Annotated in this window: 49 protein-coding genes; 25 read left to right on the forward strand and 24 right to left on the reverse strand. The window is 69.3% G+C overall.

Annotation, left to right across the window (positions count from 1 at the left end; all coding sequences use genetic code 11):
• Both NM1_RS34190 and NM1_RS34195 read left to right on the forward strand, forming a co-directional pair.
• Positions 1–1,016: diacylglycerol/lipid kinase family protein (locus tag NM1_RS34190; RefSeq protein ID WP_157124060.1), on the forward strand; the 1,016-nt coding region annotated here is incomplete at its 5' end.
• An 85-nt stretch (positions 1,017–1,101) separates the two neighbouring features.
• Positions 1,102–1,797, forward strand: coding sequence for a haloacid dehalogenase type II (locus tag NM1_RS34195; RefSeq protein WP_068029846.1), 696 nt, complete (start codon positions 1,102–1,104; stop codon positions 1,795–1,797).
• A gap of 31 nt (positions 1,798–1,828) precedes the next feature.
• On the opposite strand, the gene NM1_RS34200 is transcribed toward NM1_RS34195, so the two are convergent.
• Positions 1,829–2,794 carry an AraC family transcriptional regulator gene (locus NM1_RS34200; RefSeq protein WP_068029848.1) on the reverse strand — a complete coding sequence of 322 codons (966 nt, stop codon included), beginning with the start codon at positions 2,792–2,794 and terminating at the stop codon, positions 1,829–1,831.
• A gap of 219 nt (positions 2,795–3,013) precedes the next feature.
• Between NM1_RS34200 and NM1_RS34205 the strand changes: the two genes are divergently transcribed.
• Entirely contained in the window at positions 3,014–3,568 is a 555-nt protein-coding gene (locus NM1_RS34205) for a cupin domain-containing protein (RefSeq protein WP_068029851.1), read from the forward strand.
• A 28-nt stretch (positions 3,569–3,596) separates the two neighbouring features.
• A complete protein-coding gene (locus NM1_RS34210; protein WP_068029854.1) occupies positions 3,597–4,157 on the forward strand; it encodes a hypothetical protein in 561 nt (186 codons plus the stop codon).
• 2 nt (positions 4,158–4,159) lie between these two features.
• Here the strand turns inward: NM1_RS34210 and NM1_RS34215 are convergent, their stop codons facing one another.
• From NM1_RS34215 to NM1_RS34230, 4 genes are all read right to left on the reverse strand, one after another.
• Positions 4,160–5,656, reverse strand: coding sequence for a carboxylesterase/lipase family protein (locus tag NM1_RS34215; RefSeq protein ID WP_068029857.1), 1,497 nt, complete (start codon positions 5,654–5,656; stop codon positions 4,160–4,162).
• A 206-nt stretch (positions 5,657–5,862) separates the two neighbouring features.
• A complete protein-coding gene (locus NM1_RS34220) occupies positions 5,863–7,989 on the reverse strand; it encodes an acetoacetate--CoA ligase (RefSeq protein WP_068029859.1) in 2,127 nt (708 codons plus the stop codon).
• Positions 7,990–8,292: 303 nt separating this feature from the next.
• Entirely contained in the window at positions 8,293–9,039 is a 747-nt protein-coding gene (locus NM1_RS34225; protein ID WP_068029862.1) for a 3-hydroxybutyrate dehydrogenase, read from the reverse strand.
• The gene (locus NM1_RS34230; RefSeq protein WP_068029864.1) at positions 9,036–10,427 is read right to left on the reverse strand and encodes an MFS transporter; all 1,392 of its coding nucleotides are present in this window, start codon (positions 10,425–10,427) and stop codon (positions 9,036–9,038) included. The genes NM1_RS34225 and NM1_RS34230 overlap by 4 nt, the downstream gene beginning before the upstream one ends.
• Positions 10,428–10,582: 155 nt before the next feature.
• Between NM1_RS34230 and NM1_RS34235 the strand changes: the two genes are divergently transcribed.
• Both NM1_RS34235 and NM1_RS34240 read left to right on the forward strand, forming a co-directional pair.
• A complete protein-coding gene (locus NM1_RS34235) occupies positions 10,583–11,497 on the forward strand; it encodes a LysR family transcriptional regulator (protein WP_246011445.1) in 915 nt (304 codons plus the stop codon).
• Between the two features lie 79 nt (positions 11,498–11,576).
• Positions 11,577–12,200, forward strand: coding sequence for a TetR/AcrR family transcriptional regulator (locus tag NM1_RS34240; protein ID WP_068029870.1), 624 nt, complete (start codon positions 11,577–11,579; stop codon positions 12,198–12,200).
• Between the two features lie 3 nt (positions 12,201–12,203).
• On the opposite strand, the gene NM1_RS34245 is transcribed toward NM1_RS34240, so the two are convergent.
• Positions 12,204–13,151, reverse strand: a complete 948-nt coding sequence (locus NM1_RS34245; RefSeq protein ID WP_068029873.1) for an NADP-dependent oxidoreductase — start codon at positions 13,149–13,151, stop codon at positions 12,204–12,206.
• Positions 13,152–13,364: 213 nt separating this feature from the next.
• Positions 13,365–14,594 (reverse strand): cytochrome P450 family protein, encoded by a 1,230-nt coding sequence (locus NM1_RS34250; protein WP_068029876.1) that lies wholly within the window; start codon positions 14,592–14,594, stop codon positions 13,365–13,367.
• A 328-nt stretch (positions 14,595–14,922) separates the two neighbouring features.
• Here NM1_RS34250 and NM1_RS34255 point away from each other — a divergent pair, with 328 nt between their 5' ends.
• From NM1_RS34255 to NM1_RS34265, 3 genes are all read left to right on the forward strand, one after another.
• Complete coding sequence (locus tag NM1_RS34255) at positions 14,923–17,244, forward strand: galactose oxidase-like domain-containing protein (protein ID WP_246011446.1); 2,322 nt, start codon at positions 14,923–14,925, stop codon at positions 17,242–17,244.
• A gap of 99 nt (positions 17,245–17,343) precedes the next feature.
• Positions 17,344–17,790, forward strand: a complete 447-nt coding sequence (locus NM1_RS34260) for a hypothetical protein (RefSeq protein WP_068029882.1) — start codon at positions 17,344–17,346, stop codon at positions 17,788–17,790.
• 156 nt (positions 17,791–17,946) lie between these two features.
• The gene (locus NM1_RS34265; protein WP_068029886.1) at positions 17,947–19,317 is read left to right on the forward strand and encodes a dihydrolipoyl dehydrogenase family protein; all 1,371 of its coding nucleotides are present in this window, start codon (positions 17,947–17,949) and stop codon (positions 19,315–19,317) included.
• Between the two features lie 18 nt (positions 19,318–19,335).
• Here the strand turns inward: NM1_RS34265 and NM1_RS34270 are convergent, their stop codons facing one another.
• Positions 19,336–19,605: a hypothetical protein gene (locus NM1_RS34270; protein ID WP_147289033.1), complete on the reverse strand. Its 270-nt coding sequence runs from the start codon at positions 19,603–19,605 to the stop codon at positions 19,336–19,338.
• Between the two features lie 74 nt (positions 19,606–19,679).
• Entirely contained in the window at positions 19,680–20,609 is a 930-nt protein-coding gene (locus tag NM1_RS34275) for a class I SAM-dependent methyltransferase (RefSeq protein ID WP_068029892.1), read from the reverse strand.
• 82 nt (positions 20,610–20,691) lie between these two features.
• On the opposite strand from NM1_RS34275, the gene NM1_RS34280 reads away from it, so the two are divergent.
• Both NM1_RS34280 and NM1_RS34285 read left to right on the forward strand, forming a co-directional pair.
• A complete protein-coding gene (locus tag NM1_RS34280) occupies positions 20,692–21,276 on the forward strand; it encodes a TetR/AcrR family transcriptional regulator (protein WP_068029894.1) in 585 nt (194 codons plus the stop codon).
• A gap of 627 nt (positions 21,277–21,903) precedes the next feature.
• Positions 21,904–23,811 carry a 3-deoxy-7-phosphoheptulonate synthase gene (locus NM1_RS34285; protein ID WP_169814370.1) on the forward strand — a complete coding sequence of 636 codons (1,908 nt, stop codon included), beginning with the start codon at positions 21,904–21,906 and terminating at the stop codon, positions 23,809–23,811.
• Positions 23,812–23,975: 164 nt separating this feature from the next.
• Here the strand turns inward: NM1_RS34285 and NM1_RS34290 are convergent, their stop codons facing one another.
• Complete coding sequence (locus NM1_RS34290; protein WP_068029963.1) at positions 23,976–25,193, reverse strand: flavin-dependent oxidoreductase; 1,218 nt, start codon at positions 25,191–25,193, stop codon at positions 23,976–23,978.
• 402 nt (positions 25,194–25,595) lie between these two features.
• Here NM1_RS34290 and NM1_RS34295 point away from each other — a divergent pair, with 402 nt between their 5' ends.
• The gene (locus tag NM1_RS34295) at positions 25,596–26,027 is read left to right on the forward strand and encodes a nitroreductase family deazaflavin-dependent oxidoreductase (protein WP_068029897.1); all 432 of its coding nucleotides are present in this window, start codon (positions 25,596–25,598) and stop codon (positions 26,025–26,027) included.
• A 5-nt stretch (positions 26,028–26,032) separates the two neighbouring features.
• Here the strand turns inward: NM1_RS34295 and NM1_RS34300 are convergent, their stop codons facing one another.
• Positions 26,033–26,572 carry a CGNR zinc finger domain-containing protein gene (locus NM1_RS34300; RefSeq protein WP_114699649.1) on the reverse strand — a complete coding sequence of 180 codons (540 nt, stop codon included), beginning with the start codon at positions 26,570–26,572 and terminating at the stop codon, positions 26,033–26,035.
• A gap of 56 nt (positions 26,573–26,628) precedes the next feature.
• Here NM1_RS34300 and NM1_RS34305 point away from each other — a divergent pair, with 56 nt between their 5' ends.
• Entirely contained in the window at positions 26,629–27,915 is a 1,287-nt protein-coding gene (locus NM1_RS34305) for an MFS transporter (RefSeq protein ID WP_068029900.1), read from the forward strand.
• A 2-nt stretch (positions 27,916–27,917) separates the two neighbouring features.
• A complete protein-coding gene (locus tag NM1_RS34310; RefSeq protein ID WP_246011447.1) occupies positions 27,918–29,219 on the forward strand; it encodes a glycosyltransferase 87 family protein in 1,302 nt (433 codons plus the stop codon).
• Positions 29,220–29,246: 27 nt separating this feature from the next.
• On the opposite strand, the gene NM1_RS34315 is transcribed toward NM1_RS34310, so the two are convergent.
• Entirely contained in the window at positions 29,247–29,741 is a 495-nt protein-coding gene (locus tag NM1_RS34315) for a hypothetical protein (RefSeq protein WP_068029903.1), read from the reverse strand.
• 211 nt (positions 29,742–29,952) lie between these two features.
• Complete coding sequence (locus NM1_RS34320; protein ID WP_084520311.1) at positions 29,953–30,627, reverse strand: TetR/AcrR family transcriptional regulator; 675 nt, start codon at positions 30,625–30,627, stop codon at positions 29,953–29,955.
• Positions 30,628–30,699: 72 nt separating this feature from the next.
• Between NM1_RS34320 and NM1_RS34325 the strand changes: the two genes are divergently transcribed.
• Complete coding sequence (locus NM1_RS34325; protein ID WP_211339428.1) at positions 30,700–32,250, forward strand: succinic semialdehyde dehydrogenase; 1,551 nt, start codon at positions 30,700–30,702, stop codon at positions 32,248–32,250.
• Between the two features lie 37 nt (positions 32,251–32,287).
• Here the strand turns inward: NM1_RS34325 and fadD8 are convergent, their stop codons facing one another.
• The 7 genes from fadD8 to NM1_RS34360 form a co-directional block, all read right to left on the reverse strand.
• Entirely contained in the window at positions 32,288–33,892 is a 1,605-nt protein-coding gene (fadD8, locus tag NM1_RS34330; RefSeq protein ID WP_068029910.1) for a fatty-acid--CoA ligase FadD8, read from the reverse strand.
• Positions 33,893–33,978: 86 nt separating this feature from the next.
• On the reverse strand, positions 33,979–35,175 hold the full coding sequence (locus NM1_RS34335) for a thiolase C-terminal domain-containing protein (RefSeq protein ID WP_068029914.1): 1,197 nt from the start codon (positions 35,173–35,175) through the stop codon (positions 33,979–33,981).
• 34 nt (positions 35,176–35,209) lie between these two features.
• Complete coding sequence (locus tag NM1_RS34340) at positions 35,210–36,013, reverse strand: enoyl-CoA hydratase-related protein (protein WP_068029917.1); 804 nt, start codon at positions 36,011–36,013, stop codon at positions 35,210–35,212.
• Complete coding sequence (locus tag NM1_RS34345; protein ID WP_068029920.1) at positions 36,010–37,170, reverse strand: thiolase family protein; 1,161 nt, start codon at positions 37,168–37,170, stop codon at positions 36,010–36,012. The genes NM1_RS34340 and NM1_RS34345 overlap by 4 nt, the downstream gene beginning before the upstream one ends.
• Positions 37,171–37,218: 48 nt before the next feature.
• A complete protein-coding gene (locus tag NM1_RS34350; RefSeq protein ID WP_068029923.1) occupies positions 37,219–38,295 on the reverse strand; it encodes a thiolase family protein in 1,077 nt (358 codons plus the stop codon).
• Positions 38,288–38,731, reverse strand: a complete 444-nt coding sequence (locus tag NM1_RS34355; RefSeq protein ID WP_246011448.1) for a Zn-ribbon domain-containing OB-fold protein — start codon at positions 38,729–38,731, stop codon at positions 38,288–38,290. The genes NM1_RS34350 and NM1_RS34355 overlap by 8 nt, the downstream gene beginning before the upstream one ends.
• A 59-nt stretch (positions 38,732–38,790) precedes the next feature.
• A complete protein-coding gene (locus NM1_RS34360) occupies positions 38,791–39,246 on the reverse strand; it encodes a Zn-ribbon domain-containing OB-fold protein (protein WP_068029929.1) in 456 nt (151 codons plus the stop codon).
• 223 nt (positions 39,247–39,469) lie between these two features.
• Between NM1_RS34360 and NM1_RS34365 the strand changes: the two genes are divergently transcribed.
• Positions 39,470–40,879, forward strand: coding sequence for a DUF1254 domain-containing protein (locus tag NM1_RS34365; protein WP_084520312.1), 1,410 nt, complete (start codon positions 39,470–39,472; stop codon positions 40,877–40,879).
• A 17-nt stretch (positions 40,880–40,896) separates the two neighbouring features.
• Here the strand turns inward: NM1_RS34365 and NM1_RS34370 are convergent, their stop codons facing one another.
• From NM1_RS34370 to NM1_RS34380, 3 genes are read right to left on the reverse strand one after another with little or no spacing between them, the layout of a single operon-like run.
• Complete coding sequence (locus NM1_RS34370) at positions 40,897–42,051, reverse strand: PucR family transcriptional regulator (RefSeq protein ID WP_068029932.1); 1,155 nt, start codon at positions 42,049–42,051, stop codon at positions 40,897–40,899.
• Positions 42,052–42,094: 43 nt separating this feature from the next.
• A complete protein-coding gene (locus NM1_RS34375) occupies positions 42,095–43,306 on the reverse strand; it encodes an acyl-CoA dehydrogenase family protein (protein WP_068029935.1) in 1,212 nt (403 codons plus the stop codon).
• A gap of 55 nt (positions 43,307–43,361) precedes the next feature.
• Positions 43,362–43,856, reverse strand: a complete 495-nt coding sequence (locus NM1_RS34380; protein WP_084520313.1) for a flavin reductase family protein — start codon at positions 43,854–43,856, stop codon at positions 43,362–43,364.
• Between the two features lie 187 nt (positions 43,857–44,043).
• On the opposite strand from NM1_RS34380, the gene NM1_RS34385 reads away from it, so the two are divergent.
• The 8 genes from NM1_RS34385 (at position 44,044) to NM1_RS42735 (ending at position 53,379) form a co-directional block, all read left to right on the forward strand.
• Positions 44,044–45,435, forward strand: coding sequence for a flavin monoamine oxidase family protein (locus NM1_RS34385; protein WP_068029941.1), 1,392 nt, complete (start codon positions 44,044–44,046; stop codon positions 45,433–45,435).
• A 114-nt stretch (positions 45,436–45,549) separates the two neighbouring features.
• On the forward strand, positions 45,550–46,173 hold the full coding sequence (locus tag NM1_RS34390; protein ID WP_068029943.1) for an NAD(P)-dependent oxidoreductase: 624 nt from the start codon (positions 45,550–45,552) through the stop codon (positions 46,171–46,173).
• A 90-nt stretch (positions 46,174–46,263) separates the two neighbouring features.
• Complete coding sequence (locus NM1_RS34395) at positions 46,264–47,154, forward strand: hypothetical protein (protein WP_068029946.1); 891 nt, start codon at positions 46,264–46,266, stop codon at positions 47,152–47,154.
• A 48-nt stretch (positions 47,155–47,202) separates the two neighbouring features.
• Positions 47,203–49,401: a choline BCCT transporter BetT gene (gene betT, locus NM1_RS34400; RefSeq protein WP_084520314.1), complete on the forward strand. Its 2,199-nt coding sequence runs from the start codon at positions 47,203–47,205 to the stop codon at positions 49,399–49,401.
• 72 nt (positions 49,402–49,473) lie between these two features.
• Positions 49,474–50,988, forward strand: coding sequence for an aldehyde dehydrogenase family protein (locus tag NM1_RS34405; protein WP_068029950.1), 1,515 nt, complete (start codon positions 49,474–49,476; stop codon positions 50,986–50,988).
• Positions 50,985–52,535: a GMC family oxidoreductase gene (locus NM1_RS34410; protein WP_068029952.1), complete on the forward strand. Its 1,551-nt coding sequence runs from the start codon at positions 50,985–50,987 to the stop codon at positions 52,533–52,535. The genes NM1_RS34405 and NM1_RS34410 overlap by 4 nt, the downstream gene beginning before the upstream one ends.
• Before the next feature lie 87 nt (positions 52,536–52,622).
• The gene (locus NM1_RS34415) at positions 52,623–53,042 is read left to right on the forward strand and encodes a hypothetical protein (RefSeq protein ID WP_068029955.1); all 420 of its coding nucleotides are present in this window, start codon (positions 52,623–52,625) and stop codon (positions 53,040–53,042) included.
• A gap of 139 nt (positions 53,043–53,181) precedes the next feature.
• Positions 53,182–53,379 (forward strand): hypothetical protein, encoded by a 198-nt coding sequence (locus NM1_RS42735; protein ID WP_147289034.1) that lies wholly within the window; start codon positions 53,182–53,184, stop codon positions 53,377–53,379.
• On the opposite strand, the gene NM1_RS34420 is transcribed toward NM1_RS42735, so the two are convergent.
• Positions 53,374–54,180, reverse strand: a complete 807-nt coding sequence (locus NM1_RS34420) for an alpha/beta fold hydrolase (protein ID WP_068029986.1) — start codon at positions 54,178–54,180, stop codon at positions 53,374–53,376. The two genes, NM1_RS42735 and NM1_RS34420, sit on opposite strands and share 6 nt — an antisense overlap.
• A gap of 147 nt (positions 54,181–54,327) precedes the next feature.
• Here NM1_RS34420 and NM1_RS34425 point away from each other — a divergent pair.
• A partial coding sequence (locus tag NM1_RS34425; RefSeq protein WP_303757286.1) for a sigma factor occupies positions 54,328–54,652 on the forward strand: 325 nt, incomplete at its 3' end.

Raw genomic sequence — 54,652 nt, forward strand, 5'->3', positions numbered from 1 at the left:
CGCTGGCGACCCGGCGCTGGTGGCCGGTGCGGCACTCGGACGAGGCGGCGGCCCGGCCGGTGCGCGAGGTGCCGGTGCTGGCCGACGGCAAGGGCCTGGTGATCGTGGTCAACCCGATGTCCGGCGCCCCCGACTACGACCCGACCCGCGATATCTCGCTGGCGCTCCCCGCGGCCACCGTGCTGCGCGCCGAGCCGGGCCTCGACTGCGTCGAGCAGCTGACGCGGGCGCTGGAGGAGCGCACCGACCGGCCCGCCGCGGTGGGGGTCGCGGGCGGGGACGGCACGGTCGCGTCGGTCGCCGCGGTGGCGTTGGAGCAGGGGCTGCCGCTCGTGGTCATTCCGACCGGCACCCTCAATCATTTCGCGCGCGATGTCGGCGTGTACGACCTGCGCGAGGTCGTGGACGCCACCGGCGCCGGGGAGGCCGTCTCGGTCGACGTGGCGAGCGTCGAGTTCGGCACCGAGGGCCACTCCCGCACGCAGTACTGGATCAACACCGCCAGCCTGGGCGCCTACTCGGATCTGGTGCGGCTGCGCGAGAAATGGCAGGAGCGGTGGGGCAAGTGGCCCGCCTTCGCCGCCGCCCTGGTGGTCACGCTGCGGCGGGCCGAACCGATCCGGATCCGGCTGGACGGGCGGTGGCAGGAGGTGTGGTTCCTGTTCGCGGGCAACGGTTCCTACGATCCGCCGGGCGCCGTGCCGGCGTTCCGCTCCCGGCTCGACTCCGGCCTGCTCGACATCCGCTGGCTGCGCGCCGACCTGAAGTTCTCGCGCACCCGCGCCGCCGTCGCCCTGCTGCTCGCGGCCATCGGGCACAGCAAGGTCTACGGCGAACGCATGGTCCCGGCGCTCACCGTCGAACTCCCGAAGCAGCAGGCGCTGGCGACCGACGGAGAGGTGATCGGCGAGGCCACCCACCTGCACTTCAGCGTGCCGGGCCAGATCGCGGTATACCGCCGCGACGAGGAGAACCCGCAGTGGGCGGACCGCGAACGGCCGCATCACCGGCAGTGAGATGGATGGTGTTCTCTCGATACGGCATTGACCCGTAGCGCGATCCCAGGCAGTATCCGTAACCTATTAAACCGGTTACCTGTCGATGGGAGGCACTGTGGGCGATATCGAGGTCGTCGTGTTCGATGTGCTCGGGACGATGGTCGATGAGCCGAGCGGGCTGCGGGCGGCGATACGCGAGGCGGTGCCCGCCGCCGACGAGGCGCTCATCGACGAGCTGCTCACCGTGTGGCAGCGGCATGTCGAACTCGAGCAGCAGCGCATCGCGCAGGGTCGGCGGGCGTACGCGAGCACCGAGATCATCGACGCCGAGGCGGCGCAGCGGGTGGCCGATCGTGCCGGGCTCACCGACCCGGCGGCCATCGCCCGGCTGGCGACCGCGGGGCAGCGACTCCCGCCCTGGGACGACTCGGCCGCCGGTCTCGAGCGGGTCGCCCGGCACTTTCCCGTCATCGGCCTCTCCAACGCCGGTCGCACCGCGCTACCGCGGCTCAACGCCTATGCCGGGCTGCGCTGGCATCAGGCCCTGTCCAGCGAGACCGTCCAGGCATACAAGCCCGCGCCGGAGATCTACCGGCTCGCCGTCGACACCGCCGGATGCCCGCCGGACCGCATACTCATGGCGGCGGCCCACGCCTGGGACCTCCGGGGAGCCCAGGCGAGCGGCATGCGAACCGCTTACATCCGGCGGCCGGTCGGGGATCCGCCGTCGAACTCCGATGTCTTCGACTGGCAGTTCGACGGGCTCGACGAGCTGGTCACCATGCTGACGGCCGGATGACATTGCCCTTGCCCGGCTATCCGATCGGTGCCTACGGCTCGGCTACGGTCTCCGGGCGCTCGCGGAGTTGGCCGGGAGTGCAGCCGAAACGCCGCCGGAACGCCTTGGTGAAGCTGCTCACCGAATCGAAACCCGAGTCCGATGCGATATCGCTGATGCTGCGCCGGCGGTACGCGGCACTCCGCAGGCGGTCGCGCGCCAATCGCAGTCGTTCTTCCCGGATCACCTCGCTAGGCGTCGCACCGGCGGCACGAAAAGCCAGCTGAATCTGGCGCACGGACCAGCCCAGCGCACCGGCCATCCGCGCGACGGTGAGGTCCGGATCCCCGGCATGGCCGCGGATATACCGCCGGGCAGCCGATTCCACGGGGGCGAGCCCGGTGGATGGACTCCCCGGATCGCCGAGGAGCCGCATGCAGAGCAGATCCACGATCCGTTCGGCGACCGTGTCGAATTCTCGATCGGTGAGCGTGGCCGATTCGGCATGCAGATCGCCGATGATTCCGGCCGCCACACGTCCGAGGCCGGTCGTGAGATCCAGCGGCTGCGCGGACGGTGCGACGCGGTTGAGGCGATGCCGTATCTCCCGCTGCGGAATGGTGAGGATCAGCCCCTCGGTGCCGTTGGGCACGGCCATCGAGAAGGGCCGGTCGATGGACACCAGGACCGTCTTCCCGGGCGCGAGGGCACCCCGCTCGTCGGTGGAACCGATCGTCACGGGCCGGGTGAGCGGAACGATCAGCCGGTAGTCGTCGTCCGGGTCGGCACGGATGTGCCGCGGGCCGCGAATGTAGGTGACGGCGTCCGACGACCATCCGACCAGTTGGTACTCCTCGGTGCGTCGCAAGCGGATCCGCCCCTGGAAGTCGGCGCGGGCCGAGAACCGGTAACCCAGCTGACACTGATTCTCGTCGACCACCTGGGCCCAGTAGTCCGCTCGCTCATGACAATCCACCACTCCGGTCGTGACAGCTTCCGAAGCAGCCGCCGGGTTCATCGGCACCGTCTCCTCCCTCGACGATCATCGGTCCGGGTGTCGCCCCGACCAGGCGAAGCATAGGGCGAATCGCCGTCGCCGCGTCGATCATCGCCGGTTACCGAGTTCTGCGCATCCGGACAACCCTCGTTCGCACCGGAACACGCGGGTGCCGCGACAACGCGGATACGGTCCGTGTCGGCCCATCCAGCTGGTTGCTGACGATAATCAGGAGTTCATATGCGCAGAATCGTGGTCGGCGACACCGCAACCGGGCGGGGTCGAGTGCTGAGCGACGACAGTGTCGACCCGCTGACCCTGGCGCTGCTGCCCGGCGCCGAGATCTATCGGATGTGGGAGCTCGACGAGCCGCCCGTCCTGCCCGTCGACGGCCTACCGCGTCCGACCGCGACGCACTTCTTCCCCGGTCCGGGCGGATTGCGATTCGGAATCATCTCCGTGCCACCGGGATTGAGCTATGAGCCCGACACGGACCTGTCCGAGGAGGAGACGGCCGCGGCCGCCGCGGAAGCGGAGGCGAAGGTGCCCGGCATGATGGCGGCCTTCGACCCGGCCGCGCCCGGCATGCACCGCACCGCGACCGTCGATTTCATCGCCGTCCTGTCCGGCCAGGGCCGCCTGCGCCTCGGCGACGGCACCGATGTGTCGCTCCGGCCGGGCAATTGCGTGATTCAGAACGGCACACCGCACGCCTGGTTCAACGACGGTACGGTGCCGTTCGTCTTCTACTACAGCCTCTGCGGTACCGACCCGGGTACGCCGACGAATTCATGATCCACGGCCCGCAACGGAGGTCGCACCAATGAGGATCTTCGGAACCAGTTGTCACAGTTTCGAATACACGCCGATATCGGCCGGGCCGGGCGCCGTCCCGCTCGACCGGTCGGCAGTGGGGGTGACACGCAGTTTCTTCGATTGCCTGCTCCTGCAGATCGCCGTCGAACCGGGCGACCATCCCCTGACAACCGATACGGTTCGTGCGCTCCGCCACCTGTTCGCCGAGGGCGACTCGGCCGACATAGTCGTCACCGGATCTCCGCTGCGCCTGTCCCCGGGTACCCGGCTCGCACCGGATGTGGACCCGCCGGATCCACTCGTCCACGTGGCGGACACGCTCGACGCGCTCGCCGACTTCACCGAACAGCTCGAGACATGCGGGGACCGGGTCCACCTACTGCCATTCGGATGGAATATCGTGCTGCGCGCCGATATTTCGGCGCACAGCACGACCCTGTCGATACGTGCCACGGACCGAAGCCCGAACCCGGATCGGCGGGACGGTCCGAGCCGACTCCGGCGGCACTGTCCCCATGCGCTCATCTCACCGCATCCGCACGGCGTCCGCACCTTCCGGCACTACTGATATCAACCGGCGACGTGGGCCCGCCGCAGCGCCCGGAGTTCGTCGGCCCGCGGGTCGGCGACCTCGTGGGAGTCGGGGAAACCGAAGATGCGGACGGTGCGGGTGGCGGCGTCGAATCGCGACCAGCCCGGATCGCCGTGTGTCGCGAAGCGAACCCAGGCCCCGTGCACCTCGTCGGCCAGGCGCTGGGGCGGGTTCGGGCCGGTCAGGGTGTGCGCCGCGTCGATCTGGTCGAAGATGAACGGCACCTCCATGACGTGGCAGGCGCCGAGGTTCGCGATACCCGAGGGCCACTCGAACTCGTAGACGTAGGCCGGATTCCCCGCTGTCGCGGTCGCTTCCGCGATTCGCATGGCATCGTCGCGGAAGACGACGTCGGTGATGACCGCGGCGAAGATATCGGCGGGTGCGGCGCCGGGCCGATTCGCGGCGTAGCGTTCGGCGACCGAGGGTTCGAGCCCGTAGCGGGCGAGGACGAACGGCAGGGTCTCCTCCGTGATGCCCGCGGCGATACCGGTCGGGAAGGTGAAGAACCGGAACTCCTCCGCGGTCCAGCCCGCGATCAGCGGCACCGTCCGATCCGGTTCGGCCACAATGACATCCGTCGGGCGGCCCGGAATCAGGTCGCCGTCGACGACGGGGAAGAAGCTCAGGATGCCGAGCCCGTTGGCGACGACCGATGCGCCCCATTTCCCGGGATCCGGATCGGCTATCAGTTCCAGCGTGGTCCAATCCTGCACCGTGCGTAGCTGATCCGGCGCGAGCTGGCCGAATGCCGCTGCGGTCGGGGCGATTCCGAGCTTCGCGGCGGCGTTCTCGGCGACCTTCCGCGCATCCTCGGCGGTGGCGACCGCGGAACCGTTGGCGCTCTGCACGATCGCGCGGCGGAACAGGCCGCGCGCGGCGGGCGAGGCGATCAGGTTCACCACGCTCATACCCCCGGCCGATTCCCCGAAGACGGTGACATTGCCCGGATCTCCGCCGAACGCGGCGACGTTCTCCTGCACCCACTGCAGCGCGAAGATCTGGTCGCGGAGGCCGCGATTGAGCGGCGCGCCCGGCACGGCCGCGAAACCGGAGATGCCGAGCCGGTAGTTGATCGACACCACCACGACGCCGTCGCGCGCGAAAGCGCTGCCGTCGTAGATCTTTCGCGCATTCGAGCCGCGGGCGAAGGCGCCGCCGTGGATCCACACCAGCACCGGGAGTCCCGCGCTGCTGGTGTCGGGCGACCACACGTTCACGTTCAGGTACTCGTCGCCGGGGATTCCGTCGCTGCCGATGAGCGCGTGGATGGGCGCCGGATACGGCGACTGCACGCAGGTGGGGCCGTGCGCGACCGCATCGCGCACGCCGGACCACTCGCGCACCGGTTTCGGCACGTCGAACCGGGCGGGGCCGACCGGCGCCGCAGCGTACGGGATACCGAGGAAGCTGCTGACTCCGCCCTCGGTCAGGCCGCGCACCTTGCCGCCGGTCACGGACACAATTGTTTCCATAAGGACTCCTTCGTCACCCGTTCACCCCGGAGCCGAATTCCGGACACTACTCGACAGTACGGGTTCGAGCCCGGCGCGGCGGCGGGTTCCGGCAAGCATCCCCTCCCACCCCCGAGGCACGAAGGATCGCCTCGGGGCCGGAGGGGGCGGCAACTCGGGCCCGTCGAATTACCGACGGCTGCGGCGCACCAGCAGAACGGATCCGATCACGGCGGCCGCCGCCACGAGGACGCGGCCGATAGGGCTGTCGCGGGACGACGTTCGGCGTACCAGTCCAGCAGGGCCGGGTCGTCGACGGCGCTGCGATCGACCACTCGATCGGGATCCGCACCCTGCAGCAGCCGCTTCACCGGCACCTCGAGACGTTTTCCGGTGCGGGTGTGCGGAATGCCGGGGGCCTCGATGATCTCGTCGGGGACATGCCGCGGCGAAACCTCGGTTCGGACCGCGTCGTTGATCCGCCGCCGCAGCTCGTCGGTGAGCTCGGCGCCCTCGGCCAGGACCACGAACAGCGGCATCCAGTACCCGCCGCCGGACTGCTCGACGCCGATCACCAGCGCCTCGGCCACCTCCGGCAGCCGTTCGACCGCCTGATAGATATCGGCCGATCCCATGCGAATACCGTGCCGGTTCAGCGTCGAATCCGAGCGGCCGTGCACGACGATGCTGCCGCGATCGGTGACGGTGATCCAGTCACCGTGTCGCCACACGCCCGGGAACGTGTCGAAATAGGCACCGCGGTACCGGGATCCGTCGGGATCGTTCCAGAATCGCACCGGCATCGACGGCAGGGGTTTCGTGACAACCAGCTCGCCGACCTCGCCCTGCACGCGGTTTCCGGCATCGTCGAAGGCCGCCACCGCCGCACCCAGATACGGTGCCGACAGCTCCCCCGGCCACACCGGCACCGTGGGCGCCCCGCCGAAGAACGCCGACACCACATCGGTGCCGCCGCTGAGCGACGAGACCTGTACGTGGTCGCCGATATTGTGCCCCAGCCACAGCGACGACTCGGGCGGCAGCGACGATCCGGTGATGCCGACGGTGCGGATGCGGGTCAGATCGAAATCCCTGCGCGGGTTCGCATCCGCCTTCATGCACGCCAGAACATATCCCGGGCTGGTGCCGAGCACCGTCGCGCGAGTACGAGCGGCCAAGTCCCACAGCGTATCCGGGTTCGGATAGGACGGACTGCCGTCGTAGCAGACGATGGTGGCGCCGACCAGCAGTCCGGCGACCTGGAAGTTCCACATCATCCAGCTCGGGCTCGTGTACCAGAAGAAGGTGTCGTCGCGGCCGATATCCGACTGCAGCGCAACGGCTTTCAGATGCTCGAGAAGCACTCCCCCGTGCCCGTGCACGATACCCTTCGGCAGGCCCGTCGTCCCCGACGAGTACAACACCCACAGCGGATGGTCGAACGGCACCGGCACGACATCGACATCGCTGCCGTCTGGAGCGCCGGCCCGGGCCCAGTCCAGCAGCAACGGCTCACCTGACCGCCACGCCTCCCCATTCATCGCGTGGAACCCAGCGGCCGAATCCCCCTGTACCTCGGGCACAGCCACAGCGCCCGACCGGCCAATGCTGTCGGCAGGTACGGGGTCCCCGTCGGCAACGCCCTCGGCAGGCGCGCACAACGGCATGCGATCGCCGGCACGTCGCACGAGAACAACGGCCCGCAACCCCGGAATCCCGGCTCGCAACGCCGCGATCTCGTCCTGCTTGTCGTGCACCTTTCCGCCGTAGCGGTACCCGTCGGCGGTCACCAGCACCACCGGCTCCAGCTGGCCGAGCCGATCCAGCGCCGCCTTCGCCGAATAGTCCTGCCCGCAGGCGCTCCACACCGCGCCGAGGCTCGCGGTGGCGAGGAACGCGATCACCGCCTCGGGAATATTCGGCAGATACCCGGCCACCCGATCGCCCTGCCCCACACCGAGTTCCCGCAGCGTGCGCGCGAATGCCGCCGTGCGGCCGAGCAACTCCGCCCACGAGATCTCGACGGTATCGCCGCCCTCACACACCGACAGGATCGCCGGACGATCCCCCCTGGCCTGCCGCACCACCTGCTCCACATAGTTCAGACGCGAGTCCGGAAACCACTGCGCGCCAGGCATGTCCGTGGATGTCAGAACGCGCTCGGGCGTCGATCCGAGCCCGAAGTACTCCCACACCGACCCCCAGAACCCCTCGAGATCATCGACCGACCACCGCCACAACGCGTGGTAGTCCGCGAACTCCAGCCCGTTCCGGCCCGTCACGAACCGAGCGAAATCGCTCACCCGCGCGCCCCGAACGTCATCCTCACCGGGCACCCACTGCGCCTGCACCATACTCACCCTCCTGATCGCATTCCCCCGTAGAAATCTCGCCCGTATCCACGCCGCGACACTTCCCGCCACGACCACCCCTGAAGCAATCCGCCGACCACGGGTCGCCGCGGCGACACTTCCCGCACCCCGCGCCTATTCACGCACCCGCTACAAGGCCTTGCAGGGGGTGCGCGAGTGCGCAGGGGGTGCGAGAAGGGCGGCGGCACTTCCCGCACCCCGCGCCGGTTCACGCACTCGCTACAGGGCTTGCAGAGGGTGCGGGGGTGTGCGCGGGGTGCGGGAGGGCGGCGGATGGGGCGCCCCTCATCGTGCGCTCCATCCGCCGTCCATCACGTACGAGGCGCCGGTAGCCATTCCCGCGCTCTCGGAGGTCAGCCAAGCCACCAGGGACGCAACCTCTTCCGGCTCGATGAGGCGCTTGACGGCGCTCTCGGTGAGCAGGACCTGTTCGATGACCTGCTGCTCGGGAATGCCGTGCGCGCGGGCCTGGTCGGCGATCTGCTTGTCCACCAGCGGGGTTCGCACATAGCCGGGGTTGACGCAGTTGCTGGTGACGCCGTGGGGGCCGCCCTCCACCGCCGTCACCTTGGACAATCCCTCCAGGGCGTGCTTGGCCGTGACATACGCCGCCTTGTACCGCGAGGCCCGAATCCCGTGCACCGAAGAGATATTCACGATCCGGCCGAACCCCTGCGCGTACATGTGCGGCAGGGCGGCACGCACCAGCAGGAACGGAGCCTCCACCATCAGTGTGAGCATCCGGCGGAACCGGTCGGGCGGGAATTCCTCGATCGGGCTGACGCTCTGCACGCCCGCGTTGTTGACCAGGATGTCGGTCTCGAGCCGCAGCTCCTCCAGCCCGCTCACGTCGAGAAGATCTACGACCCAGGCCTTTCCGCCGATCTCGTGCGCGAGTTCCTTCGCGCCCACCCCGTCGACATCGGCGACGGTGACCCGTGCGCCGCGCGCGGCGAGTTCGCGGGCGCAGGCGGCGCCGATGCCACCGGCGCCCCCGGTCACCAGCGCGGTACGTCCGGTCAGATCACTCATTCGGCAACCACTTTCATCGAGGCGGCCGCGCCCGGCCGCTGCGCGGAATCCGCGTCGTCGACCGATTCGAGGTCGATGCCGCGGGTTTCCCGGGCGAAGAAGACGGCCACCAGCGTGACGCCCGCCGCCGCGGCCAGATACCACGCGATCGGCACCGCGGACCCGAAGCGATCCAGCAGCCGCACGGCGATGATCGGCGCCAGCGACCCGGCCACGATCGAGGTCACCTGATACCCGAGGGACACACCGGAATACCGCATCCGGGTCGGGAACATCTCCGCCATGATCGCGGGCTGCGGCGAGTACATGAACGCGTGGAAGACCAGCCCGATGATGACGGCGGCCAGGATGAGCGCGTTGTGCCCGCTGTCCATCATCGGGAAGGCGAAGAAGCCCCACGTGGCCGTCGCCAGCGCACCGACCACATAGACGGGCCGCCGCCCGACGCGGTCGCTGAGCCGCCCCACCAGCGGGATCACCACGAAATGCACCGCGTGCGCGGCGAGCAGCCACCACAGGATCACCTGGGTGTCCACCTTCACGTGCACCTTCAGGTACGTGATGGAGAAGGTGACCACCAGGTAGTACATGATGTTCTCGCCGAACCGCAGCCCCATCGCGGTGAAAACCCCACGGGGATAACGCTGCAGCACCTCGACGACGCTGAACGACGTCGCCTTCGCCTGTTCCATCTCCCGCTGCGCCGCGGCGAAGATCGGCGCATCGGTGACCTTGGTGCGCACGTAGTATCCGACCAGCACGACCACCGCCGACAGCCAGAACGCCACGCGCCAGCCCCAGCTCAGGAACGCCGAATCCGGCAGCGTGGAGGTCAGCACCAGCAGCACCGAGGTCGCGAGCATGTTCCCGACGGGGACACCGGCCTGCGGCCAGCTCGCCCAGAACCCCCGGCTGTGGCTCGGACTGTGCTCGGCGACCAGCAACACCGCGCCGCCCCACTCGCCGCCGACCGCGAATCCCTGGATGAAGCGCAGGATCACCAGCAGCGTCGGCGCCCAGTACCCGACCTGCGCGAAGGTCGGCAGACAGCCCATCAGGAAGGTCGCGCTGCCCACCAGGAGCAGGCTGAACTGCAGCAGTTTCTTGCGCCCGTACTTGTCGCCGAAATGCCCGAACACGATGCCGCCCAACGGCCTTGCCGCGAATCCGACCGCGTAGGTGACGAAGGCGGCGAGGATGGCGTCGAGATCGCTGGTGCCCTCGGCGAAGAACACCTTGCTGAACACCAGCGTGGCGGCGGTGCCGTAGAGAAAGAACTCGTACCACTCCACGACCGTTCCGGCCATCGACGCGGCGACCACCCGCCGCAGCCCGCTCGCCATCCCGCCCGATTCGCCGCCCGGCGGCGTCGCGCTCCGCACCCTCATCGCACTGCTCCTTCACGAACCGTTCCGCGTGACCGCCCGCATGTCCGGCGCCGAGTTGTGATGGCCGACACATTTCACGATCAGGACGAGTATTGGTGCAGATATCGATGACCGCAATGCCCAGATCCGCACGAGGTATCTGCGATAATGCACACATGAGCGCGTCCTCGGCGAGCCGTCGTCCCAGCGCGGACGACCTGCTCGTCCTGCTGGCGGTCGGCCGCTCCGGGCGATTCGTCTCTGCCGCAGAGGAACTCGGCATCAACCACACCACCATCTCGCGTCGCATCGCCGCGCTGGAGCAGACCCTCGGCGGCCGGGTGTTGACCAGGGTCACCGGCGGCTGGGAGCTCACCGAACTGGGCCGCGAGGCGCTGGCCGCGGCCGAGGCGGTCGAGGCGGCGGTCCGGTCGCTGTCCACCGAGGAGGACGGCAGCCGCGTCCTCGAGGGCGTGGTGCGGATCTCGGCGACCGACGGCTTCAGTGCCTATATCGCGGCGCCGTCGGCCGCGCGGGTGCAGCGGCGGCATCCGCGCATCGCGGTCGAGATCGTGGCCGCCACCCGCCGCGCCTCCACGCAGCGCTCCGGCCTCGATATCGAGATAGTGGTCGGGCGGCCGAAGGTGCATCGCGCCGAGGCGACGCCGCTGGGCGACTACTGCCTGGGCCTGTACGGCGCGCGTGACTACCTCATCGAGCACGGGATCCCGCAGGGCATCGAGGAGCTGGCCCGCTACCCGCTGGTCTACTTCATCGACTCGATGCTGCAGGTCGACGACCTGGACCTGGCGTCGAGCTTCGCGCCCATGATGCGCGAATCTGTCTCGTCCACCAACGTTTTCGTGCACGTCGAGGCGACGCGCGCGGCGGCGGGGCTGGGACTGCTCCCCTGCTTCATGGCCGACCGCCACGCCGATCTGGTGCGGGTGCTACCCGAGGCGGTGGCCGTCCGCCTGACCTACTGGCTGGTCGCCCGCGCGGAAACCCTGCGCCGCCCCGAGGTGTCGGCGGTGGTCGACGCCCTGCGAACCACCGTCAGCGAGCAACATGACGTCCTCCTGGGCCTCTGAGAAGGACCACCGGGACCCCGCCACGATAAGTGGACGACTGTACTATTACCTTGCCGGGGTCACACGAAAGGTGGAGGGCATGGTCGGCGAAGGCAAGGTCGACGGGCGCGTGCAGCGCGGCGAACAGTCGCGGCGCGCCATCCTGGATCGGGCGATGGACATCGCCTCGGTCGAAGGGCTGGAGAGCCTGTCGGTGCGGCGGCTGTCCACCGAGCTCGGGCTCAGCAAGAGCGGCGTCTTCGCACAGTTCGGGTCCAAGGAGGAACTGCAGCTGGCGACCGTGCGCGCGGCCATCGAGGTATTCGCCGCGCATGTGCTGAAACCGGCACGGCGGGCGCCCGCGGGGATGCGCCGGGTGCGGGCCCTGGCCGAAGCCTGGCTGGAGTACGCGGGAAAGCCGATCTTCAGCGGCGGCTGCTTCTTCCTGTCCGCGGTCGCCGAGTTCGACGCCCGCCCCGGGCGCGTACGCGACGCCCTCGCCGCCGCCCGGCAGGATTGGTTGCGTCTCTACGAATCCACTGTCGCCGAAGCGATTTCACTCGGCGAGATCGATGCCGACATCGATCCCGCCGATCTCGCGTTCGAACTCGACGCGGTCGCCAGGCAGGCCGCGCAGGACGCGCTGCTGTTCGACGACCCCGCCCGATGCGAGCGAGCCCGCCGGATCATCGATGCCCGGCTGGCGACCGTGCGAATCCCCTAGCCCCTAAGCCGATTCGGCGACGTTCAGGACGATCTTTCCCGTGACGCCGCCCTCCTCCATGAGTTGGTGGGCCTTGGCCGCCTCGGCGAGCGGAAGTTCCCGGTCGACGTGCACGCGCAACTGCCCGGCGCGGACGAGATCGGCCAGTGCCTCGAGTCCGGCGCCGTCGGGGTCGACGAGATAGCCGCTGGCCCGCACGCCGAGTTCGGCAGCACGCTCCTGCAAGCCGGGCGTCCACGCCGCCTGGCCGTTGACCAGAATGCCTCCGGGCCGCAGGGATTCGAGCGCCCGGAGCCCGGGCTCGCCGCCGAACATCTGGATCACCACGTCGGCATCGCGCACCTCGGTCGCCACGTCCGCGACGGAGTAGTCGACGGTCTCGTCGGCACCCAGCTCACGCAGGAATGCGTGTTTGGCGGCCCGGGCGGTGCCGATGACGTAGGCGCCGCGCGACTTGGCGATCTGGACCGCCAGATGGCCGACGCCGCCGGCCGCGCCCGCGATGAGCACCCGGTCCCCCTCCGCAACCTGCGCGACCTCGACCAGCATCTGCCACGCCGTCAGCCCCGCCAGCGGGAGCGCCGCCGCCTCGGCGAAGCCGAGTTCCTCGGGCATCCGCGCGAAGTGGCGAGCCGGAGCCGTCAGATACTCGGCGTAGGCACCGGCCTCGCGCGGAAACCACGGCATGCCGAAGACCCGATCACCGGGCCGGAATCGAGTTACGCCGTAGCCCACTTCGGCCACGGTGCCCGCCGCGTCCCAGCCCTGGATGTACGGGAGGGTGAGCACCCGGTTGTAGGCCATGCCCCTGCGCGTGTAGTGGTCGACCGGGTTGGCGCCGGCCGCGACCACCCGAACCAGCACCTCCCCCGGACCGGGCTGTGGTTGCTCCGTCTCGACGAGCTGCAGCGTCTCGGGACCGCCCCATTCTTGCTGCTGTATCGCACGCATTTCGCCCTACCTCCCAAACTATGTGGACAGTCGTACTATAACTTTGGCGGTTTGAAGGCGTCAATGGCTCAATTGCGACGGCAGAGGGCCGGGACGAGCGTCCGAATACTTGACCCGACCGGGCACCGGATCGACCGAGATCGATCGCCCGGGAGGGCCGCGTCGACTACCGCCGGAGGATCGCGTCGATCATCCGGCCGGAGACCGCATCGGCTAGCCGATGCGCAGGCGCACCGGGAGTTCCGCCAGGCCGCGGATGAGGGCGCCGTGGTGCCACTGCGGTTCGAAGGCCGACTCCGCCAAGGTCAGGTCCGGGAAGCGTTGCAGCAGAGACGTGAACGCGATCTCCGCCTCCAGGCGGGCCAGCGGGGCCCCGACGCAGAAGTGGATGCCGTGCCCGAATGCCAAGTGGCCGCCCGGATCTCCGGCGATATCGAGATCGTCGGCATCGCGATAGCGCGCCGGATCGTGATTGCCCGCCGCCAGGGAGACATAGACGAGTTCGTTCGCGGGGATGTCGACCCCGCCGATCCGCACCGGCTCGCCCGTGTAGCGCACCGTGGCCCAGCCGACCGGGCCGTCGTAGCGCAGGAACTCCTCGACCGCGGCGGGGACGGCGGCGGGATCCGCGCGCAGGGCGTCGAACTGAGACCTGTTGCGCAGCAGGGCCAATGTGCCGTTACCGATGAGATTCACCGTCGTCTCGTGCCCGGCGACCAGCAGCAGGAACGCCATCGCCACCAGCTCCGACTCCGACAGCTGATCACCGTCGTCGCTCACGTGCACCAGGCCGGACAGCAGATCCTCCCCCGGCTCGACGCGCTTGGCCGCCACCAGCTTCCGGAGATACTCCGACATCGCGACCGAGGCGGTATTGCGTTCCCGCACGCCGCCCACCGAGCCCACCAGCACCCGGGTCCACGCCTGGAAGTCGGTGCGATCGCCGAACGGCACCCCGAGCAGTTCGCAGATCACGGTGACCGGCAGCGGATTCGCGAATGCCTCCAGCAGATCGACCTCGTCGTGACCTGCCATCTCGTCGAGCAGCGCCGCGGTGATCTCCTCGATGCGCGGTCGCAGCGCCGCCGTCCGCCGTGGCGTGAACGCCTTGACCACCAGCTTGCGCAGGCGGGTGTGGTCCGGCGGGTCGCTGTTCAGCATGTGTGCGGACAGCGCCTGCGCGTCCGCGTTCGCCACCAGCGCGGAGTCGCGGCGCTCGTGGAAGATTTCGTAGATGCCCGCGGCGCTCTTGCGCAGCCGCGGATCGTTCAGCGCCGCCCGGCCCTCGGCATAGCCGATGATCACCCAGCCGTCGACCCCGTCGGAGAAGCGCACCCGGTGCACGGGGCCGCTCTCCCGCCAGCGGCGGTAGTACCGGTGCGGATCGGTGTGGAAATCGTCGCCGACCTCCTCGATCCGGTTCGCGACCTCGCTGTCGACCATGCTGTCCTCGCTGTCTCCCGCGCGACCTGTGTGACGGCTGCGCCCGACCGGCTCAGCGGCGCCCCCTTGACCGCCCCCAAAACTACCGAAATCCTTGCTCTCGCGCCGTTCTCGCAGCTGACGGGCCGGACCGCCGGCACCCGCACACGCATTCCTTTCCGGCACGCCTCATTCATTTCCGGCATGCCGGGATGACGGGGGCCACCGAGGATCAGCGACCGGCCCGACAGTGCACTCGCGGGTTCCGGACCAAATATGTATGGATCCGGGTAGATCACTCGACGGCGAACGCCGGGAGGGTCAAACTGGCAGCGTGGCAGGACAATTCGTGCCGATCCCAGACTGGATGTCCGACCAGAACCAGGACTGCGGGGTCGCGATCGCCGATATCGGCGGTGACGGCGCCCTCGATGTCGCGGTGCTGCGGGTCGACGACCTCGACGGCCAGAACGCCGGGTACTACCGCATCGGCACCGGGCTACCGGCCGATGGCGATGTAAAGTCCTGGGGGCCATGGCTTTCCGTTCCGGAATGGTGGGGTTGGCAGAACCAGGGCGCCGGGATAGCGATCGCCGATCTGGACGGCAGCGGCCGCCCGGACCTGGTGGTGTTCGTGGTCGACAATCCGCCGGGCCAGAATCAGGGGTACTTCCGGGTCGGGCGCGACCTCGCCGTCGACGGCACCGCGACCGGCGGCTGGACGCCGTGGCAGCAGATTCCCGACTGGTACGGGTGGGAGAACCAGGGCGCCGATATCTGCCTGACCACCGTCGACGGGCAGACCACGCTGGTGGTGTTCACCGTCGACAATCCGGCGGGACAGAATTCGGGCCGATTCCGCCTCGCCAAGGGACTGACCGCCGAGGGCGCGGTGGCCGAATGGACACCGTGGGTGGCGGTTCCCGACTGGTGGGGCTGGGAGAATCAGGGCGCGGGCATCGCCGCCGCCGACCTCGACGGCGACGGCCGCGCGGAGCTGATCGTCTTCACCGTCGACCACCCGCAGCAGGGCAATGCCGGGATGTACACCGTCGGCTGGGCCCTGGACGGCACCGGGCACTGCGTCGACGGGTGGAGCCACTGGTCCGCGGTCCCCGGCTGGGGGTTCTTCGAAAACCAGGGCGCGGCAGTGGCTTTGCTGCCCGCCCCGGGCGGCCCACCGGAGCTGGTGATCGCCACGGTCGATCATCCGCAGGGTGGCAACACCGGCTTTCTGCGCGTCGTGGAGCTGGATACCGATCTCGCACAGGCCCCCGCCGAGGGGCTGTGGCGCATCCTCGATTTCGACACCGAGATCAATCCGGTGCACGCCGCCCTGCTGCACACCGGTGACGTGCTGTTCTTCGCCGGTTCCGGCAACGACCCCGACCGGCTGGACGCACGCGAATTCCGCACTCGTGTCTGGCATTACCCGAATCCGGGGCTGAGCGCGCCCGAGACGCCGATCGACATGTTCTGCGCCGGACACACCTACCTGCCGGACGGGCGGCTGCTGGCCGTCGGCGGGACCGAACGCTACGACCCCTTCTACGGCCTGCGCGACGCGCTGCTGTTCGATGTCGCCGCGCAGACATGGAATGTATTGCCGGACATGGCATTCGGTCGCTGGTATCCCACGCTGGTGAAAATGCCGGACGGCAATGTGGTCACGACCTCGGGCCTGGGCGACGACAACTTCCTGTCCCAGGTGCCCGAGCTGTTCGACACCGCGACGCAGACCTGGTCGCAGCTTCCGGTCCCGGGACCGATTCCGATGTACGGCCACTTGGTCCTGTTGGAGGACGGGCGGCTGTTCTACACCGGCGGCCAGATGGGCGGCAACAACGGTATGCGCCCGTCGGTCTGGGATCCCGCCACCGGCGCCGTCACCGTGGTTCCGGGCCTGACCGATCCGGAGGCACGCAACCAGTCGAGCAGCGTGCTGCTGCCCCCGGCACAGCGCCAGCGGGTGATGATTCTCGGCGGTGGCGGATACGACATGCATTCGGGCGCAGCGGTTCTGGACGACACCCGGATAGTCGACTTCGGAACCCCCGCCCCGAAGTACCGGCCCGGGCCCCCGATGCACCACGCCCGCATGCACCTGAACGCGGTGCTGCTGCCGGACCGGACGGTGCTGGTCGCGGGCGGTTCCGGGATGGAGGAGATGGCCGATATGGCTCCCTCGCACGCGGAAATCCTCGACCCCGAGGCCGGAACCTGGACCGCCACCGCGCCGGAACGTGTCGTGCGCCTTTATCATTCGGTCGCACTGCTGACCCCGGACGGCAAGGTGATCACCGCGGGTTCCAACCCGGCCCGCAAGACCGAAGAGTTGCGGATCGAGATCTATTGGCCGCCATACCTTTTCCGCGGTCCGCGGCCCGAGCTGACCGTGGCGGCCGACACGGTGGCCTACGGCGCGGAGCTCACCGCCACGACGACGGGCACACTGCGCGACGCCTGCCTCGTCCATCCCAGCTCGTGCACCCACTCCACCAACAACGACCAGCGCCTGATCGACCTGCCGTTCGCCGTCGCCGAGCCCGGGACCGTCACCCTGACGATGCCGTCGAATCCGGCCCTGGCCCCGCCCGGCTGGTACCTGGTCTACGTCGTCGATACCGACGGGGTGCCCTCGGTCGGGCGCTGGGTGCGCCTGACCTCGTGACGGCCCCGGGGCCGCCGGAAAGACCCCCTGTCAGCGCACGAATTGGCGTCATCGCGACAAATCTGCGCACATCCGGCGCCGCGAGCAATACCGTGGAGTATGCGCACTTTCGTACACCTGGTGCTGTTCGCCTGCGCAGTCGCGATCGCCGCCGGGACATTCGGCCCGCTCGTCGGCTCGGTCGAGGCCCGCGACGTGCAGTTCGCCGATCTGCGCGACGGCTTCGCCGCCGAGCAGACCCTGGATCAGATCGCCGGTCAGAACACCTCGATCCAGTCGTCGCTGGCGATCTTCCTGCTCGTGATCGCCGCCGTCGTGCTGCTGGCCGCGCTGTTCGGCTCGCGCGCCATCGGCTGGATCGGCGTGCTCGCCGGTCTGGTCGTGCTCGGCGCGGTCGGCTGGCGGCTGGACGAGCGATTCGGCGATCAGCTGCGCGACGACTACCGCGACCTGCTCAGCGGCGCCTGGGGTCTGTACGCGATCGGCGGCGGGCTGCTGATCGCCCTGCTCGCGCTGCTGGTCCCGCGGGAGCGCGCGGTGCACTAGGCGGACACCGAATCCGGGCCGGTCGGTCCGGGTTCGTCACAGTTCCGTCAGCAGGCCACGCCCTCTCGGTGCCGAGGCGCGTGGCAGCCTGGTACAGGAACGGTGCGCAGGCCCGCACCGGACGGCCGTGAGTCACAGAACCGAAGGAGAGCACGCATGCCGATCGAGACCGTGGACGCCGTGGTGATCGGGATGGGCCCGGGTGGCGAGGACGTCGCGACGCGGCTGGCCACGGCGGGGCTCGCGGTCGTCGGCGTGGAAGGCCGGTTGGTCGGCGGCGAGTGCCCGTACTACGCGTGTGTGCCCACCAAGATGATGGTGCGCGCCGCCGAGACGCTGGCCGAGACCGCGCGCGTCGGCGAGTTGGCGGGTTCGGCTCAGGCACAACCCGATTGGCGGCCGGTGGCCGCCCGGATTCGCGACGAGGCGACCGACAACTGGGACGATACGGTCGCGGTCGAACGCTTCGAGAAGGCGGGCGGGCGGTTCGTCCGGGGCTGGGGCCGCATCAGCGCGCCGGGCGAGGTGACGGTGACCACCGCCGACGGTCCCCGGGTATTCCGTGCCGGGCGGGCGATCGTGCTGAATCCCGGTACGGCACCGGCGGTTCCGCCGATCGAGGGCCTCGCCGACACGCCCTACTGGACCAACCGGGAGGCCGTCACCACCACCGCGGTGCCCGAGTCGCTGATCGTGCTCGGCGGCGGTCCCGTGGGAATGGAGTTCGCCCAGATCTTTTCGCGTTTCGGCGCGGACGTCACGGTCGTCGTGCGGCATCGCATCCTGCCCAAGGAGGAGCCCGAGGCGGCCGATCTGCTCGCCGAAGTCCTGGCCCGCGAAGGGATTTCGATCCGCTCGGGGGTCGATACCAGGCGGATCGAGCACGACGGAGACCGGTTCACCGTGCACCTGGACGAGGGCGAACCGCTGCACGCGCGGCAGGTGCTGGTGGCCACCGGACGCCGAACCGACCTGGCGGCGTTGGGGATCGGCGCGGTCGGGCTGGACGAATCCGCCCGCGACATCGAGGTCGACGAGCATCTGCGGGCCGCCGACGGGGTGTGGGCCATCGGCGACATCACCGGCCGCGGCGCCTTCACCCACATGTCGATGTACCAGGCGCGCATCGCGGCCGCCGACATTCTCGGAGATACCTCGGAATCGGCCCGCTACCACGCGGTTCCCCGCGTCACCTTCACCGATCCGGAGGTGGGTGCGGTCGGCATGACCGAGGCGCAGGCCCGCGACGCCGGACTGACCGTGCGCACCGCCGTCACCGATCTCGCGGCCTCCACCCGAGGCTGGATCCACAAGACCGGCAACGCCGGTGTGATCAAACTGGTCGAGGACGCCGACCGCGGTGTGCTGGTCGGCGCGACCTCCGTCGGCCCGCAGGGCGGAGAAGTGTTGAGCGCCTTGGCCGTTGCCGTGCACGCGGAGGTCCCCACCGAGACCCTGCGCCGCATGATCTACGCCTACCCCACCTTCCACCGCGCCATCGAAGCCGCCCTCGACGCCCTCGCCTGAGAGCGAGCGGAACGCCGCCTACCCGGCCGCGACGCCCGACCAGCCGTTGTGCGTCGCGGTCGTTCCCGGAGCCACGCTCGCCACGGGCTCACCGGTGCAGTCCTTGGAGCCATACACGAGGAAGTCTCGCTTGCTCCGGTTCTCGATACGGATATCACGCGGGAAACCGCTGGCCCAGCACGAGTCCAGATCGCTCAGCTCCAACGTATCGTCGATGATCACCACCTCCCGCCCGTCCCCGAACCCCGCCGAACCGCTGGGAGCGGCGGCGACCACAGGAGCAGCCACGGATATCGCCGTGACGGCGAGAGCGCCTACAACAGACCACATTCCAAGTTTCATGGGATGACCCTATCGGCTGCTCACCGCCGGGAAACGTCGCCGGTGCGCACGGCGGTGACCGCTACGGTCGCGTACGGCATCGTGAAGCTGCCGCCGAGGGCGTCGATCGCGTCGCCGACGGTGGCCAGGACGGCCGCCAGCTGGTCGGGCCGCAGGCCGGTGAGGGCGCCGTGGGTGGGCATCTGGTCCAACCATTCGTCGCGGGTGTAGGTCCGCTCCCAGTCGAATCGCCACTGCTCGGAGGCGTCGAATCCGCCCGCGGCCCGGATCCCGTCGGCGGCCTTGTCGAAGATCGCCTGGTATGCCTCCACCATCGTCCGACCGGCCGCCACGGACTGCCGCATCACCTGCAGGTCGACCGGTGAGTCGGGCACCGCGCGCTCGAAGGCGTCGACGGTCGCGGCCGTCACCTCCGCCGGGGTCTGGAATACATGCCAGAACACCGCCAGCCGACCACCGGGCCGCAGCACCCGCGCCGCCTTGGCCGCACCCACCACCGGATCCACCCAGTGCCAGGCGGTTCCGGCGACGACCGCGTCGAAGTCCCGGCCCGCCGGATCCCAGTCCTCGAACGTCGCCACCTCGGCCTCGACCCCGCTGCACCGCGCGAATTCGGCCATCCGAGCGTCCGGTTCGACCCCCAGCACGCGGCAACCCGCCGCCTGAAACTGCCGACCCGCAATCCCGGTCCCGCAGCCCACATCGAGGACATCGGGCCCGGGAACGGAAGCGGTACGCGCATCGCGAACATCAGGCCCAGGAACGGAAGCGGTATTCGCGGCGCGGGTGTCGGACCCGGGAACGGAGGCGACGATTCGTGCCACGAGGGCGGACGGGTACGGCGGGCGGGCACGGTCGTAGCGTTCGGCGTCCGTGCCGAACGACTCCGCCATCTGCCGTGCGCGATGCGGCTCGGCTCCGGCGGGTGGTTCCGGCGATACAGTGGGCATGCGCCCACCATAAGTGGGCGCTCGCCCACTCGTCAACCTGTGGTTGTCGCCAATGCTCGAGGAAGAAGGAGAAGTACGCGATATGCCGACCGGAGTGGCGCTGCGCGATGTGCGCGAGCAGCTGTTCGACGCCGCAGAGCGCGTCTTGCTTCGAGACGGCGCGAGCGCCGTGACCAGTCGAGCGGTCACCACCGAGGCGGGCTGCGCCAAGGGCGTACTGCACCGGCACTTCGAGGATTTCGACGCCTTCCTCGCCGAACTGGTGCTCGACCGCACCGACCGGATGCGTGCCCGGGCCGCCGCCCTGCGCGAATCCGCCGGTACCGGAACGGTTGTCGACAATCTCACCGAGGCGCTGCTGGCGGTCTTCGGATCGGTGGCCGTGGCGATCGTGCCGCTGATCACCTTCCGGGACGAGCTGCGCGACCGCCTGCGCCGGGCCGGGGTGACCGGGCTGCCCGTCCTGTCCGAGGCGGGGGCGATGATCGCCGAATATCTCACCGCCGAGCGCGAGCTGGGCCGCATCGCGGCCGACGCGGATGTCGACACCCTGGGCCTCTCGCTGATCGGCTCCGGCCACCTGCTGGCGGCGGGCCACGCGGACGGGACGCCGGACATCGAATCCGTCCGCAGAATCGTGACCGCGGTGCTCGGCGACAACGCCTGACAGCGGTCGGCGCGAGATCCGCTGCGGCTCAGCACGTCCGGCGGGCCGCACTGCCGTATATTGCGCGGCATGCCCAGCGGCGCCCAGTTGAAGGTTCAGAACGCCGTGCACCGCGCTGCCCGAGGTGAGCGGCGGGCGGATCCGCGCCACAGCCACAGTGCAAGCGTCCGGGTCACGGTCTCATTCGAAAACACGGAGATTTACTCGGCGGATGCCATCGGAAGTATCCGGAATTCCAGTAGAGAGTGCATATCGAGTCGGCAGAAGCGACCGAAGGATTTTCCCTATGCGGAGTATCTCAGTGGTTTGGTTCCATCGGTCCATCAACCGCTGAATGAAAAGCGATGCACGCCACAATCATTACGCCGCATACATAAGACCTATCAGTCTTGACCTGTCAGTCGTCGGGCCGGTGACCATATCACCCGTTCACGCACTGGTCATGAGGTCTTGATCAGACGATCAGTTACGTTTCGTTCTGTTTAATTATCTAGTGTAGCGCCGCTTCTGCGACCTCACCGCCACCCGAGGTGTGAAAGGCTCGGGAAAACGCCTCGAGCGCGGACGGCAAGTATGGAAAGCGGAATATCTATCGTGCTGAATCAGGATGAGAAAATCATTCGAACGGTGACAGTCGATGCGACCCAACGGGTTTGCCAGCCACGTTCAGAGGTATTCACCGACCCGACCGCCAGGATGCTGCTGGCAAGCGACGGCCTGACGACGCCACTGTTGGAGGCAGCACTCGGCACGGCACTGCATATCCGGGTGCTGCGCCAGGACGTGGTATCGGCCGACCGCGTTTCGGAGACGGTGGCACAGGCGTTGCGTCTCGACGAGGACTGTGCGGCGGTCGTACGCCGCTCCGGCCTCGTCGATCCTAACCTGACCCTGGTGTCGGTGAATCATGTTGTGTCCGAACAGAGTTCGGCCACAAGATTCGGCATAGACGGTCCCGGACCGATCGGATATCACCTGACCGCTCGTGGCGTGGCCCAGTCCCGCCGAGTGTTGTGGACAGGGATGGCACGGTGGATCGATGGCAGGCCGTGCATCGCCAAGGCCTATGTGATCGACGTCAGCAGTGCGCCGGTGTGCTACATCAAGGAATGCTTCAACCCGGACCTGATATCGCCGGACACGTGCCCGGATTCATCCGGTAGCGGCGAGCCGGAACCCGTGCTGGTCGACGAGGCGCATGCCGGTCGGTCGAATGATCCTGGAATTCCGCCGGCGGACAGCGGCAACCGGCCCGCCCGGCACCAGCCGCCCTGGCCGGATCCCGCAGCGGCACGGCGCAACACAGACCGGCTCCGGTCGCTGCCACCGCTCGTCAGTGCTGCCGAATGCGAGGCACTGACCACCGAACTGGCCGCCGCGGCAGCGGGGCGAGCGTTCGTCCTCCAGCTCGGAGACTGCGCGGAAACCTTCGAGATGTCCGATGTGCAGTCGCTGACCGACAGGCAGGCGCTTGCGGCAGCCTCCGCCGCGGTGCTGAGCTACGGCCGCGGCATCACGCCGGTCGTGATCGGCCGCATCGCCGGCGAATACGCGAAACCGCGGTCGCAGCCGATCGAGAAGGGCACGGGGCTGCACTCCTACCTCGGTGACATGATCAATGGGTACAACCCCGACGCGGCGAGCAGGACACCGGACCCGGGCCGGATGGTCGATGCCTATTTCCACGCGGCGGTCACCCTGAATCACCTTCGGACCCATCCGGCCCCGCCGGTCGAGGCGACCGCGCGGCTGATTCGACACGCCGCCGACGTCTGTGATCGCCACGGTCCGGTGCGGCTGCTGCGCGATGTCGCCGACCTTCTGGATATGGCCATGACCGCATCGGACGGCGATCGGCGCGGACCGCTCCCGGGCATGCGGGTGTCACACGAGGCGCTGTTGCTCGACTACGAGCAGGCCTTGACCCGGCGGGGGCACGACGGTCGGTGGTGGGACAGCTCGGCCCATCTCCTGTGGATCGGCGAGCGGACTCGTGATCCGGCACACGCACATATCCGCTTCGCCGAACTGATCAACAATCCCGTCGGGGTCAAACTCGGCCCCACAACCCGTCCGGCCGATGTCGCGGCACTGTGCCGCCGCCTCGATCCCGAGAGAAAACCGGGTCGGCTGACCCTCATCCCACGCCTCGGCGCCGATCGGACCGCAACGATGCTCCCCGCACTGCTGGAGGCCGCGGCAGAAACCGGGACGCCGGTGTGCTGGATCTGTGATCCCATGCACGGCAACACATTCGTGACCGAGCAGGGAATCAAGACCCGTCGTGTGGACGAGGTGACAAGCGAGATCCGGGCGTTCTTCGGCGCGTGCCGGGCCACCGGTGTCACTCCAGGCGGCCTGCACTTGGAGACGGCCCCTGAACCGGTGACCGAATGCGTCGGCGGCTGGCAGCGGCTGCGCGAAGACGAACTCGCGACGCGCTACCGCACACGATGCGATCCGCGGCTCAACGCCGCGCAGACACTGCAATGCGTCACCGTCGCGGTCGACGAGCTCGGGTCGTGGCCGCTATAGGCGGTCGCGGAGCGAAGGGACCGACGCCCGCTTCTCTCTGAACGATAAACGCGGACCGGCCGGTGATCCGTAGCGCGAAGCGAGCCGAGGCCCCTCGCCGCGTCCGCCTTCCTGGCGGACGCGGCGGGACAAGTGTTGCGCCGGAACATGTTCGGCCGAGCGAACTACAGCGCCGAACTGGTCCTCCGGTAGCCGTCGCCGATCACTCGTAGCTCATCGGGCGTCACCACATCTTCGATCCGATCGAAGCCGCGGGGAGCACGCTCGGCCACGAGCCGCAGGATCCGATCCATCGGAATGTCCCGGTTCGCCAGAACGGTCTCGTTCGCCGGCGCCAGCCGCGCGGCTTCGTAGGCTGCCAGACCGGCCGCCGGGTCGGCGGCGTCCGCAAGCGCGATGGCCAACGCCCGAGCGTCGAGTATCGCCTGGGAACCTCCGTTGGAACCAACCGGATACATCGGATGCGCGGCATCGCCCATCAGCGTGATCCGGCCGAATGTCCACCGCGGCACCGGATCCCGGTCGACCATAGGATACTCGAGAATCCGCTCGCTGCCCGCGATCACCGAACCCACATCCAGGCCCGCCAGTTCCCAGCCGTCATAATGCGGCAGCACATCCTCGAGCCGGCCGCGATGATCCCAGCTCGCGACCGCATCGCCGATCTTCGGCAGCCGGACCTCCGCGACCCAATTGATCAGGGCACGGCCCCGCTGCCGGGCAGCCTGCGATATCGGGTAGGCGACAAATTTCGCAGCGTGATTACTCCCCCCGAAGATCATGGTCGCACCGGAACCGAACGGCCGGGCCATCGTGGTGCCCCGCCACATACGGATGCCATTCCATGAGGGCTCCGGCTCGTGCGGATACAGACCGGCCCGAACCGCGGAGTGCAGTCCGTCGGCGCCGATCAGCACTCCCGAATCGAACTCGACGGTGGTATCGCGGACTCGATCGTGGAATATGCTGTGCACTCCGTCCTCGTTCTGAGTCGCGGAGACGAACCGCAGGCCGGTACGCACGGCACTCGGTCCGAGCCGCTCCCGCACCGACCGCAGCAGCATGTCTTGCAACTCGCCGCGGTGAACGGAGTATTGCGGCCAGCGATGCCCTGCCGCCATGCCGCGGAGTTCGCGCCAGATCTCGTTACCCCATCGATCGAAATGCACCACCTCGGCCGTCGGAATGGCCGTGGTGGCCAACTGTTCCCCCAAACCCAATTCGATGAGTTCCGCAGTAGCGTGTGGGAGCAGATTTATTCCGACGCCCAGCGGTCGCATTTCGGTGACCGAATCCACGACGACCGCCTCGATACCCATCGCGTGCAGGCTCAAAACCGCCGACAAGCCGGCTATACCGCCGCCGACCACCAAGACTTTCATCACCACACCGCCCCACTCGGTCCGGACCGATTACAGAACCGGGCAGCCACATCTGCGTAACCATCGCAGGTCATCGACCCGTCAATCACATGTAATACCCACGGAACCGAATGAAGCCTCACGTCCGCAGTATGCGGCAGTACTGATAACACGGCATCAGCATACGCCAAAGGAAATACCTTCGATCCCACCAGAGATAAATCTGGCGCCCGCCATCGAAAATTTACCTTTGAATAACAAATTCGAAGCCGAGACTTAATTGTCTCGGCAAGTGCGTGACACATCGAATCCCTCCGCAGAATCGTGACCGCGGTGCTCGGCGACAACGCCTGACGGCGGTCGGCGCGAGATCCGCTGCGGCTCAGCACGTCCGGCGGGCCGCACTGCCGTATATTGCGCGGCATGCCCAGTGATGCCCAGTTGAAGGTTCAGAACGCCGTGCACCGCGCGCTGCTCAAGATCAGCGGCGGACGGCTGGGCCGGACCATCGTGGGGATGCCCGCCCTCGAACTCACCACCACCGGCCGCAAGTCCGGCGAACCGCGCAGGGTCATGCTGACCGCGCCGATCATCGACGACGAGACGATCGTGATAGTGGCGTCGCGCGGCGGCGATCCCACGCATCCCGCGTGGTATCTGAATCTGCGGGACAACCCCGCCGTCGAGGTGTCGATGCAGAGCGGCCCCCGGCGTCCGATGACGGCAAGGATCGCCACCGAGGAGGAGCGCGCCGCGCTGTGGCCCCGGGTCGTCGAGGCATTCAAGGGCTACGGCGACTATCAGCGCAAGACCAACCGCGAGATTCCGCTGGTGCTGTTGACACCGAACAAGTAAGGCGCTCAGCTCCTTCGGCGGAAGGCTCGCACCTTCGCCTGGTTGCCGCACGTCTCCATCGAGCACCAGGTGCGTGACCTGTTGCGCGAATGGTCGTAGTACGCCCAGCGGCAGTCGGGGTTCCGGCACGCCTTCAGCCGACCCCAGGTGCCGTCGGCGCTCGCGGCCGCCACGATCGCCAGGAGGCGCGCGAGGGCGGCGTCGGCCGACTCCCGGGCGCGGGGCACCACCTGCGGCGCACCCGTCACCGACTGCACCACCAGCGGCAGATCTCGCGCCAGGTCGTCCAGATCGCCGACGTCGACATCGGGGTCTTCCCTGCTGATCAGCAACGCCCGCAACCCTTCTCGCAGCCGGACGGCCCGGCGCAGATCGGCGTCCCGCACCGGGCGGTCCCCCGCCGGTAGGTCGCGCTCGGCCAACCAGCGGCGCAGCGCGCCCGCGTCGGCGAGGTCGTCGGTTCCGTACACCAGGCTGCGCGTATTGATCAGGTCCTCCACCCAGCGCAACGGCAGCGGCGCGGTCGACGGATCCTTCGGATGCATACCCCTATCGTAACCATCTATTGACAGACACCGGTGTCGTAACCAGCATTGGTTCTATGACGGTTACAGCCCGAATTCCCTCCGAGACCGCACGACGCGGCGGCTGGCCGACGGCGCTGTTCCTCGGCGCGTTCGCCGTCGCATGTACCGAATTCGTGCCGGTCGGCCTGCTTCCGCAGATCGTGAACGACCTGCACATCACCCCGGGCACGGCCGGTCAGCTGGTGACGGCGAACGCCCTCGCCCTGGCCGTCGGCGCGCCGATCCTCGCGGCCGTATTCGCCGGGGCGGATCGGCGCCGGGTGCTCATGGTCACCCTGACGGTTTTCGCCGCGGGGCACGTGATGGCCGGACTGGCGCCGAGCTATCCCGTACTGCTCGCATCCCGCCTGATCAGCGGCGCCACGATGGGCCTCTACCTCGCGACCGCCATCGCCACCGCCGCCCGGCTCGCCCCCGAACCCCGCCGCGCCCGGACGATCGCGACGATCGTCGCCGGTGTCAGCACCGCCACCGCGCTCGGCGTACCGGTCAGCACCCTGCTCGGCCAGGGCCTGAGCTGGCGCCTCGCGCTCGGCGGTCTGGCCGTGCCCGCTCTCGTCGCCCTGGCGCTGAACCACCGCCTGCTGCCGTCGCTGGGCGGCGACGAATCCCATTCGCAGCGAGAGCGATTCGCCGCGCTGCGCGGCCGCCCGGTGCTGCTCGGACTCGGCGCGATCGTGGTGTTCTGGGGCGCCTCGTTCACCGTATTCACCTATCTCGCACCGCTTTTGCATGCTCGCGCGGGACTGGGCGGCGCGGCGGTCACCGGCGTGCTGTTCCTCGCCGGACTGGGGGCGGTGGCGGGCAATCTGCTGGGCGGGCGGCTTGCCGACGCGCGGCCCCGGGCGGCCCTCGCGGGTACCGCGGCCGTGACCGCGGCGGCCCTCCTGCTCATTCTGCCCGCTACGTCGTCACCCCTCGGAGCCGTTGTGCTCGTGGCGATCTGGCAGCTCGCCGCGTGGTCGTTCGTGCCCGTGATCCAGTCCGTGCTGTTCCGCGCCGCGGGGCCGGGCGGCGAGCTGGCGCTGTCGTTCGCGGTATCCGGATTCAATATCGGCATCGTGATCGGCGCGGGCCTCGGCGGCGTCGCGATCGACCGGGCAGGACTGTCGGCGGTGGCCGCCCTCGGCGGCGGACTGTCGGTAATGGCCCTTGCCTTGGTCGTCTCGCTGATCCGCGCTCGGCCGGGGCCGGGCACACGGATCCGTGCCGGGCGTCCGTGCCCGCACCGGCTGGCTGGCGCCTCCGGCCCTCCTGCTACTACCGTGGGGCCGGTTCGGAACCCCGATCCCTGGGAGTGAGCGTGTCGGTATCGACGATCGAGGACGTGGCGACGCCGTCCTCGAGCGACGTCGTCCCGCAGCGCCGCCCCATCCCGGCCGCGGCGTTCTGGACGCTCCTCGCACTGGGTGTGGTGGCCGGCGGGTATTACGTCAAGCAGGTCATCGAGGCGCCGCCGATTCTGCTGCATCTGAAGGATCTGGGCGTCTATCAGATCGCCGCGAATCGCGTGGTCGACGGCGTGTCCATCTACGACACCCCGCTGCTGGGCAATACGCGCGGCGTCTGGGAGTTCGTCTACACCCCGTTCGCCGCGCTGGTGTTCCTGCCGCTGGTGGCGCTGCGCGGCGACCTGTTCACCTACGCGGGCGCGTTCGGCGATTTCGCGATGCTCACCGCGTCGTGCTGGGCGGCCCTGTCGATGCTCGGCTACCGGCGCGACCTGCGGCTGCTGGTGACGGGAGTCTCGGCCGCCGGGCTGCTGGTGTGGTGCGAGCCGGTGCGCGAGACGATGGCGTTCGGGCAGATCAACATCTTCCTGCTGCTGCTCGTGCTGGCGGATACGGCGCTGCCCGACTCCTCCCGCTGGAAGGGCGTGCTGACCGGCATCGCGGCCGGAATCAAGCTGACTCCCGCGTTCTTCGTCGTCTACTTCCTGGTCACCCGCCGGTACCGGGCCGCCGCGACGGCGACGGCGACGTGCGTCGCGACCGTGCTCATCGGTGTCGCCGCGCTGCCGAAGGATTCGCTGACATTCTGGAGCGGCGCGTTCGCCGACCCGACCCGCGTGGGCGTTCCCGAGAATCCGCAGAACGAATCACTGCGCGGGATGGTCGCCCGGACCATCGGCGTCGCGGGCACGAACCAGCTGCTCTGGCTGCTCGGCGCCGTCGCGGTGGCCGCGATCTGCCTGGTGCTGGCGCGGCGGCTGTCGCTGACCGGGCACGAGCTGCCCGCGGTGGTGCTGGTCGGGCTCACCACGACCGCGGTGTCGCCGTACAGCTGGCTGCACCACTGGGTCTGGCTGGCTCCGCTGCTGGTCTACCTGACCGACCTGGCGGTGCGCCGCCGTGGACCGGCCGCACCGCTCGGCTTGGGCGTGGCGCTGGTGGTCGCGTCGGGCGGAGTGCTGTCCTTCTACGACCCCACGATGAGCAGCATCATCGCCCTACCCTCCCGGGCCCACCTCGGCGTGATCTATCACAACGCCTACATCTGGCTGACGCTCGCGCTGTTCGTGGCCGCCGCCTATTACCTGCGGCGTGCGACCAACCGAGCCGACACCTCGACGCCCGCCGCCGCAGGTCGACCACGTCCGTCGTGACGGCGTTCGCTGCCGCGCGGTCGCGCACTACCTGATCGGCTGGGTGATGCCGTTGTGCTCGTCGTTGACCAGGTGGAATGCCGTGGCCAGGTCGTCGATTACGGCCTGCCACGCGTCCTGGCTGCCGATGCCGTGGGGATCGCGGGACAGGGCCAGCAACGCGGTAGCGGCGTCGACGGCTTGGACGGCGGCGGCCAGCAGCGCGGGGATCGGGTCCGGTCCACTGCGGGACACGAGGGTCGCGATGCGATCGCGCAACCAGCGAGCATCGAACTGGGCCTGTTCGGACAGGCCCCGCTCCCCCGGCATGGCGGGCACGACGGCACTGGCGGCCGACCACCGGCGCTCGGTCTCGCCGAGCGGCGCCGCCACGATCACCTCCCGCAATTCATTGCTGATCACACGGTGCAGCAAACCGGCCAGCTCGGCATGTTCGACCGACGGATCCGGCGCTGTCCCACCGGTCGTCCCGCCGACCTGCAGAACCGCCAGCACCGCCCGCAACTGCGCAGTCGTCGCCACACGACCCCCTCGTGTACCGGCTCTCTGGTCGGAGACCGGTGTCGTCCCGTTCACCGCGACACGGACGGATGGGATCACCAGCCCGAACCGCCATCGCGCTCACGCGGGCATACTCTCAGCAATCAGAGGGGTTGTCTATCGGAATCGAACGCGAATCCCACAATCTGGACCAACGCGCCCCGGCGCCGCAACCGGACAGCAGACGGCATCCTCAGGAGGAGGGCGGACCCGCGAGGATGGCGGTCACGACATCCACCAGTTCGGCGAGCACCTGATCGGGCTCGAGCTGCACGCCGGAGATCGCGAGCAGGTCCTGGGTCTGGTGCAGGTCGCCCAGCACCTGGAAGGTCAGCGTCATGGCCTGGGCCAGCCGGAAACGCATTGTGCCCGAGGGTAGTTCGGGGACCGCGCGGCCCAGCAGCGACATGAATCGCACCGCCTGATCGGCGAAGCCGTCGGCCACCACGGTCAGCGCGGGATGTCCCCCGCCGACAATGCCCGCGATGAACTTCACCCACGACGCCCCCTCGCCCGTGGCCATCTCCCACACCGGCAGCACGAACGCCTCGGCGAGCCCGCGCGGAGTGACGGCGCCCGAGTTCTCCATCTCGTCGAGCAGCGCGCCGCGCCGGGCCGCGACGACATCGCTGCGCTGCCGGACCAGCGTCTCGATCAACGCTTCCTTGGAACCGAAGTGGTAGTGCACGGCCGCGACATTCGCGCCGGCGGCGGACATCACCGCGCGTAGCGAGACGCCGTCGATGCCGCGTTCCGCGAACAATCGCTCCGCGGCCAGCACCAGCCGCCGGTCCGTCGGCATGGCCAGTTCCTCGTCGCTCACGCGAAGTTCGGTTCCGCCGCCCGCTGCATTCGTCACGTGGCGCATTGTAATCACCTGCGGACGTGCATCGTTCACGATGTCTATCAAGTGATGCAATCAATTGATAGAGTGCGTGCCGTGAGTACGACGACCGCCTCCTCGCACGACCTTGCCGACCTGATGAGCCTGGTGACCGGCGATCGCACCGATACGGTGCCGGTGGTCGAGGTCTTCACCGGCGAGCCGGTAGCACAGCTGCCGCAGTCGGCACCGGCCGATGTCGATGCCGCGTTCGCCCGCGCCCGGGCCGCGCAGGCCGAGTGGGCGCGGTGGCCGGTCCGGCGGCGGCTGGCGGTGTTCGAGCGCTTCCACCGCCTGGTCCTCGAGAATCACCGGACGATCACCGATCTGATCCAGATCGAGACCGGCAAGGCCCGCCGGATGGCCTTCGAGGAGCTGTGCGACATTCCGATGGTCACCGGCCACTACCTCCGGCGCGCACCCAAGCTGCTGCGGCCGATTCGGCATGCCGGCGCGATCCCGCTGGTCAGCACCTCGACCGAGATCCGCAAGCCGCGCGGAGTCGTCGGCGTGCTCGCGCCGTGGAACTTCCCGTTCGCCATCGGCTACTGCGATGCGATTCCGGCACTGCTGGCCGGGAACGGGATCGTGCTCAAACCCGACAACCGGACCCCGCTCAGCCCGGCCTTCGGGCTGAAACTGCTCCTGGCGGCGGGACTTCCGGAGGGACTGGTCCAGATCGTGTGCGGCGACGGTCCGGTGGTGGGTCCGGCCGTCGTCGAGCGCGCCGACTTCGTCATGTTCACCGGATCGGAGCCGACCGGGCGGCTGGTGGCCCGGCAGGCCGCGGAGCGACTGGTGGAGTCGTGCCTGGAGCTGGGCGGTAAGAATCCGATGATCGTGCTGGCCGATGCCGACATCGACGCGGCCGTGCGCGGCGCCGTATCGGGCGTGTTCGACAACACCGGGCAGCTGTGCCTGCACATCGAGCGGATCTATGTGCACGAGTCCGTCTACCCCGCCTTCCGGGACCGGTTCACCGAGCGGGTGTCGGCCCTGCGGGTCGGGCCCGGCTACGGGTTCGACACGGAGATGGGCGCGCTGGTGTCGGCCGACCAGCTCGATCGCGTTGCCGCACAGGTGGATCAGGCCCGCGACCGCGGCGCGCGGGTGCTCACCGGCGGCCGGGCCCGGCCCGACCTCGGCCCGACCTTCTACGAGCCGACGGTGCTGGAGGCGGTGACCTCGGAGATGGACGTATTCGGCGAGGAGACCTTCGGCCCGGTCGTCGCGCTGTATCCCTTCTCGACCGTGGACGAGGCGGTCGAGCGGGCCAACGACACCCGCTTCGGGCTCAGCGCGAGCGTCTGGGGGCGCAACCTGTCCGCCGCGCGGGCGGTCGGCGCCCGGCTCGCGGCCGGACACGTGAACGTCAACGACAGCGCCGCCCTCGCCTACGCCGGAAAGAGCGCCCCCTCAGGGGGTTTCAAGGCGTCCGGCCTGGGTGTCCGCAACGGCGACGCCGGGCTGCTGAAGTTCACCGAGTCCACCAACGTAGCCACCCTGAAACGCCAGGTACTCGGCCCACAGCCCGGCCTCCCCTACGAGCAGTACCTCACCCGCACCCTCGACACCCTGAAACTCCTGCGCCGCTTCAGGATTCGTTGAGCCGCGCGCGGTCCCGCCGACCGGATGGGGCCCGCGTTCAGAGGCCCAGATGCTGTGCCGCGAGTACTCGCACCGCCTTCTTGTCGGGCTTGCCGAGGCCTGTCAGGGGGAGCTCGTCGACGACGATGACGTGCTTGGGGACCTGGACGGAACCCTTGCGCCGCTTGACGGTTTCCTGGATTTCGGCGGTTACGGTGGCTACGGCGGCGGGGTCGTGCGCGACCTCCGGGGCGAGCACGACGACCGCGGTGACGGCCTCGCCCCAGCGGGCGTCGGGCACACCGACGACGGCGACGCTGCGCACCCGCTCATGTTCGGAGACAACGTCTTCCACCTCCCGGGGGAAGACGTTGAACCCGCCGGTGACGACCATGTCCTTGCTGCGGCCGACGATGTGCAGAAACCCGTCGTCGTCCGCGCGGGCCAGGTCGCCGGTGCGCAGCCAGCCGTTGCGGAAGGTCTCCGCGGTGACCTCGGGCAGATTCAGGTAGCCGCCCGCCAGCAGTGGACCGGAGACGCCGATCTCGCCGACCTCGCCGGGGGCGACGATATTGTCCTCCGGATCGAGGAGTTCGACGCGCAAGGCCGCCGACGGCCGGCCGCAGGAGCTCAGGCGCTGCTCGTCGTGCTCGTCCTTGCCGAGGTAGCTGATGGCCATCGGGGCCTCGGACTGCCCGAAATACTGGGCGAAGATCGGCCCGAACCGGTCGATGGCCTGCCGCAGGCGCGTCGGATCGATGGCCGAGGCTCCGTAGTACACGGTTTCCAGCGAGGACAGGTCGCGGGTCTCGATATCCGGGTGGTCGAGCAGGGCGTAGATCATCGACGGCACCAGCATGGTGGCGCTGATCCGGTGTTCCTCGATGGCGCGCAATACTTCTCCCGCGTCGAAGCGGGGCACCACCACGCACTGCCCGCCCAGCAGCACCACCGGCAGGAAGAACGCGGCGCCCGCATGCGACAGCGGCGTGCAGACCAGGAACTTCGGGCGCTTCGGCCACTCCCATTCCGACAGCTGGATCTGCGTCATGGTCGCCATGGTGAGCGCGGTTCCGATGACGCCCTTGGGTTTTCCGGTGGTGCCGCCGGTGTAGCTGATCGAGATCACGTCGTCGGGCAGCAGTTCGGCGGCCGCGACCGGTTCCGGCTCGAACTTGTCGGCGGCGGCGAGCAGATCGACGCCCACATCGGCCAGCTCCTCGGGCACCGGGCCCAGGACCAGCACGCGGGTCAGTTCCGGCACCCGATCGACCAGCTCCCGGGCGCGCTTGACGAAGGCGGGCACGGGGTCGAGCACCAGGGTGGTGATGCCCGCGTCCGACAGCACGTAGGCATGGTCGTCCAGCCCGCCGATCGGATGCAGGGCGGTGCGCCGGTGCCCGGCCACCTGCCCCGCGCCGATAGTGAACAGCACCTCCGGGCGATTCAGCGCGAGCACCCCGACGGGGGTGCCGGTGTCGACCCCGTGTTCCGCGAAGGCGGCAATGTAGCGGCTGATCGCATCCAGCACCTCCGCGCCGGTGAGCACGGTATCGCCCAGCGTCAGCACCGGGACATTGCGATGGCGGCGCAGCCCGGCCACCAGACTGTGGCCGTTGTGCACGGGCAGGCGCAGCCGAGTATCGGGATCGATTGTGGTCATAGGTAATTCAGCTCCGAGGTCCGTCGATCAACATTTCCGTCCGCCCTCCAGGCGTACATTCCACCTCATATTCCCGGCGTTGTCTTTCACGCGAGCGAGGGGGCACCGTACAGGGTGACGACGCAGGCGCCGCCGAGTCCGAGGTTGTGCGCCAGGGCGATTCGGGCGTCGGGCACCTGTCGTGCCCCGGCCATCCCCCGTAGCTGCCAGGACAATTCGGTCGCCTGGGCCAGGCCGGTGGCGCCGAGCGGGTGTCCCTTCGAGATCAACCCGCCGGACGGGTTGACCACGCAGCTGCCGCCGTAGGTGGTGGCGCCGGATTCCACGAGCGCGCCCGATTCTCCCTCGCCGCACAGGCCGAGCGCCTCGTAGGTGATCAGCTCGTTGATCGAGAAGCAGTCGTGCAGTTCGATCACGTCGACATCCGCGACGGTCAGGCCCGCGGTGCCGAAGGCGCGCCGGGACGCGGCGCGGGTCATCGGCGCGCCGACGACGTCGATCATCGAACCCGTGTCGAAGGCGGACGCGTCGTCGGTGACCAGTTCCTGCGCCAGGATCTCCACGGCCTGCGCCTCGAGCCCGTGCTCGCGGACGAAGTCCTCGCTCACCAGCACCGCCGCCGCGGCGCCGTCCGACATGGGCGAGCACTGCGAGCGGGTGAGCGGGCCGTGCACGGGGCGATCCTCGAGCACCTGCTCCAGCGTGTAGACATTCTGGAACTGCGCCAACGGATTTCGGGTCGAATGCTCGTGATTCTTCACCGCCACCCGGGCCAGCTGCTCGGGGGTGGTGCCGTAGCGCTCGGCGTGCTCGATCGCGGCATTGCCGAAGAACTGGGTGGTCATCGGGGCCGTGCCGAAGTCGTACCGGGCGGACATGACGCGCAGGTGATGGTCGACGGTGGTGACCGCCGGCTTGGTCGCCGGACCGGCCATCGCCTCCTTCGTCATCTGCTCGAATCCGACGGCCAGCGCCACCTCCGCCAGGCCGCCGCCGACCCACTCGCGGGCCAGCATCAGTGCGGTGGAGCCGGTGGCGCAGTTGTTGTTCACGTTGGCGACCGGGATCCCGGTCAGGCCGACGTCGTAGAGGGCACGCTGCCCGGCGGCCGACGGCTGGAACACGTAGCCGACCGCGGCGCGCTGCACCCGGCCGTAGTCGATGCCCGCGTCGCCCAGCGCCCCGCGGACGGCCTCGCCCACCATCTCGGGATAGGTCCACTCGCGTGAGCCGATCTTCACGAAGGACGTCATCCCGACGCCGACGACGAATACCCGTCGCATGCTGTCTCCTGTTCTGATTCGCCGGTGCCGGTGGTCACCGACCGGTGTATCGCGGTTCTCGCTTCTCCACGAACGCTTTTCGGCCCTCGCGGGCGTCGTCGGAGGTGAGTACCTCGCGGACGAACCGGCCCTCGATCTTGCGCGCGTCCTCCTCCGGCAGCCACCCGCTGGCGAGCAGGGACGCCTTGGCGTGCTGCACCGCCAGTGGCGAGTTGCGGGCGATGCGGTCCGCGAGTTCGCGTGCCCGGGACAGTGCGCCGCCGACCGGGACGACCTGCCCGACCAGCCCGAATTCGTATGCCTCGCGGGCGGTGAGCGGGTCGCCGGTGAGGATCATCTCCGCCGCCTTGGTGTACGGGATCTGCCGCTTGAGCCGCACGGTCGATCCGGCGCCGGGAATCAGGCCGCGCTGCACCTCGGGCAGTCCGAACGTGGCCTGTTCCTCGGCGACGCGAATATCGGTCTGCTGCAACATCTCCAGGCCCCCGCCCAGACACGCCCCGTTGACCGCGGCGATCAGCGGCTTGCGCAGCGGGCCGGTGAGCAGCAGGCCGCGGCCGATCGCGGCCGGATCGTAGTCGGCCCGCCCGCGCCCGCCGGTCATCCACCCGTCGCCGAGATCGCCTCCCACGCAATAGGTATCGCCCGCTCCGGTCAGGATCGCCACGCGGACATCGTCGTCGGCGTCGATCTCGTCCCACGCCCGAGCCAGCAGATTGATCATCGCCAGATCCATGGCATTGCGCCGATGCGGGCGGTTCATGGTCACCACCGCCACGGGGCCGCTGCGCTCGATCAGAAGCGGTTCGCCCGGCGCGGAATCCGTTGCGGTGCTCATGAGCTGGGCCGTTCGCTGCCGACCACCCACAGGGCGTGGAACTGTGAGGCGCCGCCCATGGCGTGGCCGATGGCGCGGCGGGCGTCGGGGACCTGATGGTCCCCGGCCATCCCCCGTACCTGCAGGGCGGCCTCCAGGAAGCGCACCAGCCCCGTTGCGCCCGTGGGGTTTCCGGACAGGACGCCGCCGGACGGGTTCACCGGCAGCGCGCCCTCGAACCGGGTGGTGCCGTCGTCGACCAGCTTCCAGCCTTCGTGCAGCGGGGCCAGGCCGATGTTCTCCATCCACATCGGCTCGTACCAGCTGTAGGGGATATACAGCTCCGCCGTGTCGATTTCCCGTGCGGGATCGGCGATTCCGGCCTGCCGGTACGCATCGGCGGCGCATTCGGCACCCGCGCGCGGGTTCACCTCGTCGCGTCCGGCGAAATGGCCGGTCTCGGTGCGGAAGGACATCCCGTGGATCCACGCGGGCGGGTGCACCGGACTCCCGACGTCCGCGGCGCCGGTCAGCACGACGGCGGCGGCGCCGTCCGAGGACGGGCACGACTCGAGATACCGGATCGGGTCCCACAGCATCCGGGACTCCTTCACCTTCTCGACCGAGATATCCGGCATGTGCACGTGCGCAAAGGGATTGCGCAGGGCGTTGCGCCGATGGTTGACCGCCACCTGCCAGCCGATGTGCTCGGGCGCCCCGGATCGGCGGATGTACTCGCGGATGACGGGCGCGAAATGCCCGCCCGCCCCGGCGCCGAGCTTGGCGCTGAACGGCAACCCGCGCGACAGCGCCCACGTGAAGTTGCCCTCGGACTCCTTGGAATACGCCGCGACCAGCACCCTGCGCGCCAGGCCGGCCTCGATCAGGTGCGCGCCGTAGATGGCCGCGTGCCCGCCGACGCTGCCGCCGGTGAACACCCGCGTCACCGGCAGCCCGCGGGCACCGAGCGCGTCGGCGAGATACAGCTCCGGATTCATCACGCCGTCGAACAGATCCGGCGTCTTGGACAGCACGATCGCGTCGACGTCGCCGAGTTCCAGCCCGGCGTCGGCCATCGCGGCCGCGACCGCCTCGCGGACCAGGGCGCCGATCGTCGTCTCGCGGCGCTTGGCCTGCTTGCCCTGGCCGATGCCCACCACCGCGATCGGTTCACTCATGGTGTCCCCCTTCCGAATCTGTGAGCGGAACCATCACGGACCCGGCGCTCACGCGACGTCTCCTTCCAGGAGGCAGACCAGATTCTGTTGCAGCGCTTGTCCGTTCGTCGCATGCGCCAGCGACCGCCGGGCGCGACCGGAGTGGATCTCGCGGGCCGCCTCGCCGATGCGCAGCAGTCCGGTCGCCGTCGTCGGCCGACCGGCGAGCGGCCCGCCGGACGGGTTGACCGCGGTCGCCGCGCCCAAGCCGAATTCGCGCACCAGCAGCGGCTCCAGCGCGGAGTACTCGACGTGCAGCTCGGCGACATCGACCTGGCCGGGCCCGAATCCCGCTGCCCGACCGGCCCGTTCGGCCGCGAGGGCCGCCGACGGGGCGCGGGTGAGATCGCGCGATCCGGGGTAGTGCGCGTCCATTCTGTGGTCCATCCCGCGCACCCAGGCGGGCCGCTCGCAGAGCCCCCGGGCGGTGTCCCCCGCCGCGAGCACCGCGACGACGGCCGCATCGCCGATCGGCGAAATATCATGGCGCCGTAGTGGAGACGCCACATACGGCGCCGACAGCAGCGACTCGACATCGTGGTCACCGGACAGCTGCGCGTACGGGTTGGACCGCGCATCCGACAGGCTGCGCGCGACGATGCGAGCCATCTCGGCCTCGGAGGTCACGCCCGCCTGCAGCAGCGCACAGGCCTGCACGCCCGCGATCGCATCCTGATGCGGCCGCAGCGGCGTCAGATAGTACGGATCCAGCTGCGCGGGCACTACCTGATCCAGATCGACGGGGAGAGAACCCCTTCCGATGCCGTAGACCAGCGCGATATCGCCCTGTCCGAGCTGCAGCCAGGTCCACGCCTCGTAGAACGCCCACGCGGCATCCATTTCCACGTGCGACTCCGCGATCGGGGGCCAGGCGCCCACGGCGTCGAGCGAGTCGATGTAGGCGAAGGTGCGGCCCTCGTGGAAGTCGTGGCTGCCCGAACAGACGAAATCCACACGGTCCCGGTCGAGTTCGAGGGCGGCCAGCGCCTCCCGGATCACCGGCAGCAGAATGCCCGCCATATCGTCGCGCCGGTTGGCGGCCAGGCACGGCGACTGGGCGAAGCCGACGACTGCTATCTCACGCATGCCGCGCCTCCCCCGCCGTGGGCCGATAGTGACTGATACTCATCCACGAGGGCTCCAGATCGCCGTCCGCCCAGACGGGTTCGACCTCCATGCCGATGTGCACATCGGCGAGATCCACCTCGCGGATCAGGTGCATCAGCCGGGTGTCGGCGCCGTGCGGCTGGATGTAGCCGACGGCGTAGGGCGGATCGATCTCCTGACCCGGGAACGGGAAACTCACCACGCAGAAGGTCGAGACGGTACCGCGGCCGTCCAGCTCCGTGGGGGCTTCCAGTTCGACCAGGCAGCGCGCACAGAACTCCGGCGCCGGGAGATACACGTGCCGACACGACGGGCAGGTGCGGGCCAGCAGCTGCCGCCGGGCCAGTCCCCGCAGAAACGCCGAGCGACCGGTCCCGGCGACGAAGGTGTACTCCATGCGCAGGGGTGTCGGCATCAGCCGAACTGGTTCGGGCAGTGGTCTTTTCACGGCGGAACAATTCGTGTCGGGGCTGCTCATGACTCCCTCTCCTGCGGTTCCCAGCACACGAGATCCCCCATCTCGCCGCGCCGTTCCGCGGCCCAGCGCGCACGCACCCGCAGGCCACGGTGGATGCGCGCCGGATCCCCGGCCACGTCCAGCGCATGGAAGAACGTGCCCTCGGCGCCGTCGACGGCGATCAGCGCCCAGGCGAAATCGCGGTCGACCGGATCACCGTCCCGGTGCCGCACCCACGTCCACGATTCGACGGCCCCCACCGGCTCCAGCTCCACCAGCTCGATCGTCTCGCGCCCGGTCACCGGATCGAATTCGGCGGGCGGGCAGACCAGCGTGCCGCGGTCGGTGCGCGCACCGACGAGTCGCCGCTCCCGCAGCCCGCCGAGGAACGTTCCGACGACCGGCCCGACCGTTCTCTCGAACGGGAACTCGATCTCGTAGGGCGCGCACAGGCTCTCCACGTCATCAGGCATCCGGCAGCTCCTTCCTTCGGCAGGAGTCTGCCGCAATCAGTTGATTGAATCAAGCGCTTGAACGTCTATTGCAGTTAGGCTGCAATGAAGGTGTGAGTAGATTTCGTGACAGCATGAAGTAGCTGACAGTTCGCCAGCGTCGCCGACGGACGTCCGCGGCCCAGCTCCTCCACGACGATCGCGGCCGGTCCCGTCGGAACCGGCTCGGGAAGGCGAGAGTGACGTGACCGAACACGACGGCAACGGCGAGGTGCGCGGCGGCGCACGAGTGCCCCGGCGCTGGGCGCTCGGCGTCGGCGCGCTCGCGCTCGGCTCGCTCGGCCTGGCCGCCTGCACGAGGTCCGACGGCGGCGCGCAGGATTCGGGCGACGATTCCGACGTGAAATCCATTGCGACGGACGCCTACGTCTTCGGATATCCGATGGTGCTCATGGACGCGACGCGGGCGTCGGCGGGCCCGGCGAACCAGTTCGCCAACGCGACCACGCTGCCCACCCCGGCGGACAGGCAGGTGGTCCGGCTGAACCTGGACACCCTGTATTCACAGGCCTGGCTGGACCTGAGCGCCGAGCCGCTGGTGCTGCAGGTGCCGGAGATGCCGGGCAACCGGTACTGGCTGATGCAGATCATGGACGCCTGGAGCAATACCCGCCACCACCCGAGCAGCGTCGAGCCGGATTCGCCCGCTCCGTTCACCTATCTGGTGGCGGGCCCCGGCTGGTCCGGCACGGTCCCCGAGGGGATGACGCGGCTGGACATGCCGACGCCCGTCGCCTGGGTACTCGGGCGCATCCAGGTCAACGGCCGGGGCGACCTGGATGCCGTACGCGCACTGCAGGATCGGCTGAAACTGGTGCCGCTGTCGGCGTGGCTACGCGGGGAAACCGCCGCCACCGGCCGGCCCGCCACCGCCGCCGCGACGCCCCCGCCGAAGCAGGTCGAGGCGATGGACGGGCGCGCCTTCTTCGACAAGCTGTGCGCGCTGATGGCGACGAATCCGCCCGCGCCCGAGGACGCGCCCGCGATGCAGCGCTTCGCCACCATCGGCATCACGCCGGGCGGCACCGTCGACCAGCCCGCCGAGGTGCTCGACGCCGCCGTCGGCCAGGCCCGCACCGGAATCCCCGACTACAGCGACCCCGACACCAAACACCAGAACGGCTGGACGTTCAGTACGGATCTCGGCGCCTACGGCACCAACTATCCGCTGCGCGCCCGCACCGCGTGGCAGGGGCTGGGCGCGAACCTCGCCGCGGATGCGGTGTACCCCAGCCTCTTCGGCAAGGCCGACGAGAACGGCACCGCCGTGCAGTACCGCCTGCACTTCCCGCCCGGCCAGCTGCCGCCCGTCGCGGCCTTCTGGTCCCTGACCGCCTACGACGCCGACAGCTACCTGGTGCCGAACCAGGCCGATATCCACGCCGTCGGCCACGAGTTTCCCGTGGTGCCGAACTCGGACGGCTCGGTCGATCTGGCCATCCAGAACGCCGATCCGGGAACCACCGTCCCCCGGGGCAATTGGCTGCCCATCCCGCCGGCCGGCAACTTCTCGCTCACCATGCGGCTGTACGCGCCGCACCGGTCCGCCATCGAGGGCACCTGGCAGCCACCGAAACTCACCGCCGTGCGATAGGCGCCGCGAGAGGGCCGTCAGGACCCGTCGAACAGACCCAGCACCGCGCCCCAGCGCAAGGCGACCTGGAGTTCGGCGGCGCGGCCGGCGACCGGCCGGCCGAGAATCTCCTCGCAGGTGCGCAACCGGTAGGCGACGGTTCGATCGGTGATGGCGAGCCGATCGGCCGCCGTCGCGGCATTGTGTCCGGAGTCCAGATAGATCGACATCGTGGTGCGCAGGCGCTGATTGCGCTCGCCGGGTTGGGCGAGGGTGCCGAGTTCGCGAATCACGAAGCGCCGGGCGGCGGTTTCGTCGCCGAAGGCGGCCGCCTCCACGGTGACGTCGTCGTAGCGGCACCGCCGTACTCCGCCGCGCACGGCGACGGTGCAGGCCAGCACGGCCTGGCGATGGCTCTCCCGGAATCCGTCCGGTCCCTCCTGCGCGTCGCCGGTGCCGAAGTGCACCGGCGAGTCCGGCAGCTCCAGGTCCCGGGTGGTGGCCAGCCACGCCCAGGCCGCCTCGCCGTCGGCCGCGACCACGAGGGATCGCACCTGCGCACGCTGCGCGAGCTGCCGCAATTCGGCGACCGCGTGCGGTCCGTCGGCGACCACCGCGCGATGGGGACCGAGCAGGTCGTATCCGAGTTCGCCCGCGTCGAAGTGCGCCCCGCCCAGCACATCCCGCACCCTCTGGACGTCGCGTCGAGCGTTGCTGCGCACATAGTCGTCGCGCTCGCGTTCGAAGGCGGCCACCACCTGCTGCACGACTCCGTCGACGTAGGCGAACTGGAAACGCGACGTGATCCGCAATACCTCGGCACGGAGCCGGGCATCGGCGACGGTGGTGGCGGCCAGCACCATGGACCGGTCCAGGCAGATCTGGTGCCCGATCCGGTACATGGTGAGCAGGTCGGACAGGCCGAGCCCGGCCCGCACCGCCGCGCGCGCCTCCTCGGTCGCCTCGACCGGCGTCTCGACCGGATCGTGCCGGCGGCTGCGCATCGCGGCGAGCGCCCCGTGCAGCAGCCCGTGGGCGCTGCGCCGCATCGGCGCGTCCAGCTGCAATCGGAGTCGTTCGTCGAGGACCGGGAGCTGCTCGCGGATGCGGTGCATGACCTCGTCCACCAGCTCATCGATCTGCGGCCCCAACGCGTCCGCCAGCTCGTTCACTGCCGCGTCGACGTGCTGCATTCCGACACTCTCCAGACCTCGGGCAGCTTCGCCCGCTCGTTGCTCAGACGAAAAGCGCGTTCGGTTCGCGACCCAATTCCACGCGGCCCTGCAGGGGAAGTGTAGTGCTGGAAGTTAACAGTCCGTGCAGGGTCGCGGTCTTGAGATCGCGCCAGTACCGCTGCATGGGCTCGAGCTCGGCGATGGCGGAACCGCCGCTGAGGTCGTAGAGCAGATCGACCGCCTCCCAGCTCAGCCGCAGCGCGTACGAGCACTGCGTGCGGGCCCGGATGCGCTCGGCGACAGGCATTTCCATGCCGTCGGCGGCCCGGCGGTCGACGTCCGCGGCGGCGGTCCGCAGCAGTGCGCGGGCCGCGTCGATCTTCATTCTGGCCTCGCCCACGCCCGCCTGCGCGACCGCGTCGTCGGCCTGGTTGTCGATGGTGGTGTAGGCGACCGCGCGCTTCTCGGACTTCGCCTTGAACCGCTCCAGCGCGGCCTCGGCGATGCCGATACCGCACGGGGCCACGAACAGCGCCAGGGTCGGTACCGACGCGCCGTGGAACAGCGGCTGATCCATGCCGTACGGGGTGGAGTAGCGGCCGCCGAGCACCTCGAGCGAGGAGACGGTGCGATGGGCGGGAACGAAGACATTCGTCGCCTCGGTGCTGACGCTCTGGGTGCCGCGCAGACCGGTGGTGTGCCAATCGTTGTTGATCCGCAGTTGCGACGTCGGGATCAGGCACAGCACCAGATCCAGCGGATTGTCCTGTTCGTCCACCACCGTGATTCCGTTGACCACCCAATCGGCCAGTGTCACACCGGAATTGAAGAACCAGCGGGCGTGCTCGATGTGGATGCCGCCCTCGGCCCGCCGGGCCTTGCCGAGCTTGGCCTGCGGCACACTGGCCAGCCGGGTGCCCGGACCTGCGGCGAACACCTCGTCCTGGCCCGCGAGCGGGAAAATGCCGGCCTGCCAGGCCGAGGAGTTGCAGATGGCGGTGACCCACGCGGTGGCCGGGCATCCCCGGGCCAGTTCGGCCATCACCTCGACGTAGTCGGACATGCTCAGGGCGTAGCCGCCGTAGTCGCGCGGCGCCGAGAGCTGGAACATGCCCGCCGCGGCCAGCTCGGCGACCGACTCCTCCGGGATGCGCCGGTGCGCGTCGACATCGGCCTGGCGCGCGAGCAGTCGCGGAACGAGTTCGGTGGCGCGGGCGAACAATTGATCGCGCTGGGATACGACGGGTGTCGCCTTGTCGGTGAATGTGCTCATGACGGTCCTCCTGTTGAGTGATCTGTCGGCGAAATATGGTGATGCCGTGGCGAATTCAGCTGCTCGGTGCGGCCAGCCCGTGATAGCCGCCACGAAAGAAGACCAGCGGCGCGGTATCCGCCGCGACGCCGAGGTCGCGCACGAGCCCGAGGACGATGACGTGGTCACCCGCGGTGACGCCGCGCTCCAGCGTGCAGTCGATCCAGGCGACGGCTCCGCCCAGCCGCGGCGCCCCGCCTCCGGTGCGAGTCCAGGACACCGCCTCGAACCGGTCCCCGCCGCGGGTCGCGAAGCGACGGCACAGCTCCGCCTGATCGCTGTGCAGGAAGTTCACGCAGAACCGCCCCGTCGCCCGGATGTCGTGCCAGGTGGCGGAGCCCGCCGCCGGGCAGAAGGATACGAGCGGCGGGTCCAGTGAGACCGAGACGAAGGAATTGGCCGCCATCCCCGACGGCACGCCGTCGCGCAGCGTGGTGACGATGGCGACGCCGGTGGGAAAGTGCCCCATCACTTCCCGGAAGCGCCGTCCCTGTGCATTCCTGTCGACCATGCGCCCCACGGTGGCGGAGGGCCGACCCGCGCCGCTGTACGGAAAGCGCGGAGATCCGGCGCGCGTTTTCGGACTTCGACAACGGCTGCGGTATCCGGAGAACAGCGCGGCCAACTCTGCGGAATTGTGCGCTGTCGCCCGGGTCCGCCGGTCCTAGCGTCGACCGCACACAGACACAGGAGGCACGATGAGCAGCACACCCATGAGCACAGCCGACGTGGACGTCGTCGTGATCGGCGCCGGGGTCTCCGGACTCACCGCGGCCCGCAGACTGGTAGCCGCCGGGCTGGAGGTCGCCGTTCTGGAGGCACGCCCCGAGGTGGGTGGGCGCACCATGCTGTCCCGCATACGAGGCATCACGATCGACCGCGGCGGCCAGTTCCTCTGCGCCTCCATGCACCCGCTGCTCGCCCTGCTCGACGAGTTGGGCATGGCCACCGAGCCGAACCAGTCCCTGCGCGACCCGCAGGCCCGCGACGTCTGGTTCCGCGACGGCGAGCGCAGCACCTACGTCGGCGATCTGCCGCCGCTGACGCAGCAGGCCACCGCCGCCCTGCTCGCCGCCATGGCGCGGCTGCAGGAGATGTCCGACACCATCGATCTCGAAAACCCCTGGGACTCACCCGATGCCGTCGAGCTCGACGAGACCACCCTCGGCGCCTGGCTGACCGCCAACGTCCGGGAGGACGAGGCGATCTATCTGCTCACGGCACTGTTCTCACTCGCGTGTGTCGCTGCGCCGCAACAGCTTTCGCTGCTGTTCGCGCTCTGGTTCATCAAGGGCGCGGGCGGTATCGAGGGCATGGGCGGCGACGTCGACATGACCGTCGTCGGCGGGGCCGGGTCCATCGGCCTGCGACTGGCGGCCGAACTCGGCGACCGGGTGCACCGGGGCCAGCCGGTCGCCGCGGTCGCGCATACCGCCGACGGGGTCGAGGTCACCACCCGTTCCGGGGCCGAATTCCGGTCCCGCCGAGCGATTTTCGCCGTTCCGCCCTCGGATGCCAGGGCCATCGCCTTCCATCCGCACCTGCCGTCGGCGCGCACCGCGCTGCAATCGCAGTGGCAGCAGCACGCGGTCCTCAAGTTCCACGCGTGCTACGACACCCCGTTCTGGCGCGAGGACGGCCTCAACGGCGCGGTCCTCTCCGATATCCCCGTCGCGCCCATCGTCTTCGACGGGTCGCCCGCGGACGGTTCCGCCGGAATCCTGCTCGGCTTCCTGGGTCTGCACGGGCCGCGCCTGTTCGGCGGGAACGACCCGGCGCTGATCGATGACGAGCAGCGGTTGAAATCCGAGATCGTCGCCGCACTCACCACCTACTTCGGTGACCGCGCCGCCGAACCCACCGAGGTGGTCGTCCACAACTGGGCCGTCGAGCCCTACATCTCCGGCGTGCTCGGGGCCACACCGCCCGGCCTGCTCTCCGCCTACGGCGATGCCCTGCGCACACCCGTCGGACCCCTGCACTGGGCGGGCACCGAGACCGCCCTGCGGTGGAGTGGCTGGATCTCCGGCGCCGTCGAGGCGGGCGAGCGAGCGGCGCACGAGGTCGCCGCCGTGCTCCGACCCGGCTGAGCGACCCCGACGCTCGCTTATGCCGCCGAGACTGTGAACGATGGTTCGCCGCGCCGCCGCCGGGTGTACTGGATTCCAGCACGATCCAGTGCATTTCACGAGGTTGGAGCAGTTATGCGAATCGCAGTCTTCGGTGCCACCGGTACCATCGGCAATCACGTCGTCGAGCGGGCGCTCGCGCAGGGCCACGAGGTGACGGCCTACTCCCGCAGTGCGGGGAACATCACGAAAACCCATGAGCGCCTGCGCATCGCGGAGGGCGACGTACTCGATCCGGCCGCCGTCGAGCGGGCCGTCACCGGGCAGGACGCGGTGGTGGTCGTGCTGGGCGCGGGCCGCAAGGGCGTGGTGCGCGCCGAGGGCACCCGCACCGTCATCGAGGCGATGACCCGCACGGGCGTGAAGCGCCTGGTGTGCATGTCCAGCCTCGGCGTCGGCGACAGCCGCCCGAATCTGAACTTCGTCTGGAAGTACCTGCTATTCGGCATGCTGCTGCGCCAGGCGTATGCCGACCACATCCGGCAGGAGGAATACGTCAAGAGCAGCGATCTCGAGTGGACGATCGTGCGGCCCAGCGCGTTCACCGACGGCCCGGCCACCGGCACCTTCCGCCGCGACATCGCACCGACGGAAAAGGGTCTCGCCCTGAAGATCTCCCGTGCGGACGTGGCGGCGTTCCTGGTCGAGCAGGTCAGCGACCCGACCTACGTCCGCCGGACACCCGGAATCTCCTCCTGAATGTCGGCGCGGCACGCCGTGCACCACACTGTGTTCCAGACCTACGGTGGTCGCGAACCACCGCCGACTGGAAACAGGGGGGAGCCCGGGATGTCCACCGCGCACCACGATCGGCTGCTGTCGCTCGTGCAGTCCGTCGCCCGGCAGCGCGGATACGCCTGCCACATGACGGGCCCCGATGTGGTAACCCTGTCGGGGCCCACGACATTCACGCTGGCGCTCGGGAACATGCGGCGCCTCGCCGCGGCCTACCCGGCCGACCAGTGGGCGGCGCTGGTCGCGGACCACATCGATACCCAGGCGATCACGATCGAGACCGAGCGCGACAACCCGATCGACTACACCGATTTCGCGGCCATGCGCGGGCTGATCAGGACCCGCCTGTTCGCCACCGAATCCGTCGGCGCGGACGTGGTCCGCCGGGTGGTCGCGCCGGGCTTGATCCAGCGGGTCCTGATCGATCGCGTCCACACCGTCACGCCGGTCACGTACCAGATGCTGCGGTACTGGCCCATCAGCGAATTCGACCTGTTCACCCTCGCCGAGCGCAATGTGCGGCACGACGGCGGGGTCGAGGTGCAGCAGCACCGGTTCGACGTGCCCATGGCCGAGGAGTTACCGCCGATCTCGATGCTGACCGGGCCCGAGTATCTGACCGCGCACGCCCGCTGGCTCGGTGACTACCCCGTCACCGGCCCGGGCGGCACGGTCCTGATCATGCCGTCGAAGCAGTCCCTCTACGCCTACCCCGTCACCGGTCCCGAGACGGTCGGCGCGGTCGCGGTCCTGGCACAGCTGGCGGCGGTGTCCTACGCCGACGAGCCGTGGCCGATCAACCCGTGGGTGTACTGGTGGCGCGCCGGAAATCTCGAGCTGGCCGCCACCGCACACGACAGCGAGGACGGTTTCAGCGTTCGCCCGACCGAGACCTTCGACCGCTTCGTCACCGGCCTCGGCGAGCCTCCGGGCGGGCGCGGCTAGCAGCGCGCCTCGGACGGACGCCGGGAGATCGCGACTAGCGTTCGTCCCATGAGTGGTGTCAGCGATCCTCCGGACCCGGACAACACCCACCGAGAACCGGCCGGTGCGTCGGGAGCGGAGACCGCCGCACCTACCGACACCGGCTCGCTGCATCCCACGGCGGACCGCACGTCCGTCAACAAGCCCGTCTTCTTCGCGGCCGCCGGGATCGTCCTCGCCTTCGCGATCTGGGCGCTCATCTCGCCGGAGGGCGCCGAAACCGTCGTCGGCGAGGTCAAGACCTTCATCTCCACCTGGTTCGGCTGGTGGTACTTCATCCTCGCGACGGTCCTCGTCGGCCTCGTCGTCTACATCGGCGCCAGCAGGTACGGCCGCTACCGGCTGGGCCCGGAGGAGTCCCGGCCCGAGTACAGCCTGTTCACCTGGACGGCCATGCTGTTCGCCGCCGGTATCGGCATCGACCTCATGTTCTTCTCGGTCGCCGAGCCCGTCTACAACTATCTGAAGCCGCCCGCCGGACCGGCCGAGACCAACGAGACCGCCCGCGACGCGGTGACCTGGACAATCTTCCACTACGGCGTCACGGGCTGGGCCATGTACGCGCTCATGGGCGGCGCGCTCGCCTACTTCGCGTTCCGGCACAATCTGCCCCTCACGATCCGGGCGGCGCTGTACCCGATCTTCGGCAAGCGGATCAACGGCCGGTGGGGCGACGCCATCGACGTCGCCGCGGTGCTGGGCACCATCTTCGGCATCGCCACCTCGCTGGGCATCGGCGTCGTGCAGCTCAACTACGGACTGCACGAGATGTTCGGCGTCGCGCAGGGCAAGGCCGCGCAGATCGGGTTCATCGTGCTGTCGATCGCGATCACCACGATCTCCGCGACGACGGGGGTCGACAAGGGCATCCGGCGGCTGTCGGAACTCAACGTCATCATGGCGATCGCGCTGCTGGTCTACATCCTGGTGGCGGGCCGAACCGACTTCCTGCTCAACGGAATTGCGCAGAACGCGGGCGACTACATGTCGACCTTCCTGGACCGGACGCTGAATACCTTTGCCTGGGACCGCAATCCGGAGACGGCGAACCAGCCCACGGCGTGGCTCGACACCTGGACGATGTTCTTCTGGGCGTGGTGGGTGGCGTGGGCGCCGTTCGTCGGCCTGTTCCTGGCCCGCATCTCCCGCGGACGGACCATGCGGCAGTTCATCTTCGGCGTGCTCGTGGTGCCGTTCAGCTTCATCGTGCTGTGGATCTCGATCTTCGGCAACAGCGCGCTGGACGTCGCGCGCCGGGACAAGGGGTTCGCCGAGATGACGGCCGAGCGGGCCGAGGTCGGCTTCTACTCGCTGCTGGAGCAGTACCCCGGCGCGACGCTGCTGCTCGGCATCGCCACCATCACCGGCCTGCTGTTCTATGTCACGAGCGCCGACTCCGGATCGCTGGTGATGGGCAACTTCACCTCGAAACTGCCCGATCCGATGGCCGACTGCGCGACCAGCACCCGCATCTTCTGGTCCGCGGCGATCGGCGTGCTGACGCTGTCGATGCTGTTCGCCGGGGAGGGCGGATCCATTACGACGCTGCAGAACGCCACCATCATCATGGGGCTGCCGTTCTCGTTCATCCTCGGGCTCATCGGCTTCGCGCTGCTGCGCTCCCTGCACACCGAGTCCTACAAGCTCGACAGCTACCGCGCGACGCTGCCGAAGGCGATCGCCGCCGGGCGCGGCACCGGGCACGGCAACTGGCGGCGGCGCCTGCTGGCGACCACCCAGTACCCCGGGGCGGCGGCGACACGAAAGTTCGTGACCAACACCGTCATTCCGGCGATGCGCGAGGTCGCCGACGAATTCACCCGCACGGGTTTCACCGCGACGGTCGACGAGTCCGGCCGCAGCGAGGGCATGCCGTCCCCTACCCTGCTGGTCGACCAGGCCAGCGACCCCCGGTTCGAGTACTGCGTATGGCCGGTGTCCGCGCCCACCCCGACCTACGCGGTGCTCGCGCAGCGTTCCGCCGACCGCTACTTCCGCTGCGAGGTGTACCTGGCCGAGGGCTCGCAGGGCTACTCGCTCAACGGCTACACCCGCGAGCAGATCATCGGCGACATCCTCGACCAGTACGAGCGCCACCTGGCCTACCTGCACCTGCGGCGCTCCGCGACCGACCACTACGAGCCGAACCCCGACGATGCCGAAGTGACCGACAGCGATCCTGAAGGGACACCGACTGCACATGAGTGAGCGCAGCGAGCGAACATCGACACAGGCGACCTTGTCGCTCATGCCGGAGCCGAGCGTCAGCGAGGCGGAGGCATGAGCGACACCCTCTACATCGACGGCGCCTGGCGCCCCGCCGCATCCGGCGAGACTCGCGAGATCCGTTGCCCCGCCGACAATTCCGTCGTCGGCATCGTCGCCGAGGCGGATGCGGCCGATACCGAGGCCGCCATTGCCGCCGCCCGCCGCGCCTTCGACGGCGGCCCGTGGCGGCAGACCGCGGCGGCCGAGCGCGGGGATCTGCTGCTGCGGGTCGCCGACGCGATCGACACCCGGCGCGACGAATTCGTCCGCGCCGAAACCCTCGACACCGGCAAGCGCCCCTACGAATCGGATATCGACATGTCCGATATCGCGAACTGCTTCCGGTACTTCGGCAAGCTCGCCGCCGAGGACGCCGGTCGCGTCGTCGACGCGGGCTCCCCCGACGTCGACTCCCGGATCGTCTACGAACCGGTCGGCGTGTGCGGGTTGATCACCCCGTGGAACTACCCGCTGCTGCAGGCGGCGTGGAAGGTCGCGCCCGCGCTGGCCGCGGGCAACACGTTCGTGCTGAAACCCGCTGAGCTGACGCCGCATACGGCGATCCTGCTGCTGTCGGTGCTGCACGACCTCGAGGTGCCGCCCGGTGTGGCCAATCTCGTGCTCGGCGCGGGCGCCACCGCGGGCGCACCGCTGTCGGCGCATCCCGATGTCGACCTGGTCTCGTTCACCGGTGGCCTGGTCACCGGCCGGGTCATCGCCCGCGAGGCGGCGGCGACGGTCAAGAAGGTGGCGCTCGAGCTCGGCGGCAAGAATCCGAACGTCGTCTTCGCCGACGCCTGCGATACCGACGAGCGGCTGGCCGCCGCCGTCGACAACGCCCTGAACGCCGCATTCCTGCACTCGGGCCAGGTGTGCTCGGCGGGCGCCCGGCTGGTGATCGAGGCGTCGGCGCACGACCGCTTCGTCGACGAGCTGGTGCGCCGCGCCGAGCAGATCCGGATCGGCCTGCCCTTCGCCGAGGGCACCGAGACCGGTCCGCTCATCTCCGCCGCGCACCGGGACAAGGTGCACGCCTACGTCGAGCAGGCCCGCGCCGACGGCGCCGTCATCCGCACCGGCGGCGAATTCGCCACCGGCGACCAGGGTTCCGGCAGCCTCGACAACGGCTGGTTCTATCTGCCGACCGTCATCGACGGCGCCACCCGCGCCATGGCGTGCGTGCACGACGAGGCGTTCGGGCCGACCGTGACGGTGGAGACGTTCACCACCGAGGACGAGGCCGTCGCCATCGCCAACGACACCGAGTACGGCCTGTCCGGCGGGGTGTGGTCCTCCGATGCCGCGCGCGCCCGCCGCATCGCCGCCCGGCTGCGGCACGGCACGGTGTGGGTCAACGACTTCGGGCCCTACCTGCCGCAGGCCGAGTGGGGCGGCTACGGGCAGTCCGGTGTCGGCCGCGAACTGGGTCCGTCCGGGTTGCACGAGTACCGCGAGGCCAAACACGTCTACGAGAATCTCCGGCCGGGAGTCACCGGCTGGTTCGCCGAGCGAGGGGAGCAGAAGTGAGTGAGCACTACGACTACGTGGTCGTCGGCGGCGGCTCGGCTGGTGCGGCCGTCGCGTCCCGGTTGTCCGAGGATCCGTCGGTGACGGTCTGCCTGCTCGAGGCCGGACCGTCCGACGTCGGCGACGACGCCATCCTGCGGCTCGACCGCTGGATGGAGCTGCTCGAATCCGGCTACGACTGGGACTATCCCATCGAACCGCAGGAGAACGGCAACTCGTTCATGCGGCACGCCCGCGCGAAGGTGCTCGGCGGCTGCTCGTCGCACAACAGCTGCATCGCGTTCTGGGCGCCGCGCGAGGACCTCGACTCCTGGGAACGCGACCACGGTTGCGCCGGTTGGGGTTCGGACTCGGTGTACCGGCTGTATCCGCGGATCGAGACCAACGACGCACCCGGCGACCATCACGGCCGCAGCGGTCCCGTGCACATCATGACGGTGCCGCCGGACGACCCGTGCGGCGTCGCCGTGCTCGACGCGTGCGAGGCCGTCGGGATCCCGCGGGCCGAATTCAACTCCGGGCGCACGGTGGTCAACGGCGCCAACTTCTTTCAGATCAACAGCCGGGCCGACGGCACCCGCTCCTCCTCGTCGGTGAGCTACCTGCACCCGAACCTGGACCGGCCGAACCTCACCGTTCGCACGGGCTCGTGGGCCAAGCAGATCATCGTCGAAGGCATGCGGGCCGTCGGCGTCGAGATCACCGACAACGCGTTCGGCCGCTCCACCCGGATCTCGGCCGACCGCGAGGTCATCGTCTCCACCGGGGCCATCGACTCGCCGAAGCTGCTCATGCTGTCGGGTATCGGTCCCGCGGATCACCTGCGCGAGAACGGGATCGACGTGCTGGTCGACTCCCCCGGTGTCGGCGCCCACCTGCAGGACCACCCGGAGGGCGTCATCGGATTCGAGACGAAGCGGAAGATGGTGCGCCGCTCGACACAGTGGTGGGAGGCGGGCATCTTCACCACCACCGTCGACGGGCTCGACCGGCCGGACCTGATGATGCACTACGGCAGCGTGCCGTTCGATATGCACACGCTGCGGCAGGGCTATCCGACCGCGGACGAGACCTTCTGTCTCACACCGAATGTCACCCACGCCCGCTCCCGGGGCACGGTCCGGCTGCGCTCGCGCGACTTCCGCGACAAGCCGCGCGTCGACCCGCGCTACTTCACCGATCCCGAGGGGCACGATCTGCGCGTGATGATCGCCGGACTCCGCAAGGCGCGCGAGATCGCCGCGGCCGCACCGCTTTCCGACTGGGTGGCGCGCGAACTCTATCCGGGGCCGGACGCGCAGACCGACGGCGAGCTGGCCGACTACATCCGCCGCACCCACAACACCGTCTATCACCCGGCGGGCACGGTCCGGATGGGCGCCGCCGACGACCCGATGAGCCCGCTGGATCCGGAGCTGCGGGTCAAGGGCATCGACGGCCTGCGCGTCGCCGACGCCTCGGTGTTCCCCGAGCACACGACGGTGAACCCGAATATCACCGTGATGCTCGTCGGCGAGCGCTGCGCGGAACTGGTCGCCGCGAGCTGACCTGCGGCCGAATCCGGTACCGCGCGCGCGAGTCTCGGTACGATCGGCGGCATTCGTGTCCCGTCCGCTCCGCCGGAGGTTTGTCTGATGAAGTTCGCTCGCGGGTTCCTCATGTGCACAGCGACGTTCGCGTTCGCGATGGCCGCGGCGGCGGGCACGGCCGCCGCCGCGCCCACGACCGTTCCGTTCCAGATCAACACCGCACCGTACGGGAATCCAAACGGGAGCTTCGACAGCGCTCCGTCTCGGTGCGTCGCCATCGTCGGTGAACAGCCCGGCGTGGTCACCGTCGCGGGCGCCAACCCCGGCGGCTGGGGCTGCGAAGTTTCGGCGGCGCTGCAATGGGTCAATCTCTCGACCGGTGTCACCGGTGCGGCGCGGACCTCCGACGGACTGTTCGGTTTCCCGTCGAAGGCCACGCTGCACACCGGGCCCGGCCGAATCGCACTGATCCTCAGCAAGGGCGGCATCACCACCCCCGGGTTCGCCACCTTCGACGTGCCGTAGCGAAACGGGACCGTCGATCACCGCCGCCGGGGCCTACCGCGAGGCGCTCGAGCGCCGCCGCGGCGGCACCGATACACTGGCGTCCGCTCGAAAGATGCTGAATGCCAACGTGTAGCGACCAACAGGTGATGTGACGGCGATGGCCGAGACCAGGACCCCAGTCCGCGTACAGATGCGGTTCCCGCACGGCGGAGTCGTGCTCCGCTATCGCGCCACCCCGACGATCGCGGCTCGCCTGGCAACCGAACTCCCCCAACACGGCGTCGACGTCCACATCGACGACGAGGTCACCGATCTGCTGGCCGACCTCCCCCACCCCGAATTGTGGTCCTCATAACCCGTCGCTCCCGAGCCCCGTTGCGCGGCAGAGGAATTCCTTCAGATACGGGTCGACCGCGTCGGCATCGGTGAGGCTCAGGAAGTGCGCTCCGCCGTCGACGACCACCGGCGGGGCGGCGTCGGGCAGCGCGGCCGCCAGCTCCCGAGCTCGGTCGACGGAGTAGGCGGCGTCATCCGAACCGTGCAGTACCAGCGCCGGGCACTCGATCTCCGACGCGCGGTCCAGCACGCCGTCCCGTTCGACCAGCGGGGTGAGCACGCGGTCGACATGGTCGCCGGACAGCCTCCGCCACTTGGCTTTCCACTCCGTTGCGTCGTGGCTGCCCAGGCAGATGGTGGCGTTGAGGTCGAGCAGTTCCTCGGTCGGACCGTGCTCGCGCCAGGCGGCCGCCGCCTGCCGGTAGCCGGCGGCGACCTCCGGATCCTCGGCGGCACCCGAGGTGCCGAGCAGCGCCACTGCGGCCACCCGCTCCGGCGCCAGCAATGCCATCCGCAGGGCGATGAACCCGCCCTGACTCGTGCCCACCACCGCGCAACGAGGCACGGCGAGCTCATCGAGCAGTCCGAGGGCGTCGCGGGCCACGTCCCAGTAGGTGAACGGGCGATCGGCAGGCGTACCGCCGTGCCCGCGCTCGTCCATGGCGATCAGCCGAAACATCGCGCCGAGCGAGCGCACCTGCGGAGCGAACATGTCGGCGTCCATCAGGTAGCTGTGCAGGAGTAATACCGGTGGACCGTCGCCACCGTGATCGATATAGCTCACCGGCTGACCACCGTCGACCTTCGCTGTCTTCCGCACCGGGCCACTGTATTTCAGATCGTCACCGTAGCGGTCCGGTTTGCCCGCGCCGGTCCGCCGGTGGCCGCGGAGCCGCGCCGATCTCACATTCCGGGGTGCTGTCTCGTCGTACAGGGAGGACGGACAACCCAGGAAGGCGGCGCAGCCATGACCACCTCGTCGGCATCGGATGACGGGCCCGATCCGGGCCTGAGCGCGATCATGAGCGAGCGGCGGCAGTTGATCAATGTGGCGTACCGGCTGCTCGGCTCGCTGTCGGAGGCCGAGGACGTGATGCAGGAGACCTACGCCCGCTGGTACGCCATGTCCGAGTCGCGGCGGGGCGCCATCGAGTCTCCAGGCGGCTGGCTGACCACGGTCGCCAGTCGCATCTGCCTCGACCTGCTCCGCTCGGCACGGGTCCGCCGGGAAAGCTATGTGGGCGAATGGGTTCCGGAGCCGCTGCCCGAGAGTACGGAATGGAGCACCGGGA

Origin of the sequence: Nocardia mexicana NBRC 108244, assembly GCF_001613165.1 — a bacterium.
Taxonomy (GTDB): Bacteria; Actinomycetota; Actinomycetes; order Mycobacteriales; family Mycobacteriaceae; genus Nocardia; species Nocardia mexicana.

Bases quoted from the DNA above. Each gene is read 5' to 3' on its own strand.
- NM1_RS34395 (WP_068029946.1), top strand. From the start codon at position 46,264: ATGTCCACCGCGCACCACGATCGGCTGCTGTCGCTCGTGCAGTCCGTC.
- fadD8 (WP_068029910.1), bottom strand. From the start codon at position 33,892: ATGACCACAATCGATCCCGATACTCGGCTGCGCCTGCCCGTGCACAAC.
- NM1_RS34265 (WP_068029886.1), top strand. From the start codon at position 17,947: ATGCCGATCGAGACCGTGGACGCCGTGGTGATCGGGATGGGCCCGGGT.
- NM1_RS34415 (WP_068029955.1), top strand. From the start codon at position 52,623: ATGAAGTTCGCTCGCGGGTTCCTCATGTGCACAGCGACGTTCGCGTTC.
- NM1_RS34355 (WP_246011448.1), bottom strand. From the start codon at position 38,731: ATGCCGACACCCCTGCGCATGGAGTACACCTTCGTCGCCGGGACCGGT.
- NM1_RS34290 (WP_068029963.1), bottom strand. From the start codon at position 25,193: ATGAAAGTCTTGGTGGTCGGCGGCGGTATAGCCGGCTTGTCGGCGGTT.
- NM1_RS34250 (WP_068029876.1), bottom strand. From the start codon at position 14,594: ATGGTCGACAGCGAGGTCGCGAACCGGATCGAGGAGGTCGGCGACGAT.
- NM1_RS34345 (WP_068029920.1), bottom strand. From the start codon at position 37,170: ATGAGTGAACCGATCGCGGTGGTGGGCATCGGCCAGGGCAAGCAGGCC.
- NM1_RS34220 (WP_068029859.1), bottom strand. From the start codon at position 7,989: ATGGTGCAGGCGCAGTGGGTGCCCGGTGAGGATGACGTTCGGGGCGCG.
- NM1_RS34195 (WP_068029846.1), top strand. From the start codon at position 1,102: ATGGGAGGCACTGTGGGCGATATCGAGGTCGTCGTGTTCGATGTGCTC.
- NM1_RS34280 (WP_068029894.1), top strand. From the start codon at position 20,692: ATGCCGACCGGAGTGGCGCTGCGCGATGTGCGCGAGCAGCTGTTCGAC.
- NM1_RS34300 (WP_114699649.1), bottom strand. From the start codon at position 26,572: ATGCATCCGAAGGATCCGTCGACCGCGCCGCTGCCGTTGCGCTGGGTG.
- NM1_RS34200 (WP_068029848.1), bottom strand. From the start codon at position 2,794: ATGAACCCGGCGGCTGCTTCGGAAGCTGTCACGACCGGAGTGGTGGAT.
- NM1_RS34205 (WP_068029851.1), top strand. From the start codon at position 3,014: ATGCGCAGAATCGTGGTCGGCGACACCGCAACCGGGCGGGGTCGAGTG.
- NM1_RS34260 (WP_068029882.1), top strand. From the start codon at position 17,344: ATGCGCACTTTCGTACACCTGGTGCTGTTCGCCTGCGCAGTCGCGATC.
- NM1_RS34385 (WP_068029941.1), top strand. From the start codon at position 44,044: ATGAGCAGCACACCCATGAGCACAGCCGACGTGGACGTCGTCGTGATC.
- NM1_RS34225 (WP_068029862.1), bottom strand. From the start codon at position 9,039: ATGAGTGATCTGACCGGACGTACCGCGCTGGTGACCGGGGGCGCCGGT.
- NM1_RS34230 (WP_068029864.1), bottom strand. From the start codon at position 10,427: ATGAGGGTGCGGAGCGCGACGCCGCCGGGCGGCGAATCGGGCGGGATG.
- NM1_RS34215 (WP_068029857.1), bottom strand. From the start codon at position 5,656: ATGGAAACAATTGTGTCCGTGACCGGCGGCAAGGTGCGCGGCCTGACC.
- NM1_RS42735 (WP_147289034.1), top strand. From the start codon at position 53,182: ATGGCCGAGACCAGGACCCCAGTCCGCGTACAGATGCGGTTCCCGCAC.
- NM1_RS34275 (WP_068029892.1), bottom strand. From the start codon at position 20,609: ATGCCCACTGTATCGCCGGAACCACCCGCCGGAGCCGAGCCGCATCGC.
- NM1_RS34320 (WP_084520311.1), bottom strand. From the start codon at position 30,627: ATGCGCCACGTGACGAATGCAGCGGGCGGCGGAACCGAACTTCGCGTG.
- NM1_RS34240 (WP_068029870.1), top strand. From the start codon at position 11,577: ATGGTCGGCGAAGGCAAGGTCGACGGGCGCGTGCAGCGCGGCGAACAG.
- NM1_RS34380 (WP_084520313.1), bottom strand. From the start codon at position 43,856: ATGGTCGACAGGAATGCACAGGGACGGCGCTTCCGGGAAGTGATGGGG.
- NM1_RS34390 (WP_068029943.1), top strand. From the start codon at position 45,550: ATGCGAATCGCAGTCTTCGGTGCCACCGGTACCATCGGCAATCACGTC.
- NM1_RS34235 (WP_246011445.1), top strand. From the start codon at position 10,583: ATGAGCGCGTCCTCGGCGAGCCGTCGTCCCAGCGCGGACGACCTGCTC.
- NM1_RS34295 (WP_068029897.1), top strand. From the start codon at position 25,596: ATGCCCAGTGATGCCCAGTTGAAGGTTCAGAACGCCGTGCACCGCGCG.
- NM1_RS34335 (WP_068029914.1), bottom strand. From the start codon at position 35,175: ATGCGACGGGTATTCGTCGTCGGCGTCGGGATGACGTCCTTCGTGAAG.
- betT (WP_084520314.1), top strand. From the start codon at position 47,203: ATGAGTGGTGTCAGCGATCCTCCGGACCCGGACAACACCCACCGAGAA.
- NM1_RS34405 (WP_068029950.1), top strand. From the start codon at position 49,474: ATGAGCGACACCCTCTACATCGACGGCGCCTGGCGCCCCGCCGCATCC.
- NM1_RS34305 (WP_068029900.1), top strand. From the start codon at position 26,629: ATGACGGTTACAGCCCGAATTCCCTCCGAGACCGCACGACGCGGCGGC.
- NM1_RS34245 (WP_068029873.1), bottom strand. From the start codon at position 13,151: ATGCGTGCGATACAGCAGCAAGAATGGGGCGGTCCCGAGACGCTGCAG.
- NM1_RS34375 (WP_068029935.1), bottom strand. From the start codon at position 43,306: ATGAGCACATTCACCGACAAGGCGACACCCGTCGTATCCCAGCGCGAT.
- NM1_RS34370 (WP_068029932.1), bottom strand. From the start codon at position 42,051: ATGCAGCACGTCGACGCGGCAGTGAACGAGCTGGCGGACGCGTTGGGG.
- NM1_RS34360 (WP_068029929.1), bottom strand. From the start codon at position 39,246: ATGCCTGATGACGTGGAGAGCCTGTGCGCGCCCTACGAGATCGAGTTC.
- NM1_RS34350 (WP_068029923.1), bottom strand. From the start codon at position 38,295: ATGCGTGAGATAGCAGTCGTCGGCTTCGCCCAGTCGCCGTGCCTGGCC.
- NM1_RS34340 (WP_068029917.1), bottom strand. From the start codon at position 36,013: ATGAGCACCGCAACGGATTCCGCGCCGGGCGAACCGCTTCTGATCGAG.
- NM1_RS34210 (WP_068029854.1), top strand. From the start codon at position 3,597: ATGAGGATCTTCGGAACCAGTTGTCACAGTTTCGAATACACGCCGATA.